The sequence below is a fragment of the Mycobacterium sp. 3519A genome (assembly GCF_900240945.1).
Lineage (GTDB): Bacteria > Actinomycetota > Actinomycetes > Mycobacteriales > Mycobacteriaceae > Mycobacterium.
Map to the genome: position 1 here is coordinate 335,861 of NZ_OESG01000012.1, position 55,988 is coordinate 391,848.

Genomic DNA, 55,988 nt, shown 5'->3' on the forward strand with positions numbered 1-55,988 from the left:
GCACCGTGGGTCTTGCCGAGGGTGTGGCCGCCGACGATCAACGCAGCGGTCTCCTCGTCGTTCATCGCCATCCGGCCGAAGGTCTCGCGGATGTCGTGAGCGGCCGCCAACGGGTCCGGTTTGCCTTCTGGGCCTTCGGGATTGACGTAGATCAGGCCCATGGTGGTGGCACCGAACGGCTCGGCGAGCTTGCGGTCGGTGTCGTTGGTGCCGCCGTAGCGGGCATCGGTGCCGAGCCAGGTGTCCTCCTGGCCCCACAGCATCTCCTCGGGCTCCCAGATGTCCTCGCGACCGAACGCGAAGCCGAACGTCTTGAAGCCTGCCGACTCCAGCGCGGCGTTCCCGGCGTAGGCGATCAGGTCGGCCCACGAGATCTTGTTGCCGTACTTCTGCTTGATCGGCCACAGCAGCCGGCGCGCCTTGTCCAGGTTGGCGTTGTCGGGCCAGCTGTTGAGCGGGGCGAAGCGCTGCGCGCCCTGCCCGGCACCGCCGCGACCGTCGAAGATGCGGTAGGTGCCCGCGGCGTGCCAGCTCATCCGGATGAACAGGCCTGCGTAGCTGCCATAGTCAGCGGGCCACCAGTCCTGCGAGGTGTTGATCAGGTCGATGACGTCGCGCTTGAACGCTTCGACGTCGAGCTTGGCGAACTCCTCGGCGTAGGTGAAGTCTTCACCGAGCGGGTTGCCCTTTTCGTTCTGCTTGTGCAGCACCGAAACGTCGACCTGCTCCGGCCACCAATCCCTGTTGGTCAACGGAGCGTGCGCCTTCGGCTTCGGTGAATCGATAACCGGGTTCTCGCTCTCGCTGTGACTTGCCGTCTTGGCGTCGTCATGCGGTGGGCGAGCGTCAGATGTATCAGATGACACAACATTCCTTCCGAGGGTGGGTGTTACGGGCTGTGATCACGGGTGTGATCGCGTCGCTTGTGATGCCGAGCAATCGGGGCACAAACCCCAGTAGATGACCTCGGCCTCGTCGAGCACGAAGCCGTCGAGCGCGCCGTCGTGGTCCGACGGAGTCAAGCACGGTGCGTCGCCGACCGCGCAGTCGACGTCTGCGATGACGCCGCAGGACCGGCAGACCACATGGTGGTGGTTGTCGCCGACGCGCGACTCGTAGCGGGCGACCGAACCTGAGGGCTGAATCCGTCGGACCAAACCTGCGGTGGTCAGGGCGGCAAGTACGTCGTACACGGCCTGCCGCGACACATCGGGCAGGTCAGACCGCACGGCACCGAAGATGGACTCGGTGTCGGCGTGCGGAAGCGCGTGCACCGCCTGCAGCACCGCCAACCGGGGCCGCGTCACGCGCAGATCAGCGGCGCGAAGCCGATCGGCGTAATCGGGTGCGGACGTCACGGCACCTAATATCGTCCCTTTTCTGGAATGGGTCAAGTATTTCCGGGGCCCATTTTGGGCCGAGAAAGAATCGCGTCGATTTCATGGCTCCCGCACACGTTGCCATTGCGGCATGGTGCTCACCACACCACTTATCCGCGAATCCTCCGAGCGCGCAACACAACAGCGCGCGCGGGCCGTGGATGTCGCCTCCGGAAGGCAAGCAATGGCCCTACTCGCACCCCCGGTGCCCGCGCGCACCGCGTCACGTCCGCGTGATGTGTTCCTGCCGGGCGATGCCCGTCAACAGTCCCGCCTCGGCACGCTGCGCCGCAGGCTGCGCTGGCCGCTGGGGATCTACACCACGCCCGTGCTGATCTTGGTCGTCTGGGAGTTCCTGGCCAGGGCGGGTTTCCTCAAGCCGTCGTATGCGCCTGCGCCGTCGGACATCCTGAGCACGACGGTCGAGTTGTGGCGGGACGGAGTGCTCGGCCCCGATCTGTCGATCTCCTTGCAGCGGGCGGGGATAGGGCTGGCCATCGGGTTGGCCGTCGGCATCGTGACCGGAGTGCTCGGCGGTTTTCTGCGCACCGGCGAGTATGTCTTCAACGGGGTCACGCAGATCTTGAACACCATTCCGCTGCTCGCCGTGCTTCCGCTGTTCGTCGTGTGGTTCGGCATCGACGAACTGACCAAGGTCTTGTTGATCGCGTTCGGCGCCGGTGTGCCGATGTACCTCAACCTGTTCGCGGCGATCCGCGGCGTCGATCAGCGGCTGATCGAGATGGCCCGCACCACGGGTGCGGGCTCCTGGCGGATCGTCACCCGGGTGCTCGTCCCCGGGGCGCTACCGGGTTTCCTTGTTGGTCTTCGCTTTTCGCTGGCCTACAGCATCCTGGGACTGGTGGCCGCGGAGACGGTCAACGCCGACGAAGGCCTCGGCTTCATGATCACCCAGGCCCAGACCTACCTGCAGACCAACAAAGTCTTCGTCGGCCTGGTGATCTACTCGGTCCTCGGTCTGCTGGCCGACCAGTTCGTCCGGATTCTGGAGCGGGTGCTGCTGCGGTGGCGGCCCAGTTACGAGGCGCTGTGACCGCCGCATCGCGCACTCAGGCAGGGGTTTTCGCCGAACAGGTGGTGCGCAGATTCGGGGATCGCGTCGTACTGGATCACCTCAACCTGGTGATCGACGACGACGAGCTCGTGGTCCTGCTCGGCCCGTCAGGCTGCGGCAAGAGCACCCTGCTGCGTCTGCTCGCGGGGCTGGACAAGCCGGACGGCGGTCGGATCGAGGTGCCCGCCAAGCGCGCGATCGTGTTCCAGGGCGACCGACTGCTGCCGTGGCAGCGTGTGTTGCGCAACGTCACCCTGGGTCTGCGCGGCGCCGACGCCGACGACCGCGCCCGCAAGGCGCTGGCTGAGGTTAACCTCGCGGGCCGCGAAAAGGCGTGGCCCAAGCAACTTTCCGGCGGTGAGGCGCAACGGGTGGCGCTGGCCAGAGCGCTGGTCTCGGAGCCCGAGTTGGTGCTGCTCGACGAGCCGTTCGCCGCGCTGGACGCGATCACCCGGTTGCGCATGCACGACCTGGTGCGTGCGCTGCGCGGTAAGCACCACGCGTCCATGCTGCTGGTCACCCACGACGTCGACGAAGCGATCGCGTTGGCCGACCGGATCGTCGTGATGAACAACGGCAGGATCGGCGACGCGCACGCGGTCCGACTGTCCGCCGCCGAACGGGAGGCCAGTATCGCCCGCGAGGAACTGCGCGCCGCACTTCTCGCCGATCTCGGACTTGCCAGCCAGCACTAACCCATTGTCAGGAGAAACCATGTCTCACAAGCAATTCCGCGTCGGTTTCGTGGCGGTGCTACTCACCGTCGCAAGCGTGCTCGCGGCATGCTCGTCGCCGAAGGGGCCGGACGCCCCGCTGAGCAGTTCAGGCGGCTCACCCGCGGCCAGCCACCCCGAGTGGAGCCAGTACACGTTCACCATCGGCGACAACGGCGGCGACGGCAGCGAGGAGTTGGCGAAGGTGACGGGCGCATTCGACGATGCGCCGTACAAGGTCAAGTTCGCGCGCTTCGACTACGGACCCCCGTTGGTGCAGGCCGCCGCCACCGGCGACATCGACCTCGGCTACGTGGGCACCGTGCCGCCGATCACCGGCGCCGCCAAGCAGTTCGGCTTCAAGATCGTCGCCACCCAGCACGGCTCCGATGCCACGAAGGCCGCCGAGAACATCATCGTGCCGAAGGACTCGCCGATCCAGTCGCTCGCCGACCTGAGGGGTAAGAAGATCGCCCTCCCGCAGGGCAGTTCGGCCCACGGCCTGGCGCTGCTGGCGCTCAAGAGCGTCGGTCTGACGCCGAAGGACGTGCAACTGGTGTACCTCAGCCCGGCGGCGGGCGCGACGGCGTTCAACACCGGAAAGGTCGACGCCTGGTCGATCTGGAATCCGCCGTCGGCGATCGCGGTGAAGGATGGTGCCCGCATCCTGGCCAAGGGGCTCCCGCCGATCGACCAGGTCAACAACTACTACGTGGCCAACGACAAGTCGCTCGGCGATCCCACCAAACGGGCTGCCCTTGCCGATGTGTTGACGCGTATCGCGCGGATCTTCAACTGGGCTCAGTTGCATCCCGACGAGTACGCCAAGGCGATCGCGAAGGAGACGGGTATCTCCAGGGAGGATGCACGCACGACGGTCGACGCCTATCAGTTCAAGGTCACGCAGGTGCTGCCGGAGGACGTCAAGGCCGAACAGGATCTCAGCGACGCCTTCTTCGAGGCCGGTGAGATCACCAAGAAGGTCGATGTCGCCGAGATCACCGACAACCTGCTGCCTGACGGCTTCGACAGCACCAAGCTGGCATGAGCGGCCATCGGGAACTCCACCTCAACGCCTTCTTGATGGAGGCGGGGCACCATGAGGCGGCGTGGCGGCTGCCTCAGAGCAATCCGCGCGCGGACTTCGACCTGGCGCATTGGATCGCGCTGGCGCAACTGGCGGAGAGCGCGAAGTTCGACTCGTTGTTCCTCGCCGACGGTCCGGCGCTGACGGGCAGCGGGGCGTTCCGCCCGCCCGGCCAGCTCGAGCCGCTGACCCTGCTGACCGCGCTGTCGCAGCACACCAGCAGGATCGGGTTGATCGCGACCGTGTCGTCGACGTACAACGAGCCGTACAACCTGGCGCGGCGGCTGGCGTCGGTCGACCACGTCAGCGGTGGCCGGGCCGGGTGGAACATCGTCACCTCGGCCACCCCGCAGGAGGCCGCGAACTTCGGCCTCGACGACCGCCTCGACCATGCGGAGCGGTACGCGAGGGCCGACGAGTTCCTGACCGTCGCAAAAGCGTTGTGGGACAGCTGGGAACACGAAGCAGTCCAAGGCGACAAGGCGTCGGGCCGGTACGCCGACGTGGCCCGCCTGCACACGATCGCCCATCGTGGCGACTATTTCAAGGTCGCGGGCCCGCTGAACGTCGAACGTCCGCCGCAGGGGCATCCGCTGTTGGTGCAGGCCGGATCCTCGGAGGACGGCAAGGGGTTCGCCGCCCGCCATGCGGAGGCCATCTTCACCGCCCACCAGACCTACGAGCGGGCCGCCGACTTCTACGCCGACATCAAGGCGCGCACCAAGGCGGCGGGCCGCGATCCCGACGGCGTGCTGGTGCTCCCCGGCATCGTGCCGATCATCGGATCGACCGAACACGAGGCTCTGGAACTGGCCAGGGAACTCGACGAGCTTCGGGTGCCGGAGTACGGGCTGTGGCAGTTGTCGAACATCCTGGAAGTCGACGCGTCGGCGCTCGAGCTCGACAAGCCGCTGCCTGCAACGGTTTTGGCGCGCCCGAAGCTGGAAGGTGCGCAGAGTCGCGCCGACCTCATCGTCGAACTGGCGCAGCGTGAAGGTCTCACCGTCCGCGAGATCCTGTCGCGGCTCGGCAGCGGACGGGGCCACTTCACGTTCGTCGGCACGCCGGACCAGGTCGTAGACACGATCGTCGCGTGGTTCGAAGGGGGAGCGGCCGACGGGTTCAACATCATGGCCGCGGCGCTGCCGTCGGGGCTGGAGACGTTCATCGACCAGGTGCTGCCGATCCTGCGACGCAAGGGGCTGTTCCGCGAGGGGTACACCGGCACTACGCTGCGCGAGCACTACGGACTGCCGGTGCCGGACAACCAGTTCCACGGCCATGAGTAGCGCAGCGTCGCTCTCGACGGACGTCCTGGTGATCGGGGGCGGGCCTGCGGGCACCTGGGCGGCGATCAAAGCCGCGCAAGCCGGAGTCGACGTGATCCTGGCGGACAAGGGCTACACCGGCACCAGCGGCGCGACGGCTTCGGTGGGCACCGGGGTCTGGTACGTCGACGATGTCCCCGAGCTTCGGGAGGCTGCGATGGCCAGCCGGGAGGCCCTCGGCGGGCACCTCGCCGACCGCGAGTGGATGACGCGGGTGCTCGACGAGACTCACAGCAGGATGGACGAACTCGCCGAGGTTCAGCGCTACCCGTTTCCGGTCGACGACGCGGGCCGCTCCCTTCGTGACGACCTGCAGGGCCCGGAATACATGCGCAGGCAACGGCTTCGGGTGCAGCGGCTCGGCGTGCGCATCTTCGACCACACCCCGGCGCTGGAGTTGCTCGCCGACGACGAAGGCGTGGTCAGCGGAGCGATGGTGCTCGATCGCGCGACAGGGCAGACGATGCGCATCGAGGCGTCGGCCGTCGTGCTCGCTGCGGGCGGGTGTGCGTTCCAGTCCAAAACACTCGGGTGCGACGTCAACACCGGAGACGGTGCGCTGATGGCGGTGGAGGCGGGCGCGGTGCTGTCGGGGATGGAGTTCTCCAACGCATACGCGATCGCGGTCAAGGGCACCTCGCTGACGAAGACCGCCTACTACTCTTGGGCGACGTTCTACCGCGCCGACCGGTCGGTGCTCGACGGCGCGGGCAGCACCAAGGGCAGGTCCGTGATCGCCAAAACGCTGCTGTCCGAGCCGGTTTTCGCCAGGATCGACCGCGCCACCGAGGACGAGCAGCGCGCGATGCGCAAGGGCCAGCCCAACTTCTTCCTGGTGTTCGACCGGCTCGGCATCGACCCGTTCACCGACTTCTTCGAGATCACCCTGTTGGCCGAGGGCACGGTCCGCGGCACCGGAGGTGTGCGGGTGGCCGACTTCGACTGCTCCACCGACGTGCCAGGGCTGTATGCCGCCGGCGACACCGCAACGCGGGAATTGATCTGCGGGGGATTCACCGGGGGCGGCAGCCACAACGCGGCATGGGCGGCGTCCTCGGGCAGCTGGGCCGGGCAGGGCGCGGCGGCGTTCGCGGCGCGGCGGGGGAGGCGGGGCGCCGGCTCGCGTCCCGTCGGTGGTGCGGGGATACGTCCCAGTGGCGCAGCGGATCTGAGTTACCGCGAGATCGTCACCGAGGTGCAGCGCCAGGTGCTGCCGTACGCCCTCAACTATCTGCGGCACGGCGATCGGCTCACGCCCGCATTGAAGTCGTTGCACGACACGTGGTCTGAGGTACGGGCCGGCCTCGGTGGGCGCGGCGAGGAGCTGTTCCGGGCCCGCGAGGCAGCCGCGATGCTCGCCCACGGCCGGTGGATGTACCACGCGGCGTTGAGCCGTGCGGAGAGCCGTGGCATGCACAAGCGCCTTGACTATCCGACGTCAAATCCAGCGCAGGGGCATCGACTGCTCACCGGCGGTCTCGACGACGTCTGGACCCGGCCCGAATCCGTCAGGGCCGCCGCATGATCGAGGTCGTTGCCGCCGAGCGGTGCATTGCCTGCGACCGGTGTATCGACGTGTGCCCGACGCGGGTGTTCGACCGCGGTGCCGGCGGCATCCCGGTGCTGGCGCGCCACGACAGTTGCCAGACATGCTTTCAGTGCGAGGCGTATTGCCCGACCGACGCGTTGTTCGTCTCGCCGTTGGCGACCAGAGCGCCTGCCGGTTCACCGTTCCGTGACGCCGCGGGCCTCGCCGCGTCGGGGTTGCTCGGAGGCTACCGCCGCGAACTCGGCTGGGGCAGCGGACGCGCGATCGGCGCCAGGACGGCCGTCGGCCCGGTGTATCCGGACTGAGCGGCCACGCGCGCCCGTTGACTCTGCGTCCACGGCGCAAAAATACGAGAACCACACGCCCTCAGCACAGAATCAACGCCCTAGGCCGCTCGCGCGCCGAAGTAGTGGCCCTCCTCGAGATCCGCCAACAGCCCTTGGCGCGTGGGCTGCCACCCCAACAATGCGCGGGTGCGGTCGTCGGACGCCGGCACGTCGAGCGAGAAGAAGGCGCCCAACCAACCGAAATGCTCCGGTGCGACGGAGGTGACGGGCAGACCTAGATGACGCCCGATCACGCCCGCGATGTCGCGCGTCGGGATTGCCTTGTCGCCGATCGCGTGTAGCCGCGCGCCCGACGGCGCAGACTCGAGCGCCAACCGGTACATCCTGGCGGCGTCGAACCGGTGCACGGCCGGCCACCTGTTCGACCCGTCGCCGGGGAATCCGGAAACACCTGTCTCCCTGGCAATTTCGATCAGCCGCGGGACGAATCCGTGGTCACCCTCACCGTGCACTGACGGCGGCAACCGCAGCACCGAAACGCGCACGCCGCTGTCCACGAATTTCAGCGCCGCCTGCTCGGAGAACCGCGGTGAGTGGGGCGACGCGGCGTCGTCCTCGGTCACGTCGCGGCCCAGGGAGAAGCCGGCCAACCCTGAGGTCACGACGAACGGTCGTTCTGATCCGGCGAGCACGCCACCGATGGCGTCGATGGCCACACGGTCAGCCTCGGCCGCTCTGGCGAACTCCGCGAAGTCGTGCGTGAACGCCAGGTGGATCACCGCGTCGGCGATTTCGGCGCCCGCGCGCAGGCTTTCGAGATCTGCGATATCCCCTCGGTGTGCCTGCGCGCCCGCCCTCTCGATGGCCTGCGCGGAGGATTCGGACCGCGCCAGGCCAACGACGTGATGCCCAGCGCCGATCAGTTCGGCAACGACGGCCGATCCGACGAATCCGGACGCGCCCGTGACGAACACTCGCATTGAAACCTCCCGTTGATATCAGTTGCTGTCATCACAGTAACGCTGATGACAGCCGCTGTCATTCCCCTAGGATCAATGCGTGAGCCGGTGGCAGCCCAATGCGCGCGGCCGCCTGGAACAGGCGGCGCTGGAGCTCTATGCCGAGCGGGGGTTCGACGAGACGACCGTCGCCGAGATCGCCGAGCGGGCGGGCCTGACCGAGCGGACCTTCTTCCGGCACTTCACCGACAAACGCGAAGTGCTGTTCGGGGGTCAGGATGCGCTGGTCGAACTGATCAACGCGGCCATCGCGCAGGCGCCGGAATCCGCGTCGCCGATCGACGCGGCGGGTGACGCCTTGCGGGCTGCCGGCGCAATGCTCGAGGACCGCCGAGAACAAGCTCGCAGGCGCCAGGCCGTCATCGACGCCAACCCCGGCCTGCAGGAGCGCGAGCTGATCAAGCTGGCATCGCTCGCCGAGGCGATCGCCGCGGCACTGCGGCGCCGCGGTCTCGCCGAGTCCGCCGCCGCGCTCACCGCCGAGACGGCGATCGCCGTGTTCAAGGTCGCCTACAACAAGTGGCTGACCGCAGGGAAACGCAGAGATCTGCCCCGCCTCGTCGGTGACTCACTCGACGAGTTGAAGGCACTGACCGGTCAAGCCCCGCGGGCGTAGCGCTGCGCGAAGCTGCGCAGGATCGCAGGCGGATGCTCGACGCTGTGCTGCAACGCATCCGACTTCAACGACTCCGCCGTCTCCGGCGCGAAGTAGCCGTAGTCCTTGTAGACATCGATGCGGGTGCATATGCCGTCGGCGTCGAGTTCGGGGTGGAACTGCGTCGCGTACACGTTGGCGCCAGCGCGGAACGCCTGGAAAGGACAGTCCGCGGAGTACGCAAGGCGGACAAGCTGCGACGGCAGTGCGCTGACGCCTTCCTTGTGTCCGCCGTAGGCGTCGAACACCTCCGGCATGTCGACGAACAACGGATCTCGGCGGCCCTCGTCGGTCAGGGTGATGGTCATGGCGCCGACGGGTTCCGGATACGTGCGGTCGACGGACGCACCGACGACGGAACCGAGCGTGCCGACGCCGTAACAGCAGCCGAGGAACGGGAAATCGGCGTCGACGATCCGCGCGATCAGCGGCAGCAGTTCCGCTTCGACTCGTTGCTGCGTCGGCGATTTCGACTCCGCGGGGTCACTGACGTTGTACGGCCCGCCGCCGAGGATGATGCCCGACCAGTCGGCGAGGTCGATCTCGCCCAGCGACTGGTGTGTGAGCCGGATGCGGTGCATCCCGTCGGCATCCAGCCCTGCGAAGCGCATCATCGCCCCGTACTCGTCGTCGGCCGCGGCGTCCTCGGCCCGTATCGAGAGCAGCAGAAACGGGGTAGCTGTCGCCATGATGGGCTCAATCTAACGGCTGACGGAGGTGTCGACCGTGCTGTCGGGGGTAACTCCACGTCATGTCGCAGGACACCGAGATCACTGTCAACGATCCGCGCACCGGGGAACTGGTCACCCGAATGCCGATCGCCGATGCCGCGGCATGCGACGCGGCGGTGGCCGAGGCCCGCGCAACCTGCGCCGAATGGGCCGCTACGCCACCGGCCGAGCGGGCGGCGGCGATCAGCGCCGCAGCCGAGGTGCGGAGCGCTGCCGATGAACTCGCCGAACTCAACGAGCGCGAGACCGGCAAGCTGCGTGACGATTCGCTTGGCGGCGTCAACGCCGGTGCCGCCACGCTGGTGCAGTACGCCGAACTCGGCCCGCTTCACGGCGGTCGTAGTCTGCAAGCCAGTTGGGCCGCAACAGATTTGATGATTCCGCAGCCGCGTGGCGTGGTTGCCGTACTGACGCCCTGGAACGATCCGGTCGCCGTAGCCGCCGGACTGCTCGGCGCCGCACTGGTCACTGGAAACACAGTGGTGCACAAGCCAAGTGAACGGTGTCCGGGCACCGGGCGGCGCTTCGCCGAATTGCTGGCCGCGGCAGATCGCGTCGATGTGGTCGCTCACGTCGGCAGCAGTGTCACGGGCCGCGCCATCGCCAGGGCGTGTGCGGAGCGGGAGCCAAGGCGCTGTTGGAGAACGGCGGCAATGACCCGTTGATCGTCGACAGCGGCGTCGATCCGCGATGGGCCGCCGAGCAGGCGGCGCAGGGTGCGTTCGCCAACGCCGGCCAGATCTGCGTCTCGGTTGAGCGGATGTATGTCGTCGAGGCGGCGGCCGAAGCGTTCATCGATGCGTTGGTCGACCAAGCTCGACAGTGGGCCGAACGGATCGGCCCACTCGTCGACGAGCGGCAGCGCGAGGTGGTGCATCGGCACGTCACCGACGCGGTGAGGAGTGGAGCCAGGGCCTTGGTCGGCGGTGAACCCCGCGCGCGAAGAGACATTCGGTCCCGTCGCTCCTGTGCGCGTGGTTCCGGATTTCGATACCGCATTGACCGAAGCCGCCGACGACGAATACGGACTCGCGGCGACCGTGCTGACATCGGACATGGCGCGCGCCCAACAAGCCTGGCGCAGCCTCCCGGTCGGCACGGTGAAGATCAACGCGGTGTTCGGGGGAGCGCCCGGCGGCGCATCCGAACCGCGCGGCGCCAGCGGTAGCGGATTCGGGTTCGGCCCGGAACTGCTCGACGAGATGACGGCGATGAAGGTGGTGCATTGGTCCTCGCCCGGCTGACGCATCGTCGGCAGCAAATATCTGCATCAAGGTCCGCTGGCTGAAACGCGCATCGACCTGCTGAGGCCTGAGCCTTATCGACGACTTAGTTAATTCTGCGTCACGCTTCTACCTGCACCGAAGACGGCCGACCAAGACTTTTCTGAAAGTTTTCTGTTGATCATGGCAGTGACTGGGTATTCGCGGAGGCACAAGTGCTGACGAGATCCTCGGCATTGGCAAACAGCCGTGGCCGGGAGCGACATGGAACAGGAGACGCAGTCATGAGCGGCAAGGGACTGAGCCCCGAGGAGCTGCAGGCCGAGATCGGCATCGCACTTCCCGCCAAGGAGGTCGTATCGATCATCGACGTCAACGCCGATATCAACGTCGGAATTGATGCCGCCTCGCCGATCGACCTGTCTGCGGCGGCCAACCTCAACGTCGCCGCGCCGATCCAGGCAGCAGCGGGCGCCAATGTGCTGACGTACGGATCCGACGCCAGTTCGACCGCAACGCATTCAACCGACGGCGGTGTGATGATCAACCAAGGCATGGCAGACGTGTCTGCGACCGCGACCTCGCTGCAGGACAGCGGCATTGATCAGAGCGGCGACACCAGCACGGGCGGCACCGACACGGGCGGGACCGACACGGGCGGCACTGACACCGACACCGGCACGACTGTGGACACCAGTACCGCCGGGCTGACAGAGGGCGCTCTGCTGAACGTCGACGTCAACGTCGACCTCAACGCCGACCTCGCCGCACCCATCGCAGGCGCCGTGGCGGCCAATGCCAACGTAGCCGCCCCGATCAACGCCGGCGTGGCGGCGAACATCGGCTCGATCGATTCCACGGCCAACGCGGTCACGATCCAAGACGCCGTCATCAACCAGAGCATGTCGAACGTTCATGCCACCGCCTACTCCGATCAGACTTCCAGCATCGATCAGGGCAGCGGCGGCACGACAGGTGACACCGCGGGCGCTTCGACAGCCGGCGCCAGCTCGGATGATTCCTCGGGCGGCACGACAAGCGGTGACACCAGCGGCGGTACCAGCAGCAGCGGCACCAGCGGCAGCGGCGCCGACTGATCCCGGCCTGCGCCTGCTGAAGCCGCCGTCTGTTCAGGGAGCACAAGGTGACTGCGACCACCGAGCATGCAGCACCGCCATCACCGGCGGTGCTGCAACGGGCCGACGGTGTCGAGCTGATCGGGGAGATGGCGGGATCTGGTTACAAGGTCCCGCCCTCCCTGGTCCGCCGCGCCGACGGCCAGACCGTCCAATTGACCCCGCTGCTGTACGCGACGCTGCGCGAGATCGATGGTCGCCGTACCGCGGAGGAAGTGGCCGCGGCCGTATCCGACTCGACCGGCCGGGACGTCAACGAAGACAATATCCGCCACCTCGTCGACAAGCAGTTGCGCCCGCTCGGGCTCGTGGTTCTGCCAGACGGTAGCCAGCCACGGACCAAGAAACGGAATCCGTTGCTGGGCTTGCGGTTCCGTTACGCGGTGACCGAGCCCGAGCGCACGAAACGGCTCACCGACCCGTTCCGGTTCCTGTTTCGACCGTGGATGGTCGTTCCACTGCTCGCGGCCTTCGCGGTCGTGTGTTGGTGGGTGTTTTTCCGGAAAGGGTTGGCGCACGCCGCCTATGACGCCTTCGAGCGCCCAGGACTGCTGATTCTCGTTTTCGCGGTCACCATCTTCTCGGCAGGCTTCCATGAGTTCGGCCATGCGGCTGCCGCCAGGTACGGAGGGGCGACGCCGGGCGTGATGGGCTTCGGGGTCTACCTGGTCTGGCCGGCCTTCTACACCGACGTCACTGATTCGTACCGGCTCGGCCGCGCCGGACGGGTACGTACCGACCTCGGTGGGCTGTACTTCAACGCGATTGTGGCGGTTGCGATCACCGGTTTGTGGTGGTGGTTGCGATACGACGCGCTGCTGTTGGTCGTCGCCACCCAGATACTGCAGATGATCCGCCAACTCGGGCCGATGGTGAGGTTCGACGGTTACCACGTGTTGGCCGACATCACCGGGGTGCCGGATCTGTACTCACGCATCAAACCGACGCTGCTGGGCCTGCTTCCGTGGCGGTGGGGCGACCCGCACGCACGGATGCTCAAGCCGTGGGCCCGCGTGCTGGTGAGCGTGTGGGTGATGGTGGTCGTGCCACTGTTGCTGTGCACCCTCGCCGGTGCCATTCTCGCGCTTCCGCGCCTGATCGGTACGGCGTGGTCGGCCCTGGGTAAGCAGCAGGCGGTGTTCATGACCGCCTGGGCTGATGGCGACGTCATCCAGGCCACGGCGCGTGTGCTGGCGATCATCGCGATCCTCATCCCGGTCGCAGGCGTGGCATACATGTTGGTTCGAATCGCGCGGCAAAGCATCGTCGGCGCCATGCGGAGTACGGCCGGCAAGCCGGTCCTGCGCATGCTGGCCATCCTGCTCGGCGCAGTGGTGATGGCCGGAATCGCGTACGCGTGGTGGCCGGGTGATGGCAAGTACCGGCCTATTGCGCCATGGGAGCGCGGCACCGTCGGCGACATCGCCTACGCGCTCGGGGTCGAGCGTATGGAGCAACCCTCGCGAACCATCGCAGCGCCGAAACCCGCCGCGGCATCCCGCACGCTCGCCAGAGGTCAGCGCGGGGTCATGAGCGCCGTGTGGGATACCACCAGGCCGCCGACTTTCACCCATCCGCAACTTGCGGTGATTCTGGTGCCCACCAAGGTTTCCGGAGCAATGGTCGGTGGCGGGGGCGGTGGCGGATTCGCCGCTCCGACAACGACCGCGGATCAAGGTTGGGTCTTCCCGGTCAGCAAGCCATTGGTGCGGGAGTCCCCGGACGACAACCAAGCCCTGGTCTTCAATACCACCGACAACACAACGGATTACGAAGTCGCGTTCGCGATGGTGTGGGTTGAGGATGGCCGCGATGCGATGAGTGTGAACGAGGCGCAGGCCTACGCATCCTGCGACTCATGCTCCGCAGTCGCCGTCGCCTATCAAGTGGTTCTGGTCATCGACACCGACAACACCGACGACAACGTCGCAGCCCCGCAGAATCTCGCAGGCGCACTCAACTACGACTGCGTGAACTGCATGACCTACGCTCTCGCTGAACAGCTCTTCATCACAGTCGACGGCCCTCTGACCGACGCGAACAGAACCGAACTCGAGGAAATCTGGGGGCGGATCCAAGACTACGAAGACGACCTCAACGCGAAGATAGCCGCAGGTGGGTTGACGCCGGAAGAGATCGAGCAGATCGACGATGACCTGGCGGAATTCAGCGCTCAGATCAAGGAAGTCCTGGCCGACCAAACTGGAACGGTCTCCTCGTCGACGGCATCGGCGACGGCCACGCCGGGGGCGCCGTCCACTGCGACGTCACCGACGGCGTCGCAAACGATGTCACCAACGTCGGCCGTGTCACCGTCGCCTACTGCGACGCCGAGTCCGTCCGCGCCAGCGGAGTCGACAGCGTCGCCGACTCCGATCTCGAGCTCGTCACCGACTACTTCGTCGAGCGCCCCGACGGCGCCGACCAGCGAGCCCACCACATCCGGTGGCACCACGACGTCCGCTGGCACGTCGTCAACCGGCACCACACCGGACGGATCGACCGCCGGGAGCACCGCCCCGGACGACTCCACGTCTGGCGACTCCACTTCCGACGGAACGACTTCGGGCGGAACGGCAACGTCGCCGTAGGCGCAGACCTAAAATCATGACTCGTGACACGCCCGTCGAGTCGCATCCTGATGCACGACCGGGCGCTGACTCGCGGCCAGGCACGACGGATGAGTCGACGCTTCGACGGCGTCGGCGTCACCATCCCCGCCGCGCGACTGAGGCAGATCTCCGCAGGCGCGCCTGCATGCGAAGCCGAGTTGACCGACGTCAGTTTCGCGATCGCCGCGACCGAGTTCCAGCGCGAGGAACGCCACACGAGGCTCAAGCGTCGTCAGCGTCGACTTGCGCGGGGGCTGATCGTGGCGGGCCTGGTGCTGCTGCTACTCAACTCCCTGCTGTGCGTGGCGTACCTGTTCTTCGCAATTGCCCTGCACAGCTACCCGTACTGACTCAGTCCTCCTTGCGGATCAGCCTGCCCAGCGCCTCGCGGTCGGGTGCGAGCAGTTCGTCGATGCGGGCCTGGTTCACATCGGCGACGATGATCTCGCCGACCTCCTGATAGACGTCACTGAAAATGCCGTGCGACTTCATCTTGTCGGTTTGGTAGATGTTGTCCTCGGTCGGCGTGACGTAATAGACGATCTCGGGCTTGAAGCGGTGGATCAGCCACAAGTGAATGACGTCCATCAGTCGCTTCTTGCGCAGCTTCTCGGCGAAGGTGTTCTGGTCGCGCACGGTCAGGATGCTGCGACCGTGCCTGTCCTTGATCGGGTCGACGATCACGTTCGCGAGTTTCTCGTCCTCGCCGCCCTCACGTTCCCCGAAGATGCCCAGTTCCAACACATCTGAGCCCGGCCGCGTAGGCCGCAACTGCACACGCAGCTTCTCGCCGATCTGGTTGTGCTCACCCCACATCGCCAGCCACTCCTCGAGCAGCTTCTTCGGCACCTCGGTCTGCACCAGGTGCTGATGCTGGGTGGACCCCTTGCCCATCGCCTTGGTGGTGGCCGTGCGGCCCGAAGACGCCGTCAGCGCGGCGTCGCTGCGCGGCCCGCCGACCAGTGTTTGCGGTGTCCGGTATGGAGATTCGACCAAACGCATCTTGCGCTGCAACCGGGCCAGCGCAAGCATGCCGTCCTGCCGCAGCGCGGTGGCGAACTCCTCGGAGGCCACGCCGTCGACCTGATGGCCGCCGTAGGTGATGAAGTTGAAGACAAAGCCCATCTTGCCGAGTTCCTCGGGGAAGGCCCGCATTTCGTCGTCGGTCATCCCGGTGGTGTCCCAGTTGAACGACGGCGACAGGTTGTAGGCCAGCATCTGGTCCGGGTACACCGCGTGAATCGCGTCGGCGAACTCGCGCGCATCGGCCAGATCGGCAGTCTTGGTCTCCATCCACAGGATGTCCGCGAACGGCGCGGCCGCCAGCGATTTGGCGATCGCGTACGGGATGCCCCCGCGCACCTGGTAGTAGCCTTCCGGCGTCTTCGCGAGTTCGCAGTCCCAGCCGACTGCGGCGCCGAGTTCCCGCGCCTTCTCGCGGGCGGTGTACAACGGTGCGCGCTTGGCGAATTCGCGCCACTCGGCGACGGTCATGTCGGGTGGCTCGCCCTCGCTCTCGCGGAACTCGAGCAAGTCCGCGACCGCTTCGCCGTAGGTCATCAGGCCGGCGTCGACCTGCCACGCATCCACGAACTCCGATTCGACCTTGTCGAAGATCGCGTCGATCGAATGATCCGCGCCGTCCTGGTACGCGGCCGCGGCCTCGGCGACCGACGCCGCGATGCCGTGCCGTTCCAGCCAGGCGTCGGCGGCGGCGTATTCGCCGTCGGGCAGCGCGTAGAGCAGATGACCGTTGAGTTCTGTGAGGCCGGAGTCGTAGAAGCGTCGCATCATCGCCAGGTAGCAGGCCTTGTAGGACGGGATCTTCAGGTTGGTGACGCCGAGCAGGAAAGGCTGATCGCGTTCGTCGGCGCGACTGTCGATCAGGTTGGCAGCCTCGGCGTCGGTGCGGGCGACGATGATGCCCGGCACACGCATCACATCCAACTGGAACCGCGCGGTGTTGAGTCGCTTGATCTGTTCGTCCGACGGAACCAGCACCTTGCCGCCCTGATGGCCACACTTCTTCGTGCCCGGCCGCTGATCCTCGATGTGGTAGCCCGGCACACCGGCCTCCACGAAGCGACGAATCAAGTTGCGCACGTGCGGATCTCCACCATGGCCGGTATCGGCGTCGGCGATGATGAACGGTCGGAAGTCGGTGGCGGGCGTCGCGGCGCGCTGTTCCTCGGTCATCTGCACGCGCAGATACTGCTGGTTACGGTCCGCTGTGAGCAGCGCCCGCACCAGGCCCGCGGCCTCTTCAGGCACTTGGCTGAGCGGATAGCTGGCCAGGTCGGGCCCGGGGTCCTCGGTGGTGGAGCCCTTCGCCGACGTCGCCCAGCCGCCGAGGTAGATGCCCTCGATCCCCATCCGCTTCATCGCGACGGCCTGCCCGGGGGAGTACGGGCCGAATGTGGTGATGCTCTTCTTCTGGGCGAACAACTCGCGCAGCCGCGGATAGAACGCCTCGGCCGCCTCGCGGGCGACGGTGTAGTCGGTGGCGATGGTGCCGCGCTGCTCGACCACCTGCCGCGCCGAATAGAGGCGGATGATCCCGTCGAAGCGCGGACTGTCGAAGTACTGCTGGGCGGCGGCGACTTCCCGGTCGAACGGAGTCTGGGGCGCCGCATCCGTTTCGATGATAGCCATGGGTCAATGCTCCTCTTTGAGCCAGCTTCCAACGACAACCCCGACCATACGGCGCGACTTTCGCTGGTGGTGGCGTAATCAGCAACCGCTGACATCCGGCAAGATGTCAGGCATGTCCGGTCCTGCGCTACGAGGCTGCTGATGCAGCGCGTGCTCTCGCTGCGCATCATCGTCATCGTCGCGGCACTTTCCGTGGTTGCCCTGGTCATCACGTTGGGCGCCTGGGTCTGGTTCGGGGTGACCAACGATCAGTACAGCCAGCTCGACCGCCGACTGGATTCCGTGAGCAGCCTCGGAGACATCAACACGCTGCTGAGAAGCGTCCAAAACAACACCGACGAGCAGCCTCAGGCGAACGGTGGTCTGGTGCGCACCGTCCGCATCGGCCGCGGCACCGTCTCGGTGCCCCGCGACATCGTCTTGCCGCAGTTCGAGAACGGCTACGCCAACACCACGATCAACGGTGTCGAGTACCGGGTCCGGACCTTCTCCGCGGGAATGGCTTCGGTCGCCGTCGGGGCGCCGACGTCGGAGACCGAGCACCGCATCGACGAACTCCACCGCCGCGTGCTGCTGATCTGCGGCGGGGTGATCATCGGCACCGTCCTGGTCGGCTGGGTGATGTGGCTGATCATGATCAACCCGTTCCGGGTGCTGGCGCAGCAGGCCCGCGCGATCAACGCGCAGTCCAAACCGGAAGAGGTGCAGGTGCGCGGCGTGCAGGAGGCCGTCGAGATCGCCGAGGCGGTCGAGGGCATGCTCGCCCGCATCGGTGACGAACAACGTCGCACCAGGGCGGCGCTGGAATCCGCCCGCGATTTCGCGGCGGTCGCCTCCCACGAACTGCGTACCCCGCTGACTGCGATGCGGACCAACCTCGAGGTGCTGTCCACGCTCGACCTGCGCGACGAGCAGCGCAAGGAAGTGGTCGGCGACATCATCAGAACGCAGAGCCGGATCGAGGCGACGCTGACCGCGCTGGAGAGGCTGGCCCAAGGCGAACTGACCACCGTCGACGACTTCGTCCCGGTCGACATCACCGAACTGCTGGACCGCGCGGCGCACGACGCGATGCGCAACTACCCGAATCTTCATGTGTCACTGGCGAGTTCGACCACAGTGTTGATGGTGGGGCTGCCCGCGGGCCTGCGGTTGGTGATCGACAACGCGATCACCAACGCGATCAAACACGGCGGTGCCACCGAAATCCGGCTCAGCGCAGAGAGTTCCAGCGACGGCGTCGAGATCATCGTCGACGACAACGGCGAGGGTGTGCCGGAGGAGGAGCGCGCCACCGTGTTCGAGCGATTCTCGCGGGGCTCGACAGCGGCGCGCTCCGGGTCGGGCCTCGGCTTGGCTCTGGTGGCTCAACAAGCCGAGTTGCACGGCGGCACCGCCGCGCTGGAGGCGAGCCCGCTGGGCGGCGCGCGACTGGTGTTGCGGCTGCCAGGACCGAAGTAGGCGCGTCAGGCCTGTTGCGTGAGTGCGTCCAGGTCGCGCTCGGCATACAAGCGGTGCAGCCACTCTTCGTTCAACACGATCAGCAGGCATTGCCGCAGTGGGAAATCGGTCAATCTGGGCCAGCCCGGCTCGGCGCGGGTCACCGCGGCGGCAAGGGCGGCGTCGGTCAAGGACTCCAGGAAACTCCGGACCATTGCCTGGCGCTCACGCCGGACGGTGAGCACCTCGTCGAGCGACGGTTGCGCGTCGCGGTCCCAGGGGATGCCGTCCCACCCCGGCGCCTCATCCCATGGCAGGTCCAACGGATGCCACGGCGACGGATCGCCCAGCGCCATCCGGCCCACCCACGCCGCAGTCGCGAAGTTCAGGTGGCGAAGGGTCTGGATGAACGACCACTCGTCGTCGACGCTTTGGTGCAGTGCCGCTTCAGTCAACGTCATCGCCCGTGCCACCGTGGCTTTCCACAGCTGCTCGAGGATCGCCCACGCGTCGCGGAAACCGTCGCTGTCCTCGGGCCGCATCATGGCCCGCTGGGGCATGCGGCGGTCCAGTTCGGCCTCCACGAGAGGTGCGATGTCGACCCCGTTCACAACGACGTTGCGCACCTCGCCGCTGATCTCGACGTCGACGAGTTCGACCCCGCGCATCCGACTGCCGGTGAACTCGACACCGCGAAACTGGGCGCCGCTGAGGTCGACTCGTTCGAACCGGGCTCCGGACAGATCCCGATCGCGAAACGACCTCGTCGACGGCACGGAAGCCACGCTAGTGGGTTCTCGGGCGTCGGTCACAGATCTTCACCGGCATGGTCACGGTACGACAAAGAATCCTGCGTTGACCTGGGTAAAAGCTAGTTCAGCGGCTTCGCTGTGTTGCTGAAGTGAATATAGTGACTGGTGTTAATTAGCTCGGCAACGCGGTCAAGGGTGCCCGGAAACCGCATCGAAACAGGTGTGGCGACCCCGCCACGAGAACAAAGGAAGCACGAATGAAACGCATCTGCGCCGTGATGCTCGGGTTGGCTCTGCTGATCGCGACACCAGGTATCGCGACCGCCGACGCTACCCGCCAACAGGCGATCAACATTGTGATCCAACGGGCACTGTCACAGCGCGGCGTTCCGTTCGCCTATGGCGGCGGCGATGCGTCGGGTCCCAGCCTCGGCACGGTTGCAGTGGAGACACCAGCGGTCGCCGCCGAGCCGGGTTTGCCTGCCGCGCCGCTTGTTCCGAGCGCGGGCACGGCCGGCCTGAGCCTCGCCCCGGTCACCACGCCCGCGACCGCGGGCCTCACCCCTGTCGCCGCGCCGAGCGCCGAACAACGCATCAGCAGGGTCGGGTTCGACGCCTCAGGTCTGATCGTCTACGCATTCGCGGGCGTCGGCATCAAGATGCCGCGGTCCTCGGGTGAGCAGTACAAGGTGGGTCAGAAGGTGCTGCCGTCGCAGGCGCTGCCCGGCGATCTGTTGTTCTACGGTCCCGATGGCACGCAGAGCGTCGCGCTGTTCATCGGCAACGGTCAGATGGTCGAAACCACCGACAGCGGGGTCGCGGTGTCGGCGGTGCGGACCACCAACATGACGCCGTATCTGGTCCGCATCATCGCCTGAGGCTCCGAGGGGGAGCTACATCTCGACGAGCAGTCCGACGGCGACGGCGGCGAACAACAGCACCAGCACCGCGACGGCGATCAGCCCGACCACGGTCGCGGGTGTCAGCCGTCGCCTCGGCCGGGGTTTAGGCTCGCCGAGTCCGGAGGTCTGCGCCGAGTCGGGCGGAGTCGCACCGGGTGCGACGCCACCGCCGGGTTCGAGGCCGGGGGTGCGTGCCGGATCTGGATCCGGTGGTTGAGCGGTCATACGCGGGACGCATACCCGATCGCGCGGGCCTCACACTAACCAAGCCGTAGCAACTTCATCTCCGCGAGACGCTGCGGCAACCCGTCGACGTAAGCGGCCAGCGCGTGGTGGTCCGTCGGCATCGCGCGCTCAGCCGTGCCCGCCGCCAGCGCCGCGAGCAACGCGTCGCGATCGCGGCTGCCGTCCAGCAGTGGCAGCGCCAGCCGGTCCAGCGGCGACAACACCTGCGTCTCGTGCCAGAGGTTGAAGGTCGACGCCTCACTGTCGTTGCGCGTCAACTGCGCCATGCGCCTTGCGGTTTCGTCGAGCCGCAGATTGCCGGTCACGGGTTCGGGCGATACCGGGTGCAGTCGACAGCGCCCCTGCCCCTGCAGTGTCAGCACGCCCATCAGGTTGTCGACGAGGTCCGGGATGCCGTCACTGGGATTCAGCCCGGCGGCGACCAACCGCTCGTGCACCGCATCCACCAGATCTTCGCGTGACAGCGTCCACGGCCAGCGCGCGGTGAGTGCGTCCAGGGCGGCTTTGACCCCCGGATCGTTGGTGAACAGCGTCGCACCGTCGCCCTGGTCGAATTCCTGACGCGAGTGGTCCAGCCGGGTTTCGCCGTCGACGGGCGGCGCCGACACGGCGATGTGGAAACGGCCGAATCGCGACGGGTCGGGGTTGTAGCGAATCCGTTGCGCGCGCTCGGCATGTACGAACAGGGTTTCGCGGAACGTGCGATCGGCGACGAAGTCGAGATACTGCTCCACCAAAACCTGGACGCCGCCGCACTTTTCGAGCAGATACTCCGCGACCTTCGGTCCGTAGTTGGCAGGCACCATCGCCTCGGGACGCGCCTCCGCCAGATACACCAGGCCGTGTGCGCCTGCGCGGCCGAGCATCTCGTAGAAGTAGCACGGCGCGTTGAACGTCTCGAGTTCGTCGTGCAGGAGGAACGAATCGGCGAACCCCAATGCGTGGCTCTTGGAGTCGGCGATGATCCGCGCCAGCGCGCTGTCCGCGGACTGCGCTTCCTCCAGGAAGTCGACCATGCGCCTGGCCTCGTGCACCTTCTCTTCTGGTGTGGTGCTGCCGCCGCTGGCCAGCAGCATCGCGTCGCGCAACACCTCCTTGGACTTCCAGCCCGGATACACGTTGTAGCTCAGGTAGGCGACGCCCTGCGGTGCGAGCAACCTTCGGAAGGCGGCCAGCAGCGCCTCCTGCACCTCCGGCGGCACCCAGCTGTAGACGCCGTGTGCGATGACGAAATCGAACTGGCCCAACGCATCCAGATCCAACTCGGCGATATCGCCGGGCAACAACTCCAGGTTGTCGAGGCCCAGCGCGTGTGCGCGCAGCCTGCCCTGGTCGATCTGCACTTGCGACAAGTCGATGCCAACGACGCGGGCATGCGGATGCGCCGCCGCGAACGGGAGCAGGTTACCCCCGCTGGCGCAGCCGATCTCGAGCACGCGGGCCGTCGCCAGATCGGGCGTCTCCAACCCGAACAGCCATGCGACCGCGGCCAGCAACCCGGGCGCCGACTGTGGAAATGAGTTCGAGGTGTACGGAGTCGCGTCGTAGTCGGCGCGAAGGCCGTCGATCGCGTCGGCCAAATCGTCAACTGGATGCATCACCGCGGCATCCGACCACAACTTTCTTAACGGAAGGTGACGATTCAGTAGGCCCTGGCGACGTAGGCGAGCGCGTCGTCGTCGTGATCGGTGTCGGGCAGCGAGCCGTCTGCCCGATGCAGGCACCGCACCGTCAGCCCGCGGGTCGCGAGATCCTGTTCGCCCGCGACGCCGACGGTTTTCCACGGCAGCCGTGCCACGCCCGACTGCGCGGCCTCGCGGGCCTGGTCGATCGAGGTGCAGTCGGTGACGGCCGCGTCGCGGCGGGCCGTCGCGGCCGCGAGCATGTCGTCCTGCATCTGCATGAGGAGGTGGGCGACCCGGTCGGCGACCTCGTCGACGCCCACTGTGGACTTCTCGCGCGTGTCGCGCCGGTACAGCAGCGCGGCGTTGTCCGCCAAATCGCGTGGCCCGATCTCCACCCGGATCGGCACCCCCTGCAGGTCCCAATCGGTGGCACGCCTGCCGAAGGAGTGGTCGACGTTGTCGTCGAGGATCACCCGCACGTTGCGGGCCGCTAGGTCGTCGACCAACGCCGCACCGGCCTTCGACACCGCACCGTCGTCGTCCTTGACCACGACGACAACGGCCTGCACGGGTGCCAGCGCTGGCGGCAAAACCAGCCCATGGTCGTCGCCGTGGCACATGATCAGACCACCCAGCATCCGGGTGGACGCGCCCCACGACGTCGTCCAGCACAGCTCGCTGGCGCCGTCGACGTCGGAGTAGCTGATACCGAATGCGCGGCTGAACCGCTGGCCGAGTTCGTGTGAGGTGGCCATCTGCAGTGCCTTGCCGTCGCGCATGACGCCCTCACAGGTCATGGTGTTCTCGGCGCCGGCGAACCGCTCCGCGGCGGTCTTGCGGCCGACGATGACGGGCATCGCGAGCACGTTGACCAGGAAATCTTGGTAGACGTCGGACAGGATGCGGCGGGCGTACTGGCCGGCCTGGGCTTGGTTGGCGTGCGCGGTGTGGCCCTCCTGCCAGAGAAACTCCGTGGTACGCAGGAAGATTCGCGGTCTCAGCTCCCACCGGACGACGTTGGCCCACTGGTTGAGAAGCAGCGGGAGGTCGCGGTGGCTGTCGATCCACTTCGCCATGTACTCACCGACCACCGCCTCGCTGGTCGGGCGGATGGCAAGCGGTTCGGCGAGTTCCTTACCGCCGCCGTGCGTGACGACCGCGAGTTCGGGGCTGAAACCCTCGACGTGCTGGGCCTCGCGATCGAAGAAGCTCATCGGTATCAGCAACGGGAAGTAGGCATTCTGCGCGCCTGCGGCTTTGATGCGGGCGTCCACTTCGGCCTGCATGCGCTCCCAGATCGCGTAGCCGGTGGGCCTGACGACCATCGTTCCGCGCGCTGGCCCGTTGTCCGCCAGCTTGGCCTTGGTCAGCACGTCTTGGTACCAACGCGGGAAGTCGTCTTGCTGAGAGGTCAGCACCGCCATAGGACCAAGGCTAGAGGTGTGGGGGAAGCGAATTTTTCCGTTGTCGGGGCTGCCGTAACCTCCGTGGCGTGAGTCGATGGTTCCCGTTCGCTCTGGCGTTCGTCGTCGCCGCCGCGGTGTTGGCGGCGCCCGCAAGCGCCGATCCGGATGCGCTGTGGACCATCGTGCACGACCAGTGCGTGCCGGATCAGCAGGCGCACGCCGACCCCGCACCGTGCTCGCAGGTGAACCTCGACGGGGGACAGCAGCGCGGATACGCCGTTCTGAAGGATCTCGTCGGCGCGACACAGTTTCTGCTGATTCCCACCGAGCGGATCTCCGGTATCGAAAGCCCCGCGGTACTCGCCCCGAACGCGCCCAACTACTTCGAGCCAGCGTGGGAGGCAAGGAGATTCGTCGACGACCGGGCAGGTGTCGACATTCCCCGCGACTGGATGAGCCTCGCCGTCAACTCCGCCGCCGCGCGAACACAGAGTCAACTGCACATCCACATCGATTGTGTCCGCGCCGATGTGCGGGACACGCTGAGCCGACGCATCGCCGAGGTCGGCCCGCAGTGGACGCCGTTCCCCGAAACCTTGATGGGACACCGGTACCAGGCGCTGGCCGTGGCGGGTGAGACGCTCGTGGCCACCAATCCTGTTCAATTGCTTGCGAAGCGGGCTGACGACATGGGTGCCGAAACGCTTGCGGTCGTGGGTGCGTATCTGGCCGACGGCCGGCCGGGCTTCGTGGTGCTCGCCAGCCGCGCCGACCCGGCGCTGCCGAATTCGGGTGCGGCTGAGGAACTGCAGGACCATGCGGCATGCCCACCGAGAGGACAGTGGGCCAAGTGAATGCCGACGACAAGTGAACTGCACGGTGCTGCGGGACGTGCCTAACGTATGACATCGAAGATCCTCGCGGCGATCTGTTCGTCCGGCGTGATCGTTGCCGGCGCTGCGGCGGTTGCCGTGGTGCCGACTGAAACGGGACCCGCGCTTTCGAACTCGACGACCACGACCAGCACGACAACACCCCCATCGACCATGCCGAGATCGCCGGGGTACATGGGCGGCTACTGAAGACGCCTGATCAGACGCACAAGTTGAACAGGCACACTCCGCCCGGAGGCTCCCAGCCGCCGTTCCAACCGCCCGGAATGGGTCCACCCTGCCAAGCCGGTGGCGCCCAGCCGACCGGACCTGGTCCGCCCCAACCGGGCCCGCCGTGCCACGGAGCGGGCGGCCCCGGATGCCAGTCGACAGGGACAGGCGCAGGCCCAGGGTCGGCGTTGGCGACTCCGGCGCCGATCCCGACGGCGCCGGCAGCGAGCCCACCGGCGATGGCCAGGCCGGCAACGAACTTGACGGGTTTCATCGTTGATCACTCCTTGTGGTTCGTCGATCAGGACAACACCACTCATGTTCGTCAGTGAACGTAAGCACGCACTGTGCGCCACTTCAGCATCAGCTATTCATCAACCGAGAATGAGCGGCAGCTTCTCGGTCAGCGGGCCCAACTGGCCGCGTTGTTCGTCGGTAGGGGAGCGTCTTCCGGTGCCGATCAGCAGGGCGTCCTCATCGGACAGCAACGCGGGAAACGTTGCGCCGGCGATACTCTCGAGCATTTCCCGTGCGCGTGTCAGGCCCGCCGCGGGTGGTCCCGACGCGGTCGGAACACAGGCGATCAGGTCGAGATGGTGCAGCGTCCATTCGAGGACGTACGCGGACAGATAGTCGGCCGCGGTGAGGACTTGCTCACGGGTGCGCACTCGCATGTCGGGGTCGACGAGTTCGGCGGCGCGGCCCGCCGCAGCACCGACATCGTCAAGGTGAAACTTCAGCAGTCCCGGATCCGCGTAGGCGGCGGCCAGCCGGACGGTGAGGGCGTCGAGTGGGTCGTCACCGCTCGGCGGGGCGTCGGCGATTTCCCAGTAGGTGATGTCGTCGCGCGTCGGTTCGGCGTCCGAGGGCGTGACGAGCGTGATCAACACATCCTGGGCATCGATGACCAAGTGGCACACCAGGTCTCGCACCAGCCAGCCCGCGCACCCTGACGGTTTCGCAAAGTCCGCGTCGTCGAGTTCGGCCACCGTCGAGCGCAGGGCCGTCCACGACCGTGAGAACTGGGTCAGTTGTTGCACAGGTGGCAGCACTCCCTGTCGTCGTCGTTCAAGTTGTGCAGGAACACTGCGTGATTCGGGGCGTAGTCGAGCAGGTGCCAACGCTGACCGGCGGCGGCGCCGTCGACCATGGCCAACTGGAAGCGCTTGTGTGCTGCGAACCGGTCGGCGGCCCAGCCGAGTTCGGAGACGTCGAATCCGACGATGGACTGGTCATGCTCCGCGAGCCGGACGACGGTGGCGATCTCGGCGTCGGTGCGCGCAAGATCGGATCCGCTGAGCAATAACACGTCGAGAAACACGGACGTCAGGCCGTTGCTCATCATCACGTCCGCGGCGCCGGAGTCGTGGTCGGCGGTGATGAGGTTGCCCACGAGGCCCATCAAACACAACTGCCACGGGACTAGTTGACCGGCGCACCGGTAACCATCGGCCGTCATCGACCGATAAGCCACACGACGAACCAGGTATCGCTGACCGAGGTGAGGCGCTAGCCTTGCTCGGAAGTCGGGTCCGGCGCTCTGGGGCGCCACCAGAGAGGACAACCGGTTCATGACCGAACGAACACGCGCCACGCTGGTGCGGGTGGCAGTCGCGGGTGCAGTCATCGCTGGTGGCGCGCTTGCCGCGGCCGGACAAGCCGTCGCGGAACCCGCTGCGCCGCTACCGACGCCGACTCCTGGCGTGCCGCCGCCACCCGGCCAGCCGGTGCTGGACCCGAACGCCGGGGCGCTGGCGGCACCTCCGCCCCCGCCTGCGGGGCCGCCGACGGTGCCGGAGATTCAGAATCCCGTCTACGGCGCCGGGCAGACGCCGGGCAATTTCGGGTACCTGCGGGATCTGTGGCACACCTTCCACAGCGGCAACCCGCTGGAGAACCTGACCGCGCCGATCGAAGGGGCGCCAGGGCCGCCGCCAGGTGCTGGCCCGCCGCCGCAACTGCCGCCCGGGTACGTCTCCATCAACGCCCCCGAGTCCAACGGGCCCCCGCCCAAGGGACCGGCGACGGGCGGACCGCCGTTGCCGCCCGGGTACTACCCGCTGAACGGCCCGCCGCCCCCCGGATACTTCGACACTCCGCCTGCCGACCCGGCGGCTCCTCCCGCCGACCCGGCGGCACCGCCGATCCTTCCGCCGGCGCCGCCCACTCCTTGATCTAGGAACCGACGTACAGGACCAACCCAGATTCCGCTCCTACGCTCGCGGAAATGAAGTTGGTCGGTTTGGAAGAACACTTCGCGACGCCCGAGTTGATCGGCGCATGGCAGGCCCTGGAGCCGCAGTGGCGAGACGTCGGCATCGCCAGTTCGGCCGATGACGAAATCGGCCTCCGGCTGACCGATCTCGACGGCGAGCGGATCGCCGCGATGGACGCCACCGGTCTCGACGTCTCCGTGCTGTCGATGACCACCCCTGGGCTGCAGAACCTCAACCCGCAGGATGCGGTGGCGTTACAAGCGGTGTCCAACGACACGCTCGCCGACGCGGTGCGCCGCCATCCCGATCGGCTGCAGGGCTTCGCCGCACTCGCGACCCCTGCCCCGGACGCTGCCGCGGCCGAACTCGAAAGGGCCGTCAGGAAACTCGGGTTCAACGGCGCCATGCTCTACGGGCGCACCCGCGACCGCAATCTCGATCATCGTGACTTCTGGCCGATCTTCGAGGCGGCGGAGGCACTCAACGCGCCGTTGTACCTGCACCCGCAGCCGCCGCCACCGAACGTGCGGGCCGCCTACTACAGCGGACTGGGCGATGCCGTCGACGCCGCGTTGGCCACCCATGGATTCGGGTGGCATTACGACGCGGGTCTGCAACTGCTCCGGCTGATCCTTGCCGGCGTGCTCGATCGGTTCCCGGATCTGCAACTGATTCTCGGGCACTGGGGCGAGGTGATGCTGTTCTACCTCGACCGCATCGACAGGATGACGAACATCGCCGGCCTCGCCCGGCCGATCTCGGAGTACGTGCGCACCAACGTCTACGTCACGCCGGGCGGCGTGTTCAGCCAGCGTTACCTGCAATGGTCTCACGAGGTGCTCGGCGCCGACCGCATTCTGTTCGCCTCCGACTATCCCTATGTGCTGGCGGCGGATGGCGGCAGCCGCCGCTTCCTCGAGGAGGCCGACCTCAGCGAAACGGAACGGGAGAGCATCGGCGCGGGCAACTGGGACAAGCTGTGCGCCGGAATCCGTCGGTGATCTGACCGGCGCTGCAGGGGAGCGGCCAGCTGCGCCGAGGGTGGGCTAGGATGCTTATGTCAGCTAAGGATCCGGTTTCGTCTCACCACTGGAGTCATGTCATGACCTCGATCAAGACCACTCTGGCTGCGATCGCAGTCGCGGGCGGGCTCTCGGCAGCAATCACCGGCATGGGTGCCGCCGTCGCGAACGCTGACCCCGCACCACCGCCGCCCGCGCCCGTGCAAGGTGAAGTGCCGCCGGACTGGGCGCCCCGCAAGCCGGCCGACGTCTGGGACGGGCAACCCGTCGTGTGGTACTCGGGTTGGGGCGGACGCTGGGGCGTGTGGATCAACGGAGGCTTCATTCCGCTGTCGTCGAACCCGGTTACCGGCGGCGGCTAACTCAGCCCGAAATACCGAGGACCTTGATCGCGAAGATGAGCGAGTCGCCCTTCTGGATGCCGGCGCTCGGCTGACCTTCCGGATATCCGTCGGCAGGGGTCATCGCGACCGCCACAGTGGATCCGACGTTCTGTCCGGCGATGGCCTTCTGGAAACCGGGCACGACGCCGGTGAGCGGGAACTCGGCGGCTTGTCCGCGTTCGTAGCTGCTGTCGAACACAGAACCGTCGCGTCCGTTCACGCCCATGTAGCAGACCGACACCGTCGCCGTGGGCGGCACGACCGGGCCGTCGCCGGGCTTCAACGTGTGAACCAGCGTGTCGGTCACGCTGAACGGGCCGTTGACCTTGATCAGCGGAGCGACCGTATCGGTGGATCCGGTGACCGCGACACTGCCGGTGGCACCGGACTGCGTCCACTCGGGTGCGCCGTCGGCGGGTGGAGGCGCCGTCGGGCAGGTGCTGGAGTCGGTTGCGGTTTCCGCGATGGACGGCGCGGTGAACACGTCGGTGCCGGAGGCCGACGATGACGTCGCCGCGGACGGCGTTGAATCCGAACCGCATGCGGCAAGGGTGACGGCGAGCGTCGCGGCACCGGTGGCGAGCGCAACGAATGAAGGCCAACGAGAGAAGTTCACGCTCGACACGCTACACAGGTCGACTATTCGATCGCGATCTTGCGTAAGAGGTAATTCCAGTACAGGACTTCCCGGCCCTCATCCTCATAGCCGAGCGTCTTCTCCGACGTCACGACCTCGAAGCCCGAGTCGGTGATCATGGGCAGGATTTCGTCCGCGGAATACGATTTGAGCCCGGACTGCGCATACAGATCGCTCTTGTCGGGCACGGTCAGTCCGAAGACGCCGCCGGGGAGTAGTTTTCGGTGTACCTGTCGCAGCAGGCGGGCGGGATAGATGATGTACTCCATCACGCCGAGCATCACCGCCGCATGGAACGACGAGTCCTTGACCCGCCACTGCGATTCGAGGTCTTGTTCAATCACCTTCTTGTACGGCAACTTTCGCGCACGACGGACCATGGCGCCGACGCCGTCGATGCCGGTGACGTCGTGGCCGTGTTCGAAGAACACCAGCGACGAGAGCCCCGTACCGCAGCCGAGGTCGAGGATGTTCGCCCGGATCGGCCCCAGCGCATCGAGGATCAGCTGTGGCACCTCGACGTACGCGGTGTACTTCATGTCATCGCGCAGATCGCGTTCGTAGGTCTTCGCGAGGTGTGAATAGATCGCTTTCACCGATGTGAGCCGCACCGGAACAGACGATAGCGCGAAAGGATGCGCGACAGCGGCCGAATCGCCGAGGCCGATACCCCCGACTGCGAAAAGTGTTGGACCGGTGGCGAACCGCTTGTTAGTGTGCGCAAGGCCGTGACATCACGCGAGGAGGTGAGACCCATGAACCAAGTGACCATGTGGGTGCTCCCACTCGTGTTCACGGTCGAGCAGCGATAGCCGTAGGTGTCGCCGGGAGCGCCTGAAGAAGGCAATCCCGAAAGGCAACACCATGCATTTCACTTCCCGGACATCGTCGAACGGTGTCGTCGAACGAACCTTCACCCTCGGTGAGATCACCGGCGTGCTCTGGTCACCCGGATCTGCAACCGCGGGGCTACCCCTGCTGCTGACCGGACACTCCGGCGGCATGCACAAGAAGGCGCCGGGGCTTGTCGCCCATGCGCTCCACAACGCGGCTGCCAACGGGTTCACCGTCGCCGCGATCGACGCGCCCGGTCACGGCGAACGGCCACGTAGCCCCGAGGATCAGCGCTGGGCCGAGGCCATCCATCGGGCCCGCGCTGCCGGCGAGCCGATCGCACCGATCGTCGCCGAATACAGCGCGACGTTGATGCAGCGCGCCGTGCCGGAATGGCAGGCCACCTTGGACGCTCTGCAAGCGCTGCCCGAGATCGGTGCCGAGGCGCCCGTCGGCTACGGCGGGGTGGCCCTTGGCGCGACCACCGGCCTCAAGCTGACGACCATCGATCGCAGGATCGGCGCCGTCAGCTTCGGCGCGGTCGTTGTGACGCCTGCTCTGATCGAACTGGCGCGAAGCATCACCGTGCCGGTCGAGTACCGGATGCCGTGGGATGACGAGAATTTCAGCCGGGAGTCCGGTCTGGCATTGTTCGACGCCTTCGGCTCGCAGGAGAAGACACTGCGCGCCCACTCGGGTGGCCGCTACCAGACGCCCGAATACGAGCGCGACTGCACGGGCCGGTTCTTCGCCCACCACCTCGGGTCGAGGAGTTGAAGCCGGTTTGAGCACGCCTTGGACGGGGCAGGCTGATGCCATGGGAAAGTTCGTTCGTCGCGCGACGCTCGTCACGTCCGCTGTTGCGCCGATCGCCGCCCTGTCGTTGGTCATCCCGGCAGCGGGTTCGGCGCAACCGCTCGATTGCCAGAACGGCCAGTGGTGGGATCCGGTCGCCAACGTCTGTCAACCGCCGCCACCGGCCCCGCTCGGCTGCCAGAACGGGGATTGGTGGGACCCGGTCGGCAACGTGTGCAGGCCGCCGTTGGTGCCGTTCCCGCCGAACTGCGGGGACGGACAGTACTGGAATCCGGTTTCCAACGCTTGCCGGCCACTCGGCCAGGTGTAGCGGTCGGATTGCGACCGATCTAACCGGATGCCGCTTCAATGATCAGCGAGGTGAGTTCGCGCGGCACCGACAGGAACGGTGAGTGGCCGGACGGCAACCGGCGGACCGCCGTGGCCCGTTGCGCGAAGACGTCCTGACCGTCCCCGAACGCGACATCGTTGTCGCACACGATGTACGTGGACGGCACGGTGCGCCATGCGGCGCCGGTCAGCGGTTGGGTGACCGCCTTGAAGCTGAACGGCAGGAGTCGGGCCGCCGTCCGGTCGGCTTCGTCGGCGTTGATGTCGTTGAAGAACAGGTGCTGGGGATTGTCGACCGTCATGACATCACCGTCGATGAGCCACCAGGGGAGTGGCCGGCCACCGGCGACCTCCAAAAGGGACTCACCGGTGTCGAGTTGAAAGGCGCACACGTAGACCAGTCGCGCGACATTGGCCAGCCCGGCGGCGCCCTCGGAGACCACCGCACCGCCATACGAGTGCCCGACGACGACCACCGGTCCGTCGATGTCACCGATGGCGCGGCGCACGACGGCGGCGTCGTCGTAGAGCGCGAAGCGCGACGCACCATCGGCCGCCGTCGTCGGGAGGTCGACGGTTCGCACGTCCCACCCCGATGTCGTCAGAATCGTGATCACGTTCGCCCATGTCCACGATTGCATCCAGGCGCCGTGGACAAGCAGGATCGACGGGCGTGAATTCCCCACGCGGGCGACTCCGTTCAGGGCCGAGGCGAATGTGGATCAGCGCGCTCTATGCCGTGACCACGTTGATGATCATCGTAAGAAGGAAAGCTGGCTGATAGCTGGAGAGGCTTCGTTACCGAGCCGTCCATGGTTCGCGGGCGAACACTTCTTCGACCGTCGGGCGGAAGAAGTCAAGCGGCCGGTGCTCGAAGTCGACGTCGAAGCAGTTCTGGTCGTACTTCTCGCAGAACTCCACGGCATCGTCGAACCACGGATGCCCGCGAAACTTCTCCCTGGCGTCGCGGACACCACCCATGTGCGGCGCGTAGTAGTACTGCTGAAATTCAGGGTGCACCTTGACAATCCAGGCCATCCGTTCGGACACGTACGGCGCGATCACCGCCGAGGCGAACGCTCCGTGGGCGTGCGGGGCGTACGTGTCTCCGATGTCGTGCAGCAGCGCAGCGACGACGTACTCGACGGGGCGGCCGTCGTCGAAAGCCCGGGTCGCCGACTGTAGGGAATGGTCCAACCGGCTGACCGGGTATGCCTGCTCACCATCTGCGAGGGCTTCGACCAGTGCGATGACGCGGGGGACCAGTTCGGCGTTGTTCGCCGCTTCCGCGCGAGCGATGAGCGCATAGTCTTCGGCGGTGCCCTCGACCATGGTGCGGTACGTCGCTCGTGTTGGGGTGCTCATCGCCCACTCCTCTCGACACAGTCCCGAACCAACCTAGCCGCCGCGTGTTTCGGCGACGTATCGCGCGCCTGTCACGTCAGCGGTCGACCGCGACCCGGATGACCGGGAGCGGGAGCGCGGCGGCGCGAATGGGGTCGAGCATCGAATCCGTTATCCCAGCAGTGAACTCCTCGAATCCGAACACCTTGAACAGAGCTTCGCGTCCAAACTTGGAGCTGTCGGCGACGAAGAACGCCTCGCTTGCGATCGACCGCATCTTGCGCTTCAACTCGATCTCATAGCTGGACGCGGAGTAGATGCCGTCGTCCATGATGGTGCCTGCACCGAAGATGGCCACGTTGACGCGCAGGTTCTCGACCTGCTGCACAGATGTGGGCCCCCACATACCGAACCCAGACGGCAGTAGTTCGCCGCCGACGAACACCAGGTTGATCGACGGCTTGGATGCGATCTCCAGGCCGACGCGAAGATCGTGGGTGACCACTGTCAGCCGGGAATGGTGCAGATGTCGGGCCACCTCGAGGGTGGTTTCGCCGGTGTCCAGCAGGATCGTCTGACCTTCGTGCACGCGTTCGGCCATCGCCGCACCGATGGCCGCCTTCTCCGCGTGGTGCCGACTGCTTTGACCGGGTGCCGCCGGTCCACGGTCGATGGGCACGGCGCCGCCGTGGGTGCGCTCGATGACGCCATCCGCGGCGAGCTTGTCGAGGTCGCGCCGGATGGTCGAGGCATCGACGTCGAATGCCTGGGCCAGCGCATTGACGCTCTGAAACCCCTGCTCCCGCAGGCGATTGACAATATCCGCGCGACGTGACATTCCGAACAGCCTTCTCTCGACTAAGCGACCTCGGCGTGAGTCGCAACGCTGTGTTAGCCACATGATGCACGATTTCGCGCATTTGCCACACCCTAATGCACGATTTCGTGCCACCTGATGCTTGACTGTGCGCAGGGTCACGTCTACTGTCACGCAGGTCGGGCTGCGGTCGGCCCGAAATCCGGGAGTTCACAAGGGAGTGACGTATGCAGCAAAGGCGGGCAGCCCTTCTGGGCGCCGTGGGCTTGACCATGACCCTGATCGCCGCCTGTGGCTCAGTCGGCGGGGGAGCCGCAGGCAACAGCAGTGCCCCAGCGGGCGGCGGCACGCAGGACCCGAAGGACATGACGATGGTCAACGTCGTCAAGGTCAAGGGCATCGCGTGGTTCGACCGGATGGCCGTCGGCGATCAGAACTTTGCGAAACGCACCGGTGTCGACACCCGGCAGGAGGGCGCGGACGACACGAGTCCGGAGAAGCAGATCCAGATCATCCAGGACTTGATCCCGCAGCATCCCACCGCCATCACCGTCGTGCCCAATTCGCCGGAGGCGTTGCAGAACGTCCTCGGCCAGGCCCGCGCGCAGGGCATCAAGGTGGTGACGCACGAGGCCACCGGAATCCAGAACGCCGACATCGACATCGAGGCCTTCGACAACGCGGCCTACGGCAAGCAGATCATGCAGAACCTCGCACAGTGCATGGGCCAGCAGGGCAAGTACGTCCAGTTCGTCGGCGGCTTGACCGCAAAGACCCACATGCAGTGGGTCGGCGCAGCGCATGACCTGCAAACCAGCCAGTACCCGAACATGACACGCGTCGAAGACCCGATCGAGAGCACCGACAACGAGCAGGCGGCCTATGAGAAGGCCAAGGAAGTGCTTGCCAAGTACCCCGACATCAAGGGCTTCCAGGGTTCGGCTGGCAACGACGTGCCCGGAATCGCGCGTGCCGTTCAGGAAGCGGGTCTGCAGAACAAGATCTGCGTGATGGGCACCTCGATCCCGTCCGCGGCGTCGAAGTACCTCGCCGACGGATCGATCGACAAGATCTTCTTCTGGGACCCCGCGCTGGCCGGTGAGGCACAACTTCAGATCGCCATGATGCTCGCCCAGGGCAAGAAGATCGAGGCAGGTACCAACCTCAACATCCCCGGGTACGAGTCGCTGACCAAACTCGACGGCTACGACAACGTCTACGTCGGCAACGCCGCACTCGAGGCCGACGCAAAGACCATGTCCCAGTACAACTTCTGACGATCAGCACCGTAGCTGAAGGCGCGGCCGCGGCGATCCTGCGCGGCCGTGCCGGAAAGTGTCACCAATGACAGCACCAAGCGCCACCGACACGGCCAAGCCGGTGCTCCAGGTACGTGACATCGTCAAGACATACGGCGGCGTCACGGCCCTTGACGGCGTCTCCTTCGACCTCTATCCCGGCGAAGTGCACTGCCTGGCAGGCGAAAACGGCTGCGGCAAGTCCACGCTGATCAAAATCATCTCCGGCGCGGAACGACCGGACGCCGGCGAGATCGTCATCGACGACGTCGCACACCGCTTCATGAACGCGACCGCCGCGATCACCAGCGGTATTCAGGTGATCTACCAGGATTTCTCGTTGTTCGGGAATCTGACCGTCGCCGAGAACATCGCGCTCACCAGCGCGGTGGCCGAACGTCGTCGGCTCTACTCGCCGTCGGATGCGAAGCAGACGGCCAAGCGCATCGTCGACGAACTGCGGTTGAACCTCGACCTCGACGCCGACGTCGCGGCGCTGACTGTCGCCGATCGCCAACTCACCGCGATCTGCCGCGCCGTCGTACACGAGGCCCGCGTCATCATCATGGACGAGCCCACCACCGCGCTCACGCACAGCGAAGTCGACCGCCTCTTCGCCCTCGTCGACACGCTTCGCTCACGCGGGGTCGGCCTGGTCTTCGTCTCCCACAAGCTCGACGAAGTCCTGCGCGTGGCACAGCGCGTCACGATCCTGCGCTCCGGCAGGCAGGTGGTCACCGGTCCGACCAGTGAGTTCACCCGGCAGTCGATCAGCGAGTGGATGACCGGACGCGAACTCAGCGAAGAACGCGTCGTCAGTGCGCTGCCCGCCACCGCGCCGGTGGTCCTCGACGTCGAGGGACTGAACCGCCCCGGTGCCTTCACCGACGTGAGCTTCACCGTCCGTGCGGGTGAGATCCTCGGTGTGACAGGGCTTCTCGGCTCTGGCCGGACCGAGATCGCCGAAGCGCTGTTCGGGGTGCGTCCCGCGTCGAGCGGCATAGTGAAACTCGACGGAAAGCCGGTCACCCTACGCTCGATCCAGGACGCCATCGCCGCAGGCATCGGCTACGTCCCCGAGGACCGGCTGACGCAGGGCCTGTTCATGGACCGCGCCATCGGCGACAACATCATCGCGGGATCGCTCGACCGGTACCGGACGCGTTGGCGCACACTGGACAACGCGAAAACCCGCGCGACCATCCGCGAACTGTTCGACCGGCTGCGCATCAAGGCGCCGCGCGTCGCAGCCCCGGTGCGTTCGCTGTCCGGCGGGAACGCCCAACGGGTGGTGCTGGCCAAATGGCTGGCCATCAAACCTCGTGTGCTGATCCTCAACGGGCCCACCGTCGGCGTCGACGTCGGCTCCAAGGCGGACATCCTCGAGATTCTGCGCAGTGAGGCTGCCGAGGGCCGCGCCATCATCGTCATCTCCGACGACGTCCCCGAACTCGTCGCCGCGTGCCACCGGGTCGTCGTGGTCCGGCAGGGCCGGATCACCCACACCCTGGAAGACGACGACGTCAACTCTGACCTCATCCTGGAGAGGATCGCGGCGTGACCGAGACACGGCCGCAACGCTTCTCGATATCCGATCTTCGGGGACGCAACAACGAAGGCATCCTTGCGCTGATTCTGCTCGGGCTGATCATCGTGATGTCGATGCTCAATCCGGTGTTCTTCTCGGTGTCGACGCTGTTCGCGATCGTGCGTAGCTCGATCGTGCCCCTGATCTTTGCGCTCGGCGTGCTGCTGGTCATCATCAGTGGCGGAATCGACGTATCCTTCGCCGCGATAGCGATATTCGCCGCGTACACGACCGTGATTGCGTTCGGGTCCGGCGCCTTCGGCACAGGTCTGGTCGGCGCTGTCCTGCTCGCCCTGGCGATCGGTGCCGCGCTCGGCCTGATCAACGGCGTCGTGATAGCGCGCTTCCGATTGCCGACGCTGATCGTCACGCTGGGCACCCAGGGCATCTTCAAGGGCGCCCTGCTGACCTTCGTCGGTTCGCGCTACATCGCGGACCTGCCGCCCGCCATCGCCAGCCTGTCGACCACCAACCTGCTGTCGGTGGCGACCGAGAGCGGCCGCGCCTACCTGCACGTGATGGTGATCCCAGCGGTGCTGCTGTGCTGTGTGGTCGCGTTCATGTTGCGGCGCACCATGTTCGGGCGCTCCATCTATGCGATCGGCGGCGATGTCGAGGCGGCGCGACGCGCCGGGTTCCGGGTGGTCAGGACCCAGATCCTGCTTTACGTGCTGGTCGGGATGACGGCAGCGCTTGGCGGACTGATCTACATCATCATGGGTCGCAGCGCCAGCCCGCAGGATCTGGTCGGCACCGAGCTCGACATCATCGCCGCTGTGGTGCTGGGCGGTGCGTCGATTTTCGGCGGCCGCGGATCGGTTGTCGGCACCATCCTGGGTGTGTTGCTGGTGCAGGTGATCGGCAACAGCTTGATCCTGGCCGGCGTTCCCAGTGCGTGGCAGCGCGCCGCCGTCGGCACGCTGCTCATCATCGGCGTCGGTGTGCAGGCCGTATCGGCCAAGCGCCGCCGTAAACGCCAGCCGAGCGCGGAGGGGCCGGATCTGACGCAGGAGGCGATGACCGTATGACCGGCCTCCGCCAACTCAACGACGATCTGGGCACGCGCACAACCGAACTCATGGATCGGCTGCAGGTCAGCCGTGGCACCGGGCGGATGTTGCTGCTGCTGGTGGTCGCGTTCGCATTTTTCGCCGCGCTGCGCCCCAACGTCTTCCTCAGCACACTGAACCTGCAGAACCTGGCGCTGGCCGCGCCGGAAGTCGGTGTGCTCGCGATCGCCATGATGCTGGCGATGCTGACCGGGGGCATCGACCTGTCGCTGGTGAACATCGCCAACCTGTCGGCCATCACCATGTCGACGCTGTACACCACCATCCACGCCAGCAACCCGGCGCTGGCCGAGCAGCTGACACCGCTGCTCGTATTGGCCGGGCTGGCAATGGGATTGCTGGGCGGCGCGATAAACGCCGTGCTGGTCGCCTACGTCGGTATCACGCCGATTCTGGCGACGCTGGGCACCATGCAGGTCTACAACGGGATCGCGGTGGTGTGGACCGGAGGCCGCACCCTCTACGGTTCGCCTGCGGCGCTGACCAACCTCGGCCAGGCGACAGTCGCCGGAATCCCGATCCTGTTCCTGATTTTCGTGGTGGCCGCGGCGCTCGTCGCGTTGTTGATCAACCGCACACCGATCGGCCTGAAGATCCAGCTCGAAGGCTCCAACCCGATGGCGGCCGGTTACTCGGGCATCCGCAGTCGTTCGGTGCTGACGAGCACCTATTTGGTCACAGGTCTGCTGGGCGGGTTGGCCGGGGTGCTGTTCATCGCGCGCAATCCTTCGGCGTCTGCCGACTACGGGGCGTCTTATGTTCTGCTCGTCATCGTCATCGCGGTGCTCGGCGGAACGAACCCGACCGGCGGCTTCGCCACGGTGTTCGGCGTCGTATTGGCCACGCTCACATTGCAAATCGTCGCCAGCGGGTTCACCGCGCTACGGCTGTCGGCGTACCAGTACGCGATCGCCCAAGGGGTGATCCTGATCCTGGTGATGATCGCCGATCAGGTCACCTTGCGCCGCCGCAGACGAAAACCGGCGCAGCCGGCCACGGTCGGCGCCGACCGCTGATCGCACCGCACATCCGGACAGAGGAACAGATGAAGAAGATCCTGAACCAACCCGAGCATTTCGTCGACGAGATGGTGGAAGGCATCCTGCTCGCGCACCCCGACAAGGTCAAGACGCCCGGCGACGACCGCCGGATCATGGTGCGTGCCGACGCTCCCGTCGACGGGAAGGTAGGCATCGTCACCGGCGGTGGCTCCGGACATCTGCCGCTCTTCAAAGGCTATGTGGGCAAGGGTTTGTGCGACGGCGTCGCGATCGGCAACGTGTTCAGCTCGCCGAGCTCGCAACAGTGCTTCGAGGCGACGGCCGCGGTGAACGGCGGTGCCGGGGTGCTGTACCTGTACGGCAACTACGGCGGTGACGTCTTCAACTTCGACCTGGCCGCCGACCTGGCCGAACTCGAGGACATTCCGACGCGCACGGTGCTGGGCCGTGACGACGTCGCCAGCCAGCCCAAGGAGCGCAAGGCCGACCGCCGCGGCGTGGCAGGAATCTTCTTCGCCTACAAGGCTGCCGGCGCCGCCGCCGATCGCGGCGACGATCTCGACGGCGTCGCCGCGGTCGCCGAGGACGTGGTGGAACATACCGCCACCATGGGGATAGGCCTGTCCCCGACGATCCTGCCGACCACCGGCGCCCCGAGCTTCGAGCTGCCGGACGGCGAAATGGAGATCGGAATCGGAATCCACGGCGAGCCAGGGATTCACCGTGGTGAACTCGACACCGCAGACGCCATCGCGGATCGGATCGTCACGGCGTTGGTCGACGATCTGGGGTTGACGTCGGGCGACCGGGTGGCCGTCCTCGTCAACGGCCTCGGGGCGACGCCGCTGGAGGAGCTCTACATCCTGTACCGCCGCACCCACCAGGTGCTCAGCGAACTCGGGATCGCGATCGCCAAGAATTATGTGGGGGAATTCGCGACCAGCCTGGAGATGGCGGGAGCTTCGATCTCTCTGCTGGCACTCAACGACGAGCGGTTGGCTCTGCTGAACGCGCCCGCGTCGTCTCCGTTCTTCGAGCAGGCCTGAGCCGTGAACGCGGACGAACTCAAGGAGCAGATCCGGGGCAGCCTCACCGAATTGGTGAAGAGCGCCGACGAATTACGGGATCTCGATCAGGCGCTGGGCGACGGCGATCTGGGCATCACGGTCACGCTCGGGGCCGAGGCGGTGATCGAGGCGGTGAGCGCGCTACCGGACTCCGTCACACCTGCGCAGATCGCGCGTGAATGCGCCAAGGCGTTCGCGAACGCCAATCCGTCGACCATGGCTGCGCTGGTCGCAGGCGGGCTGCTTGCCGGCTCGAAGATCTGGACCGACGTCACCGAGATCTCGGTCGGCGACGCGGCCAGGTTCATCCGCGCGGCCGGTGACAACATCGCTTTGCGCGGTAAGACTCAACTCGGTGACAAGACCATCCTCGACGCGATCATGCCCGCGGCGGACGCCTTGGACGACGCGACGGACGCCGTGTCGGGATTGCAGGACGCCATCGCGGGCGCCGAGCGCGCGGTCATCGACACCACCGCCCTGCAGTCGCGCCGCGGCCGGGCATCCTGGTTGCAGGAACGCAGCATCGGCCTGCAGGATCCGGGTGCGACCGCCTTCCTCCGCTTCCTGGAATCGTGGCGTGATGCCGCGAAGGCATCGTGAACGCCGTTGTACACCAACCTATTCAAACGCTTAGGATCATTTGATGACTAGTGACCTTCCCATCTCCGGTGTCCCGTTCACGAACGATCCGTGGGTGGCTTCGCAGCAGCGCTACGACGCGATGCCCTACCGGCGAGTGGGTACCTCGGGGCTGTTGCTGCCCGCGATCTCGCTGGGCCTGTGGTACAACTTCGGCGACAACCGGGCGTTCGACGATCAACGTCGAGTGCTGCGGTACGCGTTCGAGCACGGTGTCACGCATTTCGACCTCGCCAACAACTACGGCCCACCGTACGGGTCGGCCGAAGAGAACTTCGGCCGCATGTTGCGTCGCGACTTCAAGCCGTACCGCAACGAACTGATCATCTCCACCAAAGCCGGGTGGGACATGTGGCCGGGCCCGTACGGCCAGCTTGGTGGTCGCGCGTATCTGCTTGCCAGTCTGGATGATTCGCTGGATCGCCTCGGACTCGACTACGTCGACATCTTCTACTCGCACCGCATCGATCCGGTGACCCCGCTCGAGGAGACCATCGGCGCGCTCGACACCGCGGTGCGCGCGGGTAAGGCCCGCTACGTCGGCATCTCGTCGTACTCGGCCTCCAAGACCGCCGAAGCGGCGGCCATCGCAAAGCGCCTCGGTACCCCACTGGTCATCCACCAGCCGTCGTATTCGCTGCTGAATCGGTGGGTCGAGGGCGATCTGCTCTCCACCCTCTCCGACGCCGGGATGGGCGCCATCGCGTTCACCGCGCTGGCGCAGGGCTTGCTGACCGACCGTTACCTGGACCAACCGGCCACCGAAATCTCGCGGGCCACAACACGTCCGACGTTCGACGACGAGCTGGTCACCGAGAACGTGCGCGAACGTCTGCAGGGTCTGGCCGCCGTCGCCAAGCGGCGTGGCCAGAGCCTGGCCCAGATGGCGCTGGCCTGGGTGCTGCGCAATCCCGCGGTGGCCTCGACACTGGTCGGCGCGTCAAGCGTCGAACAACTGCAGGAGAACCTCGGAGCGCTCGACAACCTCGAGTTCACCCAGGATGAGCTGAGCGAAATCGACGAACACGCCAGGGAATCCGGTATCGACCTGTGGCGCGAAAGCTCTGACGTCTGAGACCTACGCGGCGACGGCGGCCAGTTGCGGCGACATGGGGATCCGGTACGGCCGCCGTGACCGGTCGTCGAACCATCCGATCAGCTTCGGAATGAGTCCGGCGGCGAACACCATCGTGATCAGCCTGAGCACCTGCAGTGTCACTACGATCGGCCCGGAGTGCACCTCGTTGGCGATGGCCAACACACCGTAGATGCCGCCGGGGGTGGTGGCCAGGTAGGCGTCGGACAGCGACACCGAAGCCCAATGGCTCACGGCGACAGCGACTCCGAAGCAGCTGCCGATCGTGAGCGCGATGAAGGCCAGCGTCAGCGGGATCAACCGGACGAACCGGCGCAGCACGTCGACGGCGAACCCGCCGCCGGCCTGCCATCCGATCACCACGTACGCGATGCTGGTGACCACCGTGGTCGGGCTCACCAGCGTGGCGAACGACGGGTCCGTGACCGCCAACACCGCGGTCGCGACCAGCGGGCCGAGCAGGAACGGCGCAGGCATCCGGATCAGCTTGGCGCCATGTCCGGCGACGAAGATCAACGCCGCCATCGTGAGCAGTCCGACGATGTTCCAGTGGTCCTGGGGTGCAACGAGTCCCGGGGCTTGGTCCCTGGTGCCGAGCGCACCGAGCACCATCGGCATCGTCAGCACGACGATGGTCAGGCGCAGGTACTGCGACAGTGCCACGTAGCGTTCGTCGGCGCCGAGGTCGCGGGCCATGCTGGAGATCGTGCTCGCGCCGCCTGCGATCACGGACAGGTTGGCGGTCGCGGTGCCGAGGTCCCTGGCCAACCGCGCGAGGGCCAGTCCGAAGACGAGGCTCAAGCCCAGGGTGACGCTGACCGAGAAGGCTGCGCAGCCCGCGAAGTGGACCAGGTCCGACGGCGTCAGCCTGGTGAGCGGTTCGACCGCGACGACACCGATGACCCCCTGGGCGGCCGACATCGCCTTGGCGGGCGGGTTGAGTTCGCGCCGGGAGGTCAACGCGACGATCGCCGCTCCGAGCATGCCTGCGATCAGCCAGCCCGCAGGCAATGCCAGCCAGGTGAACAGGGTTCCGAGGCCGACGATGATGACCGCGGCCGACACCAGACGCATTTTCATGGACATCGTCCTCACTTGTTTTCGTTGGTAGCGGGGAGCTCGACAAAGGCCGTGCCGTCGAAAAGTTTTCGCGCTGTCGAGGTGATCGTGGCACCGATCGGCGACTCGTCGTCGAGGCTGACAGCGAGCTCGAGGACGCCGCCTGGGTGCTCGATACGGATAGCGGATCCGGTTGATCCGGTGTGGAATTCGTGGGCGACGGTCCCCGGGATGGCCACCGTGGCGGCCAGGTTCATGGCTCCGGTGACCGCGTGCGCGGGGTGGCATGAGGCCGGGACGAGGTAGCGCGAGCGGATGTCGGCCACCCCGGAGTCGGAGACCAGCATGACCTTGGGAACGACCCGACCGGTCACGTCGCCCATCCCCATCAACTCGCCTGCCTTGCGACGGATGCGCTCGACCCGTTGCAGCAGCACGCCGTCGGTGTTGATCTCCGCGGGGCTCTCCGCACCGGTGAGGCCCAGATCAGTTGCCCGCATGACGATGGCGCACACGCCTGCGTCGACGCAGCTGACCTCGACACCGTCGATGTGGTCGGTGCGGTTGCCGGTGGGGAACAGTCTGCCTGTCGTGCCACCGGCGAAGTCGGTGAAGGTCAATGCGACTCCAGCGGCGGTTCCGGCGACACCGGCGATGTGGTGATCACCGCTGTACTCGACCACGCCGCCGGGTGTACGTACGGTCGCCGCGACGCGGGCTCCGGTGTTGACCAACCGGATGCGTACCTCGGTCTGCTCACCGGTGATCGGAACCAGACCCCGCTCGATCGCGAACGGCCCCACGCCGGCAAGAATGTTGCCGCAGGTGGGGGTCCAGTCGACAGCGCCGGTGCCGGGGTCGACCTGGGCGAACAGGTAGTCGACGTCGACGCCGTCCTCATCTGAGGCGCCGACGATGGCGACCTTGCTGGTGGTCGTGGCGTCGCCACCGAGGCCGTCGACCTGACGCGAGGCACCGCCCATCAGTGCGGACAACAGCGTGTCGAGCGATCCCTCATAGCCGCTCAGGTTGTCGCGCAGCAGATAGACCCCCTTCGACGTTCCCCCTCGAATCTGCATGGCGCGCAATGAGATAAGCAATCTCTGATCCGTTCTTCGTCACTCACCCGGGATGGGCTCGCGTCTGAAGTTACGAAGGATCGGCAACGACGTCGCGCTTGTGCGCACAACCCGCACAACAGTCGATAACCGCCTTTTGCGCATTGTGCTCGGCTTGCGAAGAATTCTTCTAACCCTCTACGATGTTTTAGACAGTTAGATTACTCAAACGAGGAGGAAGCAATGAGAGCCCAAACGGACCCCACGCCAGTGGCCTCTCCGATCGGCCATGTCGGTCTCAATGTCACAGATGTCGCCCGCTCGATGGACTTTTACCGGGCGGTGTTCGGCTTCGATCTGCTTGCCGAAGGCACTGACGACGGCCGCCGGTACGCGTTCCTCGGGCGTGCCGACACCGTCACCCTCACGCTTTGGCAGCAGAGCGACGGCGCCTTCCAGACTGCACAGCCCGGCCTGCATCACATCGCGTTCTCCGTGCCGACCCTCGCCGATGTCGAGGCCGCACAGGATCGACTGCGGCAACTCGATGTCGCGTTGATCTACGACGACATCCTGGCCCACCAGCCGGGCGCCACGTCGGGCGGCATCTTCTTCACCGATCCCGATGGAATTCGCGTCGAAATCTGCACCAGTGAGGGCCTGGAAGCCCACCCTGCACGTGAGGATGGCGCGCCCAGTTGCGGGTTCTTCTGATGCGACGGACCTATCACGCCGGTGAACTGGCAGTCCAGGCTCAGGCGGATACGGTCGCGCAGGCCGCGAAGATGGCGCGCACGGTTCGGACGACGGTGCCCAATGCGCTGTCGCGATTCTTGACGACGTTGCCCTGGGCTCTCATCGGCGGCTCCGATGAGGGCGGGCATGTCTGGGCGTCACCAGTTTTCGGCAAGCCGGGGTTCATCGGCACTGTAACTGACACCGAGGTGCGGATTGCCGCGCACATGCTCACGGGGGACCCGCTCCTCGGGGCGGGAGGCCGAGGGACCGGTTGGCCAGCCGGGATGCTCGCCATCGATCTGCAGCGGCGGATGCGTGCGAGGATCAATGGAACGCTGCGCGCCGACGAGGGCGGCATGACAATCATGGTGGCCGAGTGTTATGCCAACTGCCCCAAATACATTCACAACCATCAGCTCGACGCCGAGGACGTCGCGGCACACCCGGCCCGCATCCGATCGGACCGGGTGTCTGCCGAGGGGCGGGCACTCGTTGCGGCTGCCGACACGATGTTCATCGCAACCGTCGGCCCCGATCTCAGCGCCGACGTCTCGCACCGCGGCGGCCCGCCCGGGTTCGTCGAGTGTTCCGCCGACGGCACGACGCTGCGGTTCCCCGACTATCCGGGCAACGGCGTCTTCAACACCCTCGGCAACCTGCACTGCGACGCCAGGGCGGGCCTGACGTTCTTCGGTTTCGAAACCGGTGAACTTCTTCAACTCACCGGATATGTGAGCGCCAAGCCGACGCCCAACCGAACCGTCGAATTCAATGTGGTGGAAGCCATTTCGTGTGCGAACTTGACACGTCGGCATCCGTAGGGCTTGTTACGCCAATTGCTCGCGGAACTTGCGTGCCGCGGTCATCAACTCGTCCACCCGGGCCCGGTCGGCGCGGTTTTCGAAGACACCGTCGTGCTTGAAGTACGTGCCGACGATCGCTCCGTCGGCGATGTCGAGTTGATCGGCGACATTCTCCGCACGTACCCCGGTGTTCACGAAAACCGGAGTAGCACCCGCGGCCGACTTCACCAGCCGCAAGGCGTCGGCGTCGGTGGGTGATCCGGCGGTCGCTCCCGACACGCAGATGGCATCCGGCGCTGTCGCGAACACCGTGGTCCGCGTTATTGATTCGAGGTCGCGGCTGGCCAGGTAGGCGGCCGACTCCGGGACGATGTTGAAGAACAGTTTGACGTCGGCACCGCCGACCCGGGCGCGGTGGCGAGCGACCGCACCCACGTTGGTGTCCCACAATCCGAAGTCACTGGCGTACACCCCGGTGAAGATCTCGCGCACGAACTGAGCGCCGGTGGCGACCGCCAGATCGATCGACGCTTGCCCGTCCCACAGCACGTTGACGCCGTAGGGGATGGCGATCTGCGGCAGCAACTCGCCGATGACCCTGGCCATGGTGATGGCGGTGATCGGTTCGGTTTTGGTCAGATACGGCAGGCTGAACTCGTTGGAGAACATCACGCCGTCCACGCCGCCGGACTGCAGGGCGTCCAGTTCGGTGCGGGCTCGCGCGACGACGGCCGCTACGCCGCCCGCGGAGTCGAAGCCGGGATCGCCGGGAAGTGCGGCGAGGTGGAGCATGCCGATGACGGGCTTTCTGACCTTGAAGACCTCGTCCAGCCAGGTGGTGGTCACGTTATACCTCTCTCAATTGTGGTGTATCGCAAGTTGGTGGGGCGGCCTAGTCCATGTAGGCGCCGCCGTTCACAGCCAGGGCTTCGCCGGTGATGAAACGCGCGTCGGGGGAGAGCAGGAACGCGACCGACCGGGCGACGTCCTCGGGTTGTTCGAGTCGTCGCAGCGGGGTGTCGTTGATCATCATGTCGCGCACCTCGTCGGGGGTGGTGCCGCGTAACTCCGCTTCCCACACGAGTTCTCGTGATTGCATCGGTGTCTCGACGTAGCCGGGACAGACGCAGTTGACGGTGATGCCGTGTTGCCCGAGTTCATAGGCCATCGCCTGGGTCAACCCGACCACGCCGAACTTCGACGCCACATAGTCGGAGAGGAACGGCACTCGGCCCTGCTTGCCTGCCATCGACGCGGTGTTGACGATGGCACCGGGCGTTCCGTTACGCACCATGGCGCGGGCCGCGGCCTGGCCGCACACGAACACCCCTTTGAGATTGACCTCCATCGTCTTGTCGTAGCGCTCGATCGGTGCCTCCAAGAAGGCATGCATGAACGAGATGCCGGCGTTGCTGACCCACGCATCCAGGCCGAGGCGGCCGGCGACGTCATCGGCGACGGCGGCCGCGCCCGACGGCGAACTGACATCCAGCACAGCGGATTCGTGCTCGGCGCCGTCGATGGGCGGCAGCGATGTGGCGACTTGTTGCGCTGCGTCGCCGTCGATGTCGGTGACGATCACCTGCCAGTCCCGTTGTGCCAGGGTCGTCGCGATGGCTCTGCCGATGCCGCTGCCGGCGCCGGTGACTACGACTGTCTTGGTCATGAGATGTTCGTCCCCATCTGCCGTTGTGGTGAGTCGAAGCCAACGACGCGTTGGCCGGTTTGTGCGTCGAACGCGTGCACCCCACCCGGTCGGGCCGACAGCGCGACGCGCGCGCCTTCGGCGATGCCGGTCAATCGCGACACCTCGACGACGCTGGTGAGTTCGGTGCCGCGGGCATCCACTGTGACGATCGCTCGTGGTCCCAGGAGTTCGATGAGCCGGACACGGGCGTCGGCGGTGTCGTCCGCCGTCAGCACAAGGTCGTCGGGACGAATGCCGAGGGTCAGGTGTCCGCTGGCGCCGCCACCCGCGATGGTCAGGGTGAAACCGTTGGCGAGAGTGAAGGTTTCACCGCGGAGGTCGCCGTCGATGAGGTTCATCTTGGGACTGCCGACGAACGCTGCGACGAAGGTGTCGACCGGAGTGTTGTACACGTCGAGCGGTGTGCCGACCTGCGCTGTTCGCCCGTCGCGCATCACCACCATGCGATCCGACAGCGTCATCGCCTCTTCCTGGTCGTGGGTGACGTAGAGGCTCGTGATCCCCAGTCGGCGCTGGATCTGCAGCAATTCGGTGCGCGTCTCGACGCGCAGTTTGGCATCGAGATTGCTCAGCGGTTCGTCGAACAGGAACACCGACGGTTCCCGGATGATCGCTCTGCCGATGGCGACCCGCTGTTGCTGGCCGCCGCTGAGATCCTTCGGTTTGCGCCCCACCATGGCGCTCAGTCCGAGAGACTCGGCCACCTTGTCGGCGCGTTCGAGGGCCTCCGAGCGCGGCGTCTTGGTAGCACGCAGCGGGAACGCGATGTTCTCTCTGACGCTGAGATGCGGGTAGAGCGCGTAGTTTTGGAACACCATCGCAACGTCGCGGTCGCGTGGCTGCAGGTTGGTGACGTCACGGTCACCGATCATGATCGTGCCGGAGGTGACCGATTCCAGTCCGGCCAGCATCCGCAGCGATGTCGACTTGCCGCAGCCGGACGGGCCGACGAGGACGGTGAACGAGCCGTCGGGCAACTCCAGGTTCAGATCGCTGACCACAGAACTCGACCCGTAAGACTTGTTGACACCGGAGAATCGGATAGTTGTCATGTGCGGACGGTCACCAACCTTCTAGAACTTCACCGCGCCACCGCTGATGCCCTGCACCAGCTGACGCTGAATGAAAAAGCTCGCGATGACGACGGGGACGACGGCGATCAGGATCGCGGCGCTCATCGACCCGATCTGCACACCGCGGAACGTGTTGAACCCGGCGATGGCGACCGGCAGGATCGCCGCCTTGCCTGGGGCGAGGATCAAGCCGTAGAACAAGTCGTTCCACGACAGGGTGAACCCGAAGATTGCGGCAGCGCCGATCCCGGGATACACCTGGGGAAGCACGACCAGCCGGAAGGCCTGAAACCGGGTGAACCCGTCGACCTGGGCCTGTTCCTCCAAAGAGCGGGGGACCGCTTCGAAGAAGCCGATCAAAAACCAGGTCACCACCGGCAGCACGAAACTCAGGTGCGCGAAGATCACCGGCACCAGGGTGTCGGTGAGCCGTAGGGCGTAGGCCATCGTCAGGAACGGAAACACCAGCACCGCGGGCGGAAGTACCTGCGCGGCAAGCATTCCGAACCGGGTGACGGTGCCACCGGCCCGGAACCGGGCGATGGCATAGGCGCCCATACTGCCCACGAACAGGCTGATACCGACGGTGCTCAGCGCGACGATGGCACTTCTGCCCGCTGCGGCCAGGATCTCGGAAGACAGCACATTGCGCCAGCTCGCGAAGTCAGGTGTGAACGCCACCAGAAACGGATTACTCAGCTGCTCAGGTGTTTTCAGGCTGGCCAGCGCGATCCACACCATTGGGAAGAGCACCGTGATGGCGGCGGCCCACAGCAGCGCGATGCGGCAGACGGCGAGCGTGCGCGATGACCTCATGACTGCTTGGCCTTCTCCATGCGCCGGAACGCCACGATGATGATCGTCAGCACCAGCAGCAGCACCACAAACGCCATCGACGACGCCGATCCGATGCGGAAGAACTGAATCCCCGTCTGGTAGACGAAGTACTGCAGCGTCTGCGTTTCGGTGCCCGGGCCGCCGCGGGTGGTGGCGAACACGTACTCGAACACCTTCAAGGCGTCGAGCGAGCGCAGCAACACCGCGACCACCAGAACCGGTGCGAGCAGCGGCAGCGTGACGCGACGCAACACGTACCATCCACCGGCACCGTCGACCTTGGCGGCTTCAATCGGTTCCCGGGGAATCGACTGCAGCCCGGCTAGCAAAAGCAGCACCATGAACGGCGTCCACTGCCAGACGTCGATGAAGGCGAGCGTGTAGAGGGCGCGGCCGGGCCCGAAGAAGTCGTAATCGATGCCGATCGCCTGCAACATCCGCGGGATCGCGCCGATCTGGTCGTTGAGCATGAATCGGAAGGTGAGACCGACAGCGATGGGGGTGATGAACATCGGAGCAAGCAACATCGACCTGGTGAGATCTCTCACCCAGCGCTGCTTTTGCAGGGCCAACGCAAGTGCGAGGCCGATGGTCAGTTCCAGCGCGACCGCCACGCACACGAACGTCGCGGTAGTGCCGAACGCCTGCCAGAACGCCGGGTCCTGCAGGGTGGCAGCATAATTGCCGATGCCGACCAGGTCCGGCGCGCCGTGGCTGGTGAGTTTGTAGTCGGTGATGCTCAGGTAGAACGCATACACCAGGGGGAAACCGACCACGCCCACGAAAAGGGCGATCAGCGGTGCGATCATTCGGTATTTGAATGCCACAGCGGCCGTGTCCTTTCCGTCGACGTGATCGGTTTCCGGGTCCTCATGGAGCGACTAGCCCTGGATCTTCTCGGCGGCCGCCTGCGCGGCCGCGAGAGCGTCGTCGACGCTCTTGGTGCCGGCCACCGCTTCGTTCAGTTCGGTACCGACGGCCTGGATCATCTCTTCACCACTGGGGCCCTGGCTCAACGGTGAAGCGTTCGCGAGAATCTGCTCGACGGTCTTGTAGTAGTCCGCGCCGAACTTGCCGTTGAGTACTGCCGGGTTCTTCAGCGTGCTCTGGCGGATCGCGGCGCCGCCCTTCTCGGTTCGTTCGACGTCATGCGCCTTGGAGGTGAGCCATGACGCGAACGCCCAACCCGCATCCGAAGCACCGGAATTGGCCGGGATGGCCCAGCTCCACGAACCGAGCACCTGCTTCCCGCCGGGAATCGGGGCCAGCTTGTATTTTCCGGCCGACGGTCCGGATCCGGGCTCGTTGAGCGCGGGCAGGTTCCAGTTGTAGCTGATCATCGATGCGGCCTGGCCGCTGGACACGGACCGGAACGCCTCGTCGAAGGCCCAGTTCAAGCTGTTCGGCGGTGCGGCGGTGTGGTAGGTGTCGATGTAGGCGTTCAGTGCCCGCTTGGCCTCCGGGGTGTTCAGGCTGGGCTTGCCGTTGGCGTCGTAGATCGAACCGCCCGCCGCGAACAGCCAGTTGCCCCATTCCTCGAAGATCTTGTAGCCGCGCTGCGGCTGCATCGCGATACCCGCACGGTCTCCGACCTTGAGCGCTTTGGAGGTGCTGACCAGCTCGTCGAGGGTGGTGGGCACCTGCAGTTTGGCTTGAGCGAGATCGTCTGTGTTGTAGAGATATCCGAGCGCGTAGTTGTAGAACGGCACGCCGTAGCGCACCTTGTCGACGGTGGTGATCGCCGTCAGCGACGGGAAGAAGTCGGCCGCGTCATAGTCGGGCGTGCTGTCGATGCGGGAGTCCAGCGGCTGCAAGAACTTAGCGTTCGCGAAGTCGACCATCCACGGGTTGTCGACGATGATCAGATCGTAGGCAGGCGATGGCGACTGGAAGGACGACACCAGTTTGTCGCGCATCTGGTCATAGGTCAGGGTCTCGATGTCGATCTTGACGTTCGGGTAGTCCTTGTTGAACTCCGGCACCATGGATTTCACGATGTCGGTATCGGGGACGTTCTCCATCAGGATGCGCACCGTGCCAGAGACGTCCTTGGGGATCTCACCGGATCCGCTCGCCTGCGGCTGCTCGGGTCCGCCGCTGCCCGCGCAGGAGCTGATCAACAACGTGAGGACCGCCAACAGCGCGAGTATGGGGATGGCGGCGAACGGCCGCCTCCGCCGATGTGTCGTGGTGGATATCATTGCGGCACTGTTCCTTTCATTGTTGTTGGATTGCCGATACGTCGTGCCATGGTGTGCGAGATCGGCGCCACCGCGGCACCGAGTTCCCGCCACGTCTGATAGGCGTCGTCGTAGGCCGTCCGCCTCGACGGTTCCGGAACGACCGGCGGGTCGAGCGCGACGAACCGCGCGGCGTCAGACCAGTCGTCGAGTGCGCCAACGCCGATGGCCGCGATCACCGCGGCGCCAAGCGACGCGCCGGGGTGGCCACGGACGGGCAGCATCTCAACGCCGAGCACATCGGCGTGGATCTGCTTCCACAGCGTCGACTTGGACCCACCATTGGTGACCATCACCCTGCTCGGGCCGATACCGATGTCGGTGAACACGTCGAAGTGGTGCCGGAAGCCGAAGGCGATGGCCTCCAACACCGATCGGTACAAATCGGCACGGCCGTGACCAAGATGCATCCCGGCGAACACCCCGCGCAGATCGGGATCGTGGATCGGGCTCTTCTCCCCGAGGAAGTACGGCAGGCACAACACTTCGGCCGGCTGGCATGACGCTGCTTGCTCGTCGAGCACGGTGAGGTCAATGCCGCCGACAAGGGTTTGAAACCAGCGAATCAGGCTGCCGCTGGTGGCCATACAGCCATTCGGCAACCAGTGGCCGGGCACGGGGTGCGCGTCGAGATAGAGCCGTTCGTCGACGACCCTGGTATTGGAGGCGACCAGAATGTCGCCGGCGCCACCGAGTTTCACGAGTGCATCGCCTGGCGCGTTGACTCCGGCCGCGAACGCCGAGAGCACGTGATCGGCGCCGCCGACCACCAGCGCGGTGCCGGCCGACAAACCCGTCTCACGGGCCGCGGCCTCGCTGAGATTCCCGACCTGGGACCCCGGGCGGTGAACCGGCGGCAACACACCGGCGTCGAGGCCGGCGGCGGTGAGCACGGGTTGGGCGATCTCACCGTCGACGGTGAACAGACCCGACTCGAGTGCCCAGTTCTGCTCGACGTGGATCTCGGCGCCCAGCGCCGCCAACACCCAGTCGTAGGAACCGACATAGTGCGCTGTGTTTTCGTAGACCTCGGGCTGGTGTTCGCGCAGCCACGTCGTGGTGGGGGCGACCGACTGTTGGGTCAGCGCCGAACCGGTCATCGTCACCAGGTCGATGTCGGCCAACGCCTGTGCCAGGTCCTGGATCTCGAGGGAGGCCCTGGCGTCGTTCTGCAAGATCGCCCTGCGCAACGGATTTCCATCGCGGTCCAGAGACACGACGGCGGGAACCATGCCTGAGACGGCGATCGCCTGCACCGCGTCGGCGCGGATGTCGCTGCCGGCCACCACTTCTCGGATGGATTCGACAACGTTGCGGTGCCATTGATCGGTGTCGGCCTCGGCGAATCCGGGGCGTGGTGAGTGCAGCGCGGTCTCCCGGGACGCTTGCCCGATGATGCCGCGCGACGTGTCGAACAGCACGGTCTTGGTGCCGGTGGTCCCGATGTCGATCCCGATGGTGTACGAACTCACGGCTGCTCCGCCCGCTGCTCTGTCGGGCCGCCGTTGGCGCGGTTGTCGACGCAGAAGACGTCGACACCCGCGGCGCGCGCGGCCACGAGTGCGGGATGGCCGGGATCACCGTCGGTGATGATCGCATCGATGTCGGCGAGGGCGGCGATGCTGGTGAAGGTGACGCGCCCGAGCTTGCTTTGGTCGGCGGCGACGATCACCCGGTCCGCGCGTCTGCTCGCCGCGCGCTTCACGCGGCTCTCACCCTGGTGGTAGTCGGAGATCCCTCGGTCGGCGTCGATACCCGCCACGCCCATCACGAAGGTGTCGCAGTTGTAGTTGGCCAACGTGTCCTCAGCTACCGGACCGATCAGACTCAGTTCACCCGGCCGAAGTTCGCCGCCGGTCAACACGACTGTGGTCCCGGGCTCGTCGATCAATTCGAGCGATACCAACAGACTCGGTGTCAGAACGGTCAGGCCCAAGCCGCGACCCTTCAACGACTTCGCCACCGCAAGCGCGGTACTGCCGGAGTCGAGGATCAGCGTCTCGTTATGTGCAATGAGGCCTGCGACAGCGTCGGCGATGTGCCGCTTTTCTTCGGCAGCGTCGGCGAGTCGCGCGGCGAAGGCCGGCTCGTTGTCCTTGCCTTGGAGCGCGATCGCACCACCGACCACTCGCCTGAGCACGCCGAGGGTCTCGAGCGCCTCGACATCGCGCCGGATGGTCATCTCGGAGACGTCGAACTCGGCGGCCAACTCCGCGTACGTCACTTCACGCGCGACGGTCACCCGGTGCGCGAGGCGGTCTCGACGCGTCTTCGCATCCATGGTCATAGTCGCCAGCCTTGTGCGTATTTCACAGACAGCACTCCTAGAGGACGACTAAGCCGCTGCGCCGTGGCCAAGTGGTGTTAATTTACAACAGCAAGTTGCACCTTGCATAGGTCTCTGTGAGGATTTTTCACAGCGGAAACATATCAGGATCCGGCCGCCTACGATCGGCGGATGAGCGAACCCGCGACCGCCGATGACGGGCGCTACACCGTCATCGACGGTCGGCGGTGGCGCGCGACCGACCCCGCGATACCCGAGGAGCGTCGGGCAGAACTCGTCAGGATCCTCATGGCCTGGCGCCGAGAGGTGCGCCGCACCAAGGGAACTCCGGAGGAATCGACGGCTAGGGCAGGCGTGAACGCGGCGAAAGTCGCGTTAGGGGAGCGCGGAACGCCGCCGTGGTGGGAACAGACCGACGAGCACCGTCGGGCGCGGTGGCAAGCTCAGGTGCCGGAGCCGAGCTAGCGCTACCAACAATGCGGGTTGGACGTCTACCTTCCTGAGCGGGACGCCACGTTGGTCGTGTTCGTTGACTCCGATGCGCCCGAACCACATTCGGCCGGACAGATCACGTACGCCGTGACCCAGCTCGTGACGCCGGAGAACGTCTAGGAACTCGGCCCACAACCGCCGCAGCTGCTCGACGACCCGACGCCTGACTGGGGGAGCGCCGTCTCTATGGCGCGGAAATTTATCGGCCCGATGGTTAGACCAACAGTCATTGGAATGGTAAGTTCCTTTGCCGTGACGGCTGCCACACCACCGCCCTGGAAGCGACGGCCGTCACATTGACCTGCGGCCCACGTGTCCTCACCGCCTTCCGCGAGCGCTGACAGATCGGAGATGGCTACGAATGCATGACGAGGCGAACGCCCCTGTTCCTTTCCGCGGCATGTTGATCGACGGTGAGATCGTCAAGGCCTCGGACTCGGCCACGCTGCCGTCGATCAACCCGGCCACCGAACAGGCGATCGGAGAGATTCCCGACGCGACCCCGGAGGACGTCGACCGAGCAGTTCGGGCAGCACGGGGGGCTTCCACCGCATGGAGTGAGACCCCGTGGTCCACACGTGCGCAGATCTTGAACCGGTATGCCGACGTGCTCAGCGACCACGCCGACGAGTTGGCGGTGCTCGACGCCGTGGACGCCGGGTTGCCGGTGAAGAGCATGCGCGCCGATGTGCTGAGCGCGGCCGCCGAAATCCGCTATTTCGCGGGACTGGCCGGGGAGACCAAGGGGCGAACGTTCCCGAGCGGCCCCGACGCCCTCACGTATACCGAGTTCGTCCCGTATTCCGTTGTGGCCCGGATCGTTCCGTTCAACCATCCGATCAAGTTCATCGCCGGTAAGGTCGCCGCGGCGCTGGCCGCGGGCTGCCCCGTCGTGGCCAAGCCGGGGGAGCAGACCTCACTGTCGGCGTTGCGGTTGGCGGAATTGGTCCGCGAACTGTTCCCGCCAGGTGTCATCAACGTGATCACGGGGACCGGTCGGCGGGCCGGCGAGGCGTTGGTCGCGCACCCCGACGTTCCACGCGTGGCATTCACCGGCAGCGTCGCGACCGGCGCACGGATCGCGCAGGCAGGCGCCGCGACGATCAAGCACGTCAGCCTGGAGTTGGGTGGGAAGAACCCGATGATCGTCTTCCCGGACGTGGACGTGCCGCAGGCGGCCGCGGCGTCGGTGGCCGCGATGAATTTCGCGCGGTCGATGGGGCAGTCCTGCGGTTCTGCCTCGCGGGTGTTCGCGCATGAGGATGTATACGACGAGTTCGTCGCGGCGCTGGCGGACAAGGTGGGCCGACTGCGCGTCGGGGACCCGTTGGACCCCAGCACCGATATGGGCCCGCTCGCCTTTCGGGAGCACTACGAGAAGGTGATGTCGTTGATCGCGGGCGGTGTCGCAGAGGGCGCCCGCCTGGTGTCCGGCGGCGGCCGCCCGGCGGGTCTGGACACCGGGTTCTTCCTGGAGCCCACGGTGTTCGCCGATGTCACGATGCGCATGCGCATCGCACGTGAAGAGATCTTCGGACCGGTCGTCTGTGTGCTGCGCTGGCGCGATTACGAACAGATGATCGCCGAGGTGAACAGCCTCGACGTGGGGCTGACCGGAAACGTCTGGACCCGCGACATCGCCATGGCGTTGCGCACAGCGCGCCGGATCGAGTCGGGCTACATCTCGGTCAACGGCACGGGAAAGCGTCCTGCCGGCGCACCTTTCGGCGGCTTCAAGACCAGCGGGATCGGCAAAGAGAGCTCGATCGATGAGTTGTTGAGCTACGGACGCGAACAGTCGGTGACGGTAACCCTTTGAGCAGCAACAAAAGACGGATTGAAGGAGCGGCATGACGCAGCAGAACCGGACAGTGATCATCACCGGCGCGGCGCACGGAATCGGCGCGGCGTACGCCGACCGATTGGTACGCGACGGTTGGAACGTGGTGATCGCCGATCTGGATGCCGCCGCGGCCGAGGCGAAGGCCAAGGAGTTGGTGGGCAGCGGCGGCAGGGCGCTGGCATACCGCGCGGACGTCTCCGACGAGGCGGACGTCGCCGGCCTCGTCGAGGCGACCGTCGACGAGTTTGGTTCCATCACAGGGCTTGTCAACAACGCGGCGGTGTTCTCGGTGGTGCCGATGTCGCGCGCTCCCTATGACGACATCCCGTTGGACGAGTGGGATCTGATGCTGCGCGTCAACATCCGCGGGACCTGGCAGATGTCGCGTGCGGCGCTGGCCAACATGAAGGCAAACGGCTACGGCAAGATCGTCAACATCAGCTCGGGGACCGCGCTGAAGGGCTCGGCCAGCCGAATCCATTACGTGTCGTCGAAGGCGGCGATTCTCGGGTTGACCAAGACGCTGGCCCGCGAGGTCGGCGCCCTGGGCGTCACCGTGAATTGCGTTGCGCCGGGCAGCACTCTGAGTGAAGAGTCACCCGATGAGTCGGTGATCGAGCACCGTAAGGCGCGTATCGCCGACCGTGCGCTGCCCCGCGTGCAGGTGCCGGCCGACCTCGTCGGAGCCGTGAGCTTCTTTCTGTCCCCAGACAGCGATTTCATCACCGGCCAGACCCTCGTGGTCGACGGTGGCACGGTCATGCACTGA

Annotated in this window: 58 protein-coding genes and 1 pseudogene (1 of these 59 cut by a window edge); 31 read left to right on the forward strand and 28 right to left on the reverse strand. The window is 66.1% G+C overall.

Annotated features, from left to right (window positions below):
- Positions 1-866 carry the 5' portion of a catalase/peroxidase HPI gene (katG, locus tag C1A30_RS03825; RefSeq protein WP_101946929.1) on the reverse strand. The gene continues 1,381 nt to the left of window position 1, outside the view, so 866 of the gene's 2,247 nt are visible here — the first part of the coding sequence; it begins with the start codon at positions 864-866; its stop codon lies off the left edge, out of view.
- A gap of 36 nt (positions 867-902) precedes the next feature.
- Entirely contained in the window at positions 903-1,358 is a 456-nt protein-coding gene (locus C1A30_RS03830) for a Fur family transcriptional regulator (RefSeq protein ID WP_101946930.1), read from the reverse strand.
- A 205-nt stretch (positions 1,359-1,563) separates the two neighbouring features.
- On the opposite strand from C1A30_RS03830, the gene C1A30_RS03835 reads away from it, so the two are divergent.
- From C1A30_RS03835 to C1A30_RS03860, 6 genes are read left to right on the forward strand one after another with little or no spacing between them, the layout of a single operon-like run.
- The gene (locus C1A30_RS03835; protein ID WP_101946931.1) at positions 1,564-2,433 is read left to right on the forward strand and encodes an ABC transporter permease; all 870 of its coding nucleotides are present in this window, start codon (positions 1,564-1,566) and stop codon (positions 2,431-2,433) included.
- Positions 2,430-3,149: an ABC transporter ATP-binding protein gene (locus C1A30_RS03840; RefSeq protein WP_101947616.1), complete on the forward strand. Its 720-nt coding sequence runs from the start codon at positions 2,430-2,432 to the stop codon at positions 3,147-3,149. The genes C1A30_RS03835 and C1A30_RS03840 overlap by 4 nt, the downstream gene beginning before the upstream one ends.
- Before the next feature lie 19 nt (positions 3,150-3,168).
- Positions 3,169-4,215, forward strand: coding sequence for an ABC transporter substrate-binding protein (locus C1A30_RS03845; protein ID WP_101946932.1), 1,047 nt, complete (start codon positions 3,169-3,171; stop codon positions 4,213-4,215).
- Positions 4,212-5,543, forward strand: coding sequence for an LLM class flavin-dependent oxidoreductase (locus C1A30_RS03850; protein WP_101946933.1), 1,332 nt, complete (start codon positions 4,212-4,214; stop codon positions 5,541-5,543). The genes C1A30_RS03845 and C1A30_RS03850 overlap by 4 nt, the downstream gene beginning before the upstream one ends.
- Positions 5,536-7,107 carry an FAD-dependent oxidoreductase gene (locus C1A30_RS03855; protein ID WP_101946934.1) on the forward strand — a complete coding sequence of 524 codons (1,572 nt, stop codon included), beginning with the start codon at positions 5,536-5,538 and terminating at the stop codon, positions 7,105-7,107. The genes C1A30_RS03850 and C1A30_RS03855 overlap by 8 nt, the downstream gene beginning before the upstream one ends.
- On the forward strand, positions 7,104-7,436 hold the full coding sequence (locus tag C1A30_RS03860; RefSeq protein WP_101946935.1) for a ferredoxin family protein: 333 nt from the start codon (positions 7,104-7,106) through the stop codon (positions 7,434-7,436). Before C1A30_RS03855 ends, C1A30_RS03860 begins: the two co-directional genes overlap by 4 nt.
- An 80-nt stretch (positions 7,437-7,516) precedes the next feature.
- Here C1A30_RS03860 and C1A30_RS03865 read toward each other — a convergent pair whose 3' ends face one another.
- Positions 7,517-8,398 carry an SDR family oxidoreductase gene (locus C1A30_RS03865; RefSeq protein ID WP_101946936.1) on the reverse strand — a complete coding sequence of 294 codons (882 nt, stop codon included), beginning with the start codon at positions 8,396-8,398 and terminating at the stop codon, positions 7,517-7,519.
- 79 nt (positions 8,399-8,477) lie between these two features.
- On the opposite strand from C1A30_RS03865, the gene C1A30_RS03870 reads away from it, so the two are divergent.
- The gene (locus C1A30_RS03870) at positions 8,478-9,053 is read left to right on the forward strand and encodes a TetR family transcriptional regulator (protein ID WP_101946937.1); all 576 of its coding nucleotides are present in this window, start codon (positions 8,478-8,480) and stop codon (positions 9,051-9,053) included.
- Here C1A30_RS03870 and C1A30_RS03875 read toward each other — a convergent pair.
- The gene (locus C1A30_RS03875) at positions 9,035-9,781 is read right to left on the reverse strand and encodes a glutamine amidotransferase (RefSeq protein ID WP_101946938.1); all 747 of its coding nucleotides are present in this window, start codon (positions 9,779-9,781) and stop codon (positions 9,035-9,037) included. The genes C1A30_RS03870 and C1A30_RS03875 overlap by 19 nt on opposite strands.
- 62 nt (positions 9,782-9,843) lie before the next feature.
- Between C1A30_RS03875 and C1A30_RS36420 the strand changes: the two are divergent.
- The 4 genes and pseudogenes from C1A30_RS36420 to C1A30_RS03895 all read left to right on the forward strand — a co-directional run bounded on the left by C1A30_RS36420 (position 9,844) and on the right by C1A30_RS03895 (position 15,144).
- A pseudogene (locus C1A30_RS36420) lies at positions 9,844-11,067 on the forward strand (aldehyde dehydrogenase).
- Between the two features lie 263 nt (positions 11,068-11,330).
- On the forward strand, positions 11,331-12,143 hold the full coding sequence (locus C1A30_RS03885) for a peptidoglycan-binding protein (RefSeq protein ID WP_101946939.1): 813 nt from the start codon (positions 11,331-11,333) through the stop codon (positions 12,141-12,143).
- A 47-nt stretch (positions 12,144-12,190) separates the two neighbouring features.
- Positions 12,191-14,773 (forward strand): hypothetical protein, encoded by a 2,583-nt coding sequence (locus C1A30_RS03890; RefSeq protein WP_101946940.1) that lies wholly within the window; start codon positions 12,191-12,193, stop codon positions 14,771-14,773.
- A 23-nt stretch (positions 14,774-14,796) separates the two neighbouring features.
- Positions 14,797-15,144: a hypothetical protein gene (locus C1A30_RS03895; protein ID WP_235009638.1), complete on the forward strand. Its 348-nt coding sequence runs from the start codon at positions 14,797-14,799 to the stop codon at positions 15,142-15,144.
- Position 15,145: 1 nt separating this feature from the next.
- On the opposite strand, the gene aceA is transcribed toward C1A30_RS03895, so the two are convergent.
- Complete coding sequence (gene aceA, locus C1A30_RS03900; protein WP_101946942.1) at positions 15,146-17,446, reverse strand: isocitrate lyase ICL2; 2,301 nt, start codon at positions 17,444-17,446, stop codon at positions 15,146-15,148.
- Between the two features lie 141 nt (positions 17,447-17,587).
- Between aceA and C1A30_RS03905 the strand changes: the two genes are divergently transcribed.
- Positions 17,588-18,907, forward strand: coding sequence for a sensor histidine kinase KdpD (locus tag C1A30_RS03905; RefSeq protein WP_101946943.1), 1,320 nt, complete (start codon positions 17,588-17,590; stop codon positions 18,905-18,907).
- Between the two features lie 5 nt (positions 18,908-18,912).
- Here the strand turns inward: C1A30_RS03905 and C1A30_RS03910 are convergent, their stop codons facing one another.
- Entirely contained in the window at positions 18,913-19,662 is a 750-nt protein-coding gene (locus C1A30_RS03910) for a DinB family protein (RefSeq protein ID WP_200828150.1), read from the reverse strand.
- Positions 19,663-19,895: 233 nt separating this feature from the next.
- Between C1A30_RS03910 and ripD the strand changes: the two genes are divergently transcribed.
- Entirely contained in the window at positions 19,896-20,516 is a 621-nt protein-coding gene (ripD, locus tag C1A30_RS03915; RefSeq protein ID WP_101946945.1) for an NlpC/P60 family peptidoglycan-binding protein RipD, read from the forward strand.
- Positions 20,517-20,531: 15 nt separating this feature from the next.
- Here the strand turns inward: ripD and C1A30_RS03920 are convergent, their stop codons facing one another.
- From C1A30_RS03920 to proS, 3 genes are read right to left on the reverse strand one after another with little or no spacing between them, the layout of a single operon-like run.
- The gene (locus C1A30_RS03920; RefSeq protein ID WP_101946946.1) at positions 20,532-20,765 is read right to left on the reverse strand and encodes a DUF6480 family protein; all 234 of its coding nucleotides are present in this window, start codon (positions 20,763-20,765) and stop codon (positions 20,532-20,534) included.
- Positions 20,766-20,800: 35 nt separating this feature from the next.
- Positions 20,801-22,384 carry a methyltransferase regulatory domain-containing protein gene (locus C1A30_RS03925; RefSeq protein ID WP_235009686.1) on the reverse strand — a complete coding sequence of 528 codons (1,584 nt, stop codon included), beginning with the start codon at positions 22,382-22,384 and terminating at the stop codon, positions 20,801-20,803.
- A gap of 44 nt (positions 22,385-22,428) precedes the next feature.
- Positions 22,429-23,835, reverse strand: coding sequence for a proline--tRNA ligase (proS, locus tag C1A30_RS03930; RefSeq protein ID WP_101946948.1), 1,407 nt, complete (start codon positions 23,833-23,835; stop codon positions 22,429-22,431).
- A 68-nt stretch (positions 23,836-23,903) separates the two neighbouring features.
- On the opposite strand from proS, the gene C1A30_RS03935 reads away from it, so the two are divergent.
- Positions 23,904-24,671 (forward strand): CDP-diacylglycerol diphosphatase, encoded by a 768-nt coding sequence (locus tag C1A30_RS03935; protein WP_101946949.1) that lies wholly within the window; start codon positions 23,904-23,906, stop codon positions 24,669-24,671.
- Positions 24,672-24,712: 41 nt separating this feature from the next.
- Here the strand turns inward: C1A30_RS03935 and C1A30_RS35530 are convergent, their stop codons facing one another.
- From C1A30_RS35530 to C1A30_RS03950, 4 genes are all read right to left on the reverse strand, one after another.
- On the reverse strand, positions 24,713-24,886 hold the full coding sequence (locus tag C1A30_RS35530) for a hypothetical protein (protein ID WP_160112683.1): 174 nt from the start codon (positions 24,884-24,886) through the stop codon (positions 24,713-24,715).
- Positions 24,887-24,909: 23 nt separating this feature from the next.
- A complete protein-coding gene (locus tag C1A30_RS03940) occupies positions 24,910-25,194 on the reverse strand; it encodes a hypothetical protein (RefSeq protein ID WP_101946950.1) in 285 nt (94 codons plus the stop codon).
- A 100-nt stretch (positions 25,195-25,294) separates the two neighbouring features.
- The gene (locus C1A30_RS03945) at positions 25,295-25,951 is read right to left on the reverse strand and encodes a maleylpyruvate isomerase N-terminal domain-containing protein (protein WP_101947617.1); all 657 of its coding nucleotides are present in this window, start codon (positions 25,949-25,951) and stop codon (positions 25,295-25,297) included.
- A complete protein-coding gene (locus tag C1A30_RS03950; RefSeq protein ID WP_142392539.1) occupies positions 25,948-26,322 on the reverse strand; it encodes a hypothetical protein in 375 nt (124 codons plus the stop codon). The genes C1A30_RS03945 and C1A30_RS03950 overlap by 4 nt, the downstream gene beginning before the upstream one ends.
- A gap of 169 nt (positions 26,323-26,491) precedes the next feature.
- On the opposite strand from C1A30_RS03950, the gene C1A30_RS03955 reads away from it, so the two are divergent.
- The 3 genes from C1A30_RS03955 (at position 26,492) to C1A30_RS03965 (ending at position 28,520) form a co-directional block, all read left to right on the forward strand.
- The gene (locus C1A30_RS03955; protein ID WP_101946952.1) at positions 26,492-27,094 is read left to right on the forward strand and encodes a hypothetical protein; all 603 of its coding nucleotides are present in this window, start codon (positions 26,492-26,494) and stop codon (positions 27,092-27,094) included.
- 53 nt (positions 27,095-27,147) lie between these two features.
- Positions 27,148-28,137 carry an amidohydrolase family protein gene (locus C1A30_RS03960; protein ID WP_101946953.1) on the forward strand — a complete coding sequence of 330 codons (990 nt, stop codon included), beginning with the start codon at positions 27,148-27,150 and terminating at the stop codon, positions 28,135-28,137.
- Positions 28,138-28,238: 101 nt separating this feature from the next.
- Positions 28,239-28,520, forward strand: coding sequence for a hypothetical protein (locus C1A30_RS03965; RefSeq protein ID WP_200828151.1), 282 nt, complete (start codon positions 28,239-28,241; stop codon positions 28,518-28,520).
- A gap of 1 nt (position 28,521) precedes the next feature.
- Here the strand turns inward: C1A30_RS03965 and C1A30_RS03970 are convergent, their stop codons facing one another.
- Both C1A30_RS03970 and C1A30_RS03975 read right to left on the reverse strand, forming a co-directional pair.
- Positions 28,522-29,166: an FKBP-type peptidyl-prolyl cis-trans isomerase gene (locus C1A30_RS03970; protein WP_101946954.1), complete on the reverse strand. Its 645-nt coding sequence runs from the start codon at positions 29,164-29,166 to the stop codon at positions 28,522-28,524.
- Positions 29,167-29,180: 14 nt separating this feature from the next.
- Positions 29,181-29,789, reverse strand: coding sequence for a class I SAM-dependent methyltransferase (locus tag C1A30_RS03975; protein ID WP_142392540.1), 609 nt, complete (start codon positions 29,787-29,789; stop codon positions 29,181-29,183).
- A gap of 253 nt (positions 29,790-30,042) precedes the next feature.
- Between C1A30_RS03975 and C1A30_RS03980 the strand changes: the two genes are divergently transcribed.
- Both C1A30_RS03980 and C1A30_RS03985 read left to right on the forward strand, forming a co-directional pair.
- A complete protein-coding gene (locus C1A30_RS03980) occupies positions 30,043-30,789 on the forward strand; it encodes an alpha/beta hydrolase (RefSeq protein ID WP_101946956.1) in 747 nt (248 codons plus the stop codon).
- 40 nt (positions 30,790-30,829) lie between these two features.
- A complete protein-coding gene (locus C1A30_RS03985; RefSeq protein WP_101946957.1) occupies positions 30,830-31,138 on the forward strand; it encodes a hypothetical protein in 309 nt (102 codons plus the stop codon).
- A gap of 19 nt (positions 31,139-31,157) precedes the next feature.
- Here C1A30_RS03985 and C1A30_RS03990 read toward each other — a convergent pair whose 3' ends face one another.
- From C1A30_RS03990 to C1A30_RS04000, 3 genes are all read right to left on the reverse strand, one after another.
- Positions 31,158-31,844 (reverse strand): alpha/beta hydrolase, encoded by a 687-nt coding sequence (locus C1A30_RS03990; RefSeq protein WP_142392541.1) that lies wholly within the window; start codon positions 31,842-31,844, stop codon positions 31,158-31,160.
- 112 nt (positions 31,845-31,956) lie between these two features.
- Positions 31,957-32,523: an HD domain-containing protein gene (locus C1A30_RS03995; RefSeq protein ID WP_101946959.1), complete on the reverse strand. Its 567-nt coding sequence runs from the start codon at positions 32,521-32,523 to the stop codon at positions 31,957-31,959.
- Between the two features lie 76 nt (positions 32,524-32,599).
- Positions 32,600-33,340 (reverse strand): DeoR/GlpR family DNA-binding transcription regulator, encoded by a 741-nt coding sequence (locus C1A30_RS04000; RefSeq protein ID WP_101946960.1) that lies wholly within the window; start codon positions 33,338-33,340, stop codon positions 32,600-32,602.
- A 206-nt stretch (positions 33,341-33,546) separates the two neighbouring features.
- On the opposite strand from C1A30_RS04000, the gene C1A30_RS04005 reads away from it, so the two are divergent.
- The 7 genes from C1A30_RS04005 (at position 33,547) to mgrA (ending at position 41,060) form a co-directional block, all read left to right on the forward strand.
- On the forward strand, positions 33,547-34,596 hold the full coding sequence (locus tag C1A30_RS04005) for an autoinducer 2 ABC transporter substrate-binding protein (RefSeq protein WP_101946961.1): 1,050 nt from the start codon (positions 33,547-33,549) through the stop codon (positions 34,594-34,596).
- Between the two features lie 67 nt (positions 34,597-34,663).
- Positions 34,664-36,178, forward strand: a complete 1,515-nt coding sequence (locus tag C1A30_RS04010; protein WP_101946962.1) for a sugar ABC transporter ATP-binding protein — start codon at positions 34,664-34,666, stop codon at positions 36,176-36,178.
- Positions 36,175-37,233, forward strand: coding sequence for an ABC transporter permease (locus C1A30_RS04015; protein ID WP_200828152.1), 1,059 nt, complete (start codon positions 36,175-36,177; stop codon positions 37,231-37,233). The genes C1A30_RS04010 and C1A30_RS04015 overlap by 4 nt, the downstream gene beginning before the upstream one ends.
- A complete protein-coding gene (locus tag C1A30_RS04020; RefSeq protein ID WP_200828153.1) occupies positions 37,230-38,291 on the forward strand; it encodes an ABC transporter permease in 1,062 nt (353 codons plus the stop codon). Before C1A30_RS04015 ends, C1A30_RS04020 begins: the two co-directional genes overlap by 4 nt.
- A gap of 29 nt (positions 38,292-38,320) precedes the next feature.
- A complete protein-coding gene (locus tag C1A30_RS04025; RefSeq protein ID WP_101946963.1) occupies positions 38,321-39,322 on the forward strand; it encodes a dihydroxyacetone kinase subunit DhaK in 1,002 nt (333 codons plus the stop codon).
- A 3-nt stretch (positions 39,323-39,325) separates the two neighbouring features.
- The gene (locus tag C1A30_RS04030) at positions 39,326-39,946 is read left to right on the forward strand and encodes a DAK2 domain-containing protein (protein ID WP_101946964.1); all 621 of its coding nucleotides are present in this window, start codon (positions 39,326-39,328) and stop codon (positions 39,944-39,946) included.
- 43 nt (positions 39,947-39,989) lie between these two features.
- The gene (gene mgrA, locus C1A30_RS04035; RefSeq protein ID WP_101946965.1) at positions 39,990-41,060 is read left to right on the forward strand and encodes an L-glyceraldehyde 3-phosphate reductase; all 1,071 of its coding nucleotides are present in this window, start codon (positions 39,990-39,992) and stop codon (positions 41,058-41,060) included.
- 3 nt (positions 41,061-41,063) lie between these two features.
- Here mgrA and C1A30_RS04040 read toward each other — a convergent pair whose 3' ends face one another.
- A complete protein-coding gene (locus C1A30_RS04040) occupies positions 41,064-42,161 on the reverse strand; it encodes an AbrB family transcriptional regulator (RefSeq protein WP_160112684.1) in 1,098 nt (365 codons plus the stop codon).
- A gap of 11 nt (positions 42,162-42,172) precedes the next feature.
- Positions 42,173-43,219, reverse strand: coding sequence for a PrpF domain-containing protein (locus tag C1A30_RS04045; protein ID WP_235009639.1), 1,047 nt, complete (start codon positions 43,217-43,219; stop codon positions 42,173-42,175).
- Positions 43,220-43,441: 222 nt separating this feature from the next.
- Between C1A30_RS04045 and C1A30_RS04050 the strand changes: the two genes are divergently transcribed.
- Both C1A30_RS04050 and C1A30_RS04055 read left to right on the forward strand, forming a co-directional pair.
- Positions 43,442-43,912 (forward strand): VOC family protein, encoded by a 471-nt coding sequence (locus C1A30_RS04050; RefSeq protein ID WP_101946968.1) that lies wholly within the window; start codon positions 43,442-43,444, stop codon positions 43,910-43,912.
- Positions 43,912-44,757, forward strand: a complete 846-nt coding sequence (locus tag C1A30_RS04055; protein WP_101946969.1) for a pyridoxamine 5'-phosphate oxidase family protein — start codon at positions 43,912-43,914, stop codon at positions 44,755-44,757. Before C1A30_RS04050 ends, C1A30_RS04055 begins: the two co-directional genes overlap by 1 nt.
- A gap of 6 nt (positions 44,758-44,763) precedes the next feature.
- On the opposite strand, the gene C1A30_RS04060 is transcribed toward C1A30_RS04055, so the two are convergent.
- From C1A30_RS04060 to C1A30_RS04095, 8 genes are read right to left on the reverse strand one after another with little or no spacing between them, the layout of a single operon-like run.
- Positions 44,764-45,585, reverse strand: a complete 822-nt coding sequence (locus tag C1A30_RS04060; RefSeq protein WP_101946970.1) for a BtpA/SgcQ family protein — start codon at positions 45,583-45,585, stop codon at positions 44,764-44,766.
- Between the two features lie 46 nt (positions 45,586-45,631).
- Positions 45,632-46,405 carry an SDR family NAD(P)-dependent oxidoreductase gene (locus C1A30_RS04065; protein ID WP_101946971.1) on the reverse strand — a complete coding sequence of 258 codons (774 nt, stop codon included), beginning with the start codon at positions 46,403-46,405 and terminating at the stop codon, positions 45,632-45,634.
- On the reverse strand, positions 46,402-47,499 hold the full coding sequence (locus C1A30_RS04070) for an ABC transporter ATP-binding protein (RefSeq protein ID WP_101946972.1): 1,098 nt from the start codon (positions 47,497-47,499) through the stop codon (positions 46,402-46,404). Before C1A30_RS04070 ends, C1A30_RS04065 begins: the two co-directional genes overlap by 4 nt.
- Positions 47,500-47,520: 21 nt before the next feature.
- Positions 47,521-48,336, reverse strand: coding sequence for a carbohydrate ABC transporter permease (locus C1A30_RS04075; protein WP_101946973.1), 816 nt, complete (start codon positions 48,334-48,336; stop codon positions 47,521-47,523).
- Positions 48,333-49,184 carry a carbohydrate ABC transporter permease gene (locus C1A30_RS04080; protein WP_101946974.1) on the reverse strand — a complete coding sequence of 284 codons (852 nt, stop codon included), beginning with the start codon at positions 49,182-49,184 and terminating at the stop codon, positions 48,333-48,335. Before C1A30_RS04080 ends, C1A30_RS04075 begins: the two co-directional genes overlap by 4 nt.
- Before the next feature lie 54 nt (positions 49,185-49,238).
- Positions 49,239-50,558 (reverse strand): sugar ABC transporter substrate-binding protein, encoded by a 1,320-nt coding sequence (locus C1A30_RS04085; RefSeq protein WP_101946975.1) that lies wholly within the window; start codon positions 50,556-50,558, stop codon positions 49,239-49,241.
- Positions 50,555-52,069, reverse strand: a complete 1,515-nt coding sequence (locus tag C1A30_RS04090) for an FGGY-family carbohydrate kinase (RefSeq protein ID WP_101946976.1) — start codon at positions 52,067-52,069, stop codon at positions 50,555-50,557. Before C1A30_RS04090 ends, C1A30_RS04085 begins: the two co-directional genes overlap by 4 nt.
- Entirely contained in the window at positions 52,066-52,884 is an 819-nt protein-coding gene (locus tag C1A30_RS04095) for a DeoR/GlpR family DNA-binding transcription regulator (RefSeq protein WP_101946977.1), read from the reverse strand. The genes C1A30_RS04090 and C1A30_RS04095 overlap by 4 nt, the downstream gene beginning before the upstream one ends.
- A gap of 171 nt (positions 52,885-53,055) precedes the next feature.
- Between C1A30_RS04095 and C1A30_RS04100 the strand changes: the two genes are divergently transcribed.
- The 3 genes from C1A30_RS04100 to C1A30_RS04115 all read left to right on the forward strand — a co-directional run bounded on the left by C1A30_RS04100 (position 53,056) and on the right by C1A30_RS04115 (position 55,988).
- On the forward strand, positions 53,056-53,349 hold the full coding sequence (locus C1A30_RS04100; RefSeq protein ID WP_101946978.1) for a hypothetical protein: 294 nt from the start codon (positions 53,056-53,058) through the stop codon (positions 53,347-53,349).
- A 388-nt stretch (positions 53,350-53,737) separates the two neighbouring features.
- Positions 53,738-55,195, forward strand: coding sequence for an aldehyde dehydrogenase family protein (locus C1A30_RS04110; protein WP_101946979.1), 1,458 nt, complete (start codon positions 53,738-53,740; stop codon positions 55,193-55,195).
- Between the two features lie 31 nt (positions 55,196-55,226).
- A complete protein-coding gene (locus C1A30_RS04115) occupies positions 55,227-55,988 on the forward strand; it encodes an SDR family NAD(P)-dependent oxidoreductase (protein ID WP_101946980.1) in 762 nt (253 codons plus the stop codon).

Coding starts and splice junctions, on each gene's coding strand:
- C1A30_RS04070 (WP_101946972.1), bottom strand. CDS start 47,499: ATGACAACTATCCGATTCTCCGGTGTCAACAAGTCTTACGGGTCGAGT.
- C1A30_RS03985 (WP_101946957.1), top strand. CDS start 30,830: ATGGGAAAGTTCGTTCGTCGCGCGACGCTCGTCACGTCCGCTGTTGCG.
- C1A30_RS04055 (WP_101946969.1), top strand. CDS start 43,912: ATGCGACGGACCTATCACGCCGGTGAACTGGCAGTCCAGGCTCAGGCG.
- C1A30_RS03850 (WP_101946933.1), top strand. CDS start 4,212: ATGAGCGGCCATCGGGAACTCCACCTCAACGCCTTCTTGATGGAGGCG.
- C1A30_RS04040 (WP_160112684.1), bottom strand. CDS start 42,161: ATGAAAATGCGTCTGGTGTCGGCCGCGGTCATCATCGTCGGCCTCGGA.
- C1A30_RS03855 (WP_101946934.1), top strand. CDS start 5,536: ATGAGTAGCGCAGCGTCGCTCTCGACGGACGTCCTGGTGATCGGGGGC.
- C1A30_RS04045 (WP_235009639.1), bottom strand. CDS start 43,219: ATGCAGATTCGAGGGGGAACGTCGAAGGGGGTCTATCTGCTGCGCGAC.
- C1A30_RS03960 (WP_101946953.1), top strand. CDS start 27,148: ATGAAGTTGGTCGGTTTGGAAGAACACTTCGCGACGCCCGAGTTGATC.
- C1A30_RS03865 (WP_101946936.1), bottom strand. CDS start 8,398: ATGCGAGTGTTCGTCACGGGCGCGTCCGGATTCGTCGGATCGGCCGTC.
- C1A30_RS03885 (WP_101946939.1), top strand. CDS start 11,331: ATGAGCGGCAAGGGACTGAGCCCCGAGGAGCTGCAGGCCGAGATCGGC.
- C1A30_RS04065 (WP_101946971.1), bottom strand. CDS start 46,405: ATGACCAAGACAGTCGTAGTCACCGGCGCCGGCAGCGGCATCGGCAGA.
- C1A30_RS04005 (WP_101946961.1), top strand. CDS start 33,547: ATGCAGCAAAGGCGGGCAGCCCTTCTGGGCGCCGTGGGCTTGACCATG.
- C1A30_RS04115 (WP_101946980.1), top strand. CDS start 55,227: ATGACGCAGCAGAACCGGACAGTGATCATCACCGGCGCGGCGCACGGA.
- mgrA (WP_101946965.1), top strand. CDS start 39,990: ATGACTAGTGACCTTCCCATCTCCGGTGTCCCGTTCACGAACGATCCG.
- C1A30_RS03845 (WP_101946932.1), top strand. CDS start 3,169: ATGTCTCACAAGCAATTCCGCGTCGGTTTCGTGGCGGTGCTACTCACC.
- C1A30_RS04010 (WP_101946962.1), top strand. CDS start 34,664: ATGACAGCACCAAGCGCCACCGACACGGCCAAGCCGGTGCTCCAGGTA.
- C1A30_RS03925 (WP_235009686.1), bottom strand. CDS start 22,384: ATGCATCCAGTTGACGATTTGGCCGACGCGATCGACGGCCTTCGCGCC.
- C1A30_RS03905 (WP_101946943.1), top strand. CDS start 17,588: ATGCAGCGCGTGCTCTCGCTGCGCATCATCGTCATCGTCGCGGCACTT.
- ripD (WP_101946945.1), top strand. CDS start 19,896: ATGAAACGCATCTGCGCCGTGATGCTCGGGTTGGCTCTGCTGATCGCG.
- C1A30_RS04025 (WP_101946963.1), top strand. CDS start 38,321: ATGAAGAAGATCCTGAACCAACCCGAGCATTTCGTCGACGAGATGGTG.
- C1A30_RS04050 (WP_101946968.1), top strand. CDS start 43,442: ATGAGAGCCCAAACGGACCCCACGCCAGTGGCCTCTCCGATCGGCCAT.
- proS (WP_101946948.1), bottom strand. CDS start 23,835: ATGGCGGTGCTGACCTCTCAGCAAGACGACTTCCCGCGTTGGTACCAA.
- C1A30_RS03940 (WP_101946950.1), bottom strand. CDS start 25,194: ATGAAACCCGTCAAGTTCGTTGCCGGCCTGGCCATCGCCGGTGGGCTC.
- C1A30_RS03875 (WP_101946938.1), bottom strand. CDS start 9,781: ATGGCGACAGCTACCCCGTTTCTGCTGCTCTCGATACGGGCCGAGGAC.
- C1A30_RS04110 (WP_101946979.1), top strand. CDS start 53,738: ATGCATGACGAGGCGAACGCCCCTGTTCCTTTCCGCGGCATGTTGATC.
- C1A30_RS03955 (WP_101946952.1), top strand. CDS start 26,492: ATGACCGAACGAACACGCGCCACGCTGGTGCGGGTGGCAGTCGCGGGT.
- C1A30_RS03950 (WP_142392539.1), bottom strand. CDS start 26,322: ATGGGCCTCGTGGGCAACCTCATCACCGCCGACCACGACTCCGGCGCC.
- C1A30_RS04095 (WP_101946977.1), bottom strand. CDS start 52,884: ATGACCATGGATGCGAAGACGCGTCGAGACCGCCTCGCGCACCGGGTG.
- C1A30_RS03835 (WP_101946931.1), top strand. CDS start 1,564: ATGGCCCTACTCGCACCCCCGGTGCCCGCGCGCACCGCGTCACGTCCG.
- C1A30_RS03965 (WP_200828151.1), top strand. CDS start 28,239: ATGACCTCGATCAAGACCACTCTGGCTGCGATCGCAGTCGCGGGCGGG.
- C1A30_RS35530 (WP_160112683.1), bottom strand. CDS start 24,886: ATGTACCCCGGCGATCTCGGCATGGTCGATGGGGGTGTTGTCGTGCTG.
- C1A30_RS04075 (WP_101946973.1), bottom strand. CDS start 48,336: ATGAGGTCATCGCGCACGCTCGCCGTCTGCCGCATCGCGCTGCTGTGG.
- C1A30_RS04000 (WP_101946960.1), bottom strand. CDS start 33,340: ATGTCACGTCGCGCGGATATTGTCAATCGCCTGCGGGAGCAGGGGTTT.
- C1A30_RS03980 (WP_101946956.1), top strand. CDS start 30,043: ATGCATTTCACTTCCCGGACATCGTCGAACGGTGTCGTCGAACGAACC.
- C1A30_RS04100 (WP_101946978.1), top strand. CDS start 53,056: ATGAGCGAACCCGCGACCGCCGATGACGGGCGCTACACCGTCATCGAC.
- C1A30_RS03860 (WP_101946935.1), top strand. CDS start 7,104: ATGATCGAGGTCGTTGCCGCCGAGCGGTGCATTGCCTGCGACCGGTGT.
- C1A30_RS04020 (WP_200828153.1), top strand. CDS start 37,230: ATGACCGGCCTCCGCCAACTCAACGACGATCTGGGCACGCGCACAACC.
- C1A30_RS04085 (WP_101946975.1), bottom strand. CDS start 50,558: ATGATATCCACCACGACACATCGGCGGAGGCGGCCGTTCGCCGCCATC.
- C1A30_RS03920 (WP_101946946.1), bottom strand. CDS start 20,765: ATGACCGCTCAACCACCGGATCCAGATCCGGCACGCACCCCCGGCCTC.
- C1A30_RS03995 (WP_101946959.1), bottom strand. CDS start 32,523: ATGAGCACCCCAACACGAGCGACGTACCGCACCATGGTCGAGGGCACC.
- aceA (WP_101946942.1), bottom strand. CDS start 17,446: ATGGCTATCATCGAAACGGATGCGGCGCCCCAGACTCCGTTCGACCGG.